The sequence below is a fragment of the Pseudarthrobacter albicanus genome (assembly GCF_018224015.1).
Taxonomy (GTDB): Bacteria; Actinomycetota; Actinomycetes; order Actinomycetales; family Micrococcaceae; genus Arthrobacter; species Arthrobacter albicanus.
Window position 1 is genome coordinate 1 of record NZ_JAGPOT010000041.1, and the last position, 57,671, is coordinate 57,671.

The 57,671-nt window shown below is 62.7% G+C and carries 47 protein-coding genes (1 of these 47 running past the window's edge); 32 read left to right on the plus strand and 15 right to left on the minus strand.

The genetic code is table 11. The features are described 5' to 3' along the window. Positions 1-217: 217 nt before the first annotated feature. The 4 genes from J9611_RS10635 to J9611_RS22740 all read right to left on the minus strand — a co-directional run bounded on the left by J9611_RS10635 (position 218) and on the right by J9611_RS22740 (position 4,979). A complete protein-coding gene (locus J9611_RS10635; RefSeq protein WP_211880011.1) occupies positions 218-778 on the minus strand; it encodes a recombinase family protein in 561 nt (186 codons plus the stop codon). A gap of 1,020 nt (positions 779-1,798) precedes the next feature. Beyond that, on the minus strand, positions 1,799-2,509 hold the full coding sequence (locus J9611_RS10640) for a pentapeptide repeat-containing protein (protein ID WP_211880013.1): 711 nt from the start codon (positions 2,507-2,509) through the stop codon (positions 1,799-1,801). A gap of 113 nt (positions 2,510-2,622) precedes the next feature. Beyond that, positions 2,623-4,245: an ROK family protein gene (locus J9611_RS10645; RefSeq protein ID WP_211880015.1), complete on the minus strand. Its 1,623-nt coding sequence runs from the start codon at positions 4,243-4,245 to the stop codon at positions 2,623-2,625. 557 nt (positions 4,246-4,802) lie between these two features. Then, the gene (locus tag J9611_RS22740) at positions 4,803-4,979 is read right to left on the minus strand and encodes a recombinase family protein (protein WP_372447780.1); all 177 of its coding nucleotides are present in this window, start codon (positions 4,977-4,979) and stop codon (positions 4,803-4,805) included. 488 nt (positions 4,980-5,467) lie between these two features. Here J9611_RS22740 and J9611_RS10650 point away from each other — a divergent pair, with 488 nt between their 5' ends. Continuing rightward, on the plus strand, positions 5,468-6,808 hold the full coding sequence (locus J9611_RS10650) for a hypothetical protein (RefSeq protein ID WP_211880017.1): 1,341 nt from the start codon (positions 5,468-5,470) through the stop codon (positions 6,806-6,808). Positions 6,809-6,922: 114 nt separating this feature from the next. Beyond that, positions 6,923-7,228, plus strand: a complete 306-nt coding sequence (locus J9611_RS10655) for a hypothetical protein (protein WP_211880019.1) — start codon at positions 6,923-6,925, stop codon at positions 7,226-7,228. A 94-nt stretch (positions 7,229-7,322) separates the two neighbouring features. Here the strand turns inward: J9611_RS10655 and J9611_RS10660 are convergent, their stop codons facing one another. After that, complete coding sequence (locus tag J9611_RS10660) at positions 7,323-8,240, minus strand: hypothetical protein (protein ID WP_211880021.1); 918 nt, start codon at positions 8,238-8,240, stop codon at positions 7,323-7,325. A gap of 872 nt (positions 8,241-9,112) precedes the next feature. After that, complete coding sequence (locus J9611_RS10665) at positions 9,113-13,975, minus strand: DEAD/DEAH box helicase (protein ID WP_246527650.1); 4,863 nt, start codon at positions 13,973-13,975, stop codon at positions 9,113-9,115. 429 nt (positions 13,976-14,404) lie between these two features. Here J9611_RS10665 and J9611_RS10670 point away from each other — a divergent pair, with 429 nt between their 5' ends. From J9611_RS10670 to J9611_RS10680, 3 genes are read left to right on the plus strand one after another with little or no spacing between them, the layout of a single operon-like run. Next, positions 14,405-16,165, plus strand: coding sequence for an SIR2 family protein (locus J9611_RS10670; protein WP_211880023.1), 1,761 nt, complete (start codon positions 14,405-14,407; stop codon positions 16,163-16,165). Continuing rightward, positions 16,165-16,737 carry a hypothetical protein gene (locus J9611_RS10675; protein ID WP_211880024.1) on the plus strand — a complete coding sequence of 191 codons (573 nt, stop codon included), beginning with the start codon at positions 16,165-16,167 and terminating at the stop codon, positions 16,735-16,737. The genes J9611_RS10670 and J9611_RS10675 overlap by 1 nt, the downstream gene beginning before the upstream one ends. After that, a complete protein-coding gene (locus J9611_RS10680; RefSeq protein WP_211880025.1) occupies positions 16,712-19,144 on the plus strand; it encodes an AAA family ATPase in 2,433 nt (810 codons plus the stop codon). Before J9611_RS10675 ends, J9611_RS10680 begins: the two co-directional genes overlap by 26 nt. Positions 19,145-19,611: 467 nt before the next feature. Here the strand turns inward: J9611_RS10680 and J9611_RS10685 are convergent, their stop codons facing one another. Further along, positions 19,612-20,955, minus strand: a complete 1,344-nt coding sequence (locus tag J9611_RS10685) for a ParB/RepB/Spo0J family partition protein (protein WP_211880026.1) — start codon at positions 20,953-20,955, stop codon at positions 19,612-19,614. A gap of 462 nt (positions 20,956-21,417) precedes the next feature. Between J9611_RS10685 and J9611_RS10690 the strand changes: the two genes are divergently transcribed. Next, positions 21,418-21,675, plus strand: coding sequence for a hypothetical protein (locus J9611_RS10690; protein WP_211880027.1), 258 nt, complete (start codon positions 21,418-21,420; stop codon positions 21,673-21,675). 117 nt (positions 21,676-21,792) lie between these two features. After that, positions 21,793-21,993 (plus strand): hypothetical protein, encoded by a 201-nt coding sequence (locus J9611_RS10695; protein WP_211880028.1) that lies wholly within the window; start codon positions 21,793-21,795, stop codon positions 21,991-21,993. Between the two features lie 340 nt (positions 21,994-22,333). Here the strand turns inward: J9611_RS10695 and J9611_RS10700 are convergent, their stop codons facing one another. The 4 genes from J9611_RS10700 to J9611_RS10715 all read right to left on the minus strand — a co-directional run bounded on the left by J9611_RS10700 (position 22,334) and on the right by J9611_RS10715 (position 25,167). Then, positions 22,334-22,483, minus strand: a complete 150-nt coding sequence (locus J9611_RS10700; protein ID WP_211880029.1) for a hypothetical protein — start codon at positions 22,481-22,483, stop codon at positions 22,334-22,336. Between the two features lie 225 nt (positions 22,484-22,708). After that, on the minus strand, positions 22,709-23,737 hold the full coding sequence (locus J9611_RS10705; protein ID WP_211880030.1) for a DUF4192 domain-containing protein: 1,029 nt from the start codon (positions 23,735-23,737) through the stop codon (positions 22,709-22,711). Positions 23,738-24,313: 576 nt separating this feature from the next. Beyond that, positions 24,314-24,661 (minus strand): DUF8317 domain-containing protein, encoded by a 348-nt coding sequence (locus J9611_RS10710; protein WP_211880032.1) that lies wholly within the window; start codon positions 24,659-24,661, stop codon positions 24,314-24,316. A gap of 77 nt (positions 24,662-24,738) precedes the next feature. Next, on the minus strand, positions 24,739-25,167 hold the full coding sequence (locus J9611_RS10715; protein WP_211880035.1) for a hypothetical protein: 429 nt from the start codon (positions 25,165-25,167) through the stop codon (positions 24,739-24,741). 432 nt (positions 25,168-25,599) lie between these two features. Here J9611_RS10715 and J9611_RS10720 point away from each other — a divergent pair, with 432 nt between their 5' ends. From J9611_RS10720 to J9611_RS10740, 5 genes are all read left to right on the plus strand, one after another. After that, on the plus strand, positions 25,600-26,271 hold the full coding sequence (locus J9611_RS10720; RefSeq protein ID WP_211880037.1) for a helicase associated domain-containing protein: 672 nt from the start codon (positions 25,600-25,602) through the stop codon (positions 26,269-26,271). 205 nt (positions 26,272-26,476) lie between these two features. After that, the gene (locus J9611_RS10725) at positions 26,477-26,809 is read left to right on the plus strand and encodes a hypothetical protein (RefSeq protein ID WP_211880039.1); all 333 of its coding nucleotides are present in this window, start codon (positions 26,477-26,479) and stop codon (positions 26,807-26,809) included. Next, entirely contained in the window at positions 26,790-27,116 is a 327-nt protein-coding gene (locus J9611_RS10730; protein ID WP_307857076.1) for a hypothetical protein, read from the plus strand. Before J9611_RS10725 ends, J9611_RS10730 begins: the two co-directional genes overlap by 20 nt. Continuing rightward, the gene (locus J9611_RS10735; RefSeq protein ID WP_211880041.1) at positions 27,113-27,493 is read left to right on the plus strand and encodes a hypothetical protein; all 381 of its coding nucleotides are present in this window, start codon (positions 27,113-27,115) and stop codon (positions 27,491-27,493) included. The genes J9611_RS10730 and J9611_RS10735 overlap by 4 nt, the downstream gene beginning before the upstream one ends. 124 nt (positions 27,494-27,617) lie before the next feature. Continuing rightward, positions 27,618-27,926: a hypothetical protein gene (locus J9611_RS10740; protein WP_211880043.1), complete on the plus strand. Its 309-nt coding sequence runs from the start codon at positions 27,618-27,620 to the stop codon at positions 27,924-27,926. A 63-nt stretch (positions 27,927-27,989) separates the two neighbouring features. On the opposite strand, the gene J9611_RS10745 is transcribed toward J9611_RS10740, so the two are convergent. Next, on the minus strand, positions 27,990-29,087 hold the full coding sequence (locus J9611_RS10745) for a coiled-coil domain-containing protein (RefSeq protein ID WP_211880045.1): 1,098 nt from the start codon (positions 29,085-29,087) through the stop codon (positions 27,990-27,992). A gap of 370 nt (positions 29,088-29,457) precedes the next feature. On the opposite strand from J9611_RS10745, the gene J9611_RS10750 reads away from it, so the two are divergent. The 3 genes from J9611_RS10750 to J9611_RS10760 all read left to right on the plus strand — a co-directional run bounded on the left by J9611_RS10750 (position 29,458) and on the right by J9611_RS10760 (position 33,140). Continuing rightward, the gene (locus J9611_RS10750) at positions 29,458-30,111 is read left to right on the plus strand and encodes a hypothetical protein (protein ID WP_211880047.1); all 654 of its coding nucleotides are present in this window, start codon (positions 29,458-29,460) and stop codon (positions 30,109-30,111) included. Positions 30,112-31,932: 1,821 nt separating this feature from the next. Further along, a complete protein-coding gene (locus tag J9611_RS10755; protein WP_211880049.1) occupies positions 31,933-32,592 on the plus strand; it encodes a ParA family protein in 660 nt (219 codons plus the stop codon). A 5-nt stretch (positions 32,593-32,597) separates the two neighbouring features. Beyond that, positions 32,598-33,140, plus strand: a complete 543-nt coding sequence (locus tag J9611_RS10760) for a hypothetical protein (RefSeq protein ID WP_211880052.1) — start codon at positions 32,598-32,600, stop codon at positions 33,138-33,140. A 490-nt stretch (positions 33,141-33,630) separates the two neighbouring features. Here J9611_RS10760 and J9611_RS10765 read toward each other — a convergent pair whose 3' ends face one another. Continuing rightward, the gene (locus J9611_RS10765) at positions 33,631-35,448 is read right to left on the minus strand and encodes a helix-turn-helix domain-containing protein (RefSeq protein WP_211880054.1); all 1,818 of its coding nucleotides are present in this window, start codon (positions 35,446-35,448) and stop codon (positions 33,631-33,633) included. A gap of 194 nt (positions 35,449-35,642) precedes the next feature. Then, on the minus strand, positions 35,643-35,876 hold the full coding sequence (locus J9611_RS10770; protein WP_211880056.1) for a hypothetical protein: 234 nt from the start codon (positions 35,874-35,876) through the stop codon (positions 35,643-35,645). A 540-nt stretch (positions 35,877-36,416) separates the two neighbouring features. Between J9611_RS10770 and J9611_RS10775 the strand changes: the two genes are divergently transcribed. The 4 genes from J9611_RS10775 to J9611_RS10790 all read left to right on the plus strand — a co-directional run bounded on the left by J9611_RS10775 (position 36,417) and on the right by J9611_RS10790 (position 39,117). Beyond that, positions 36,417-36,893 (plus strand): hypothetical protein, encoded by a 477-nt coding sequence (locus J9611_RS10775; RefSeq protein ID WP_211880058.1) that lies wholly within the window; start codon positions 36,417-36,419, stop codon positions 36,891-36,893. Beyond that, on the plus strand, positions 36,890-37,891 hold the full coding sequence (locus tag J9611_RS10780; protein ID WP_211880060.1) for a hypothetical protein: 1,002 nt from the start codon (positions 36,890-36,892) through the stop codon (positions 37,889-37,891). The genes J9611_RS10775 and J9611_RS10780 overlap by 4 nt, the downstream gene beginning before the upstream one ends. Continuing rightward, on the plus strand, positions 37,888-38,511 hold the full coding sequence (locus tag J9611_RS10785) for a phosphatase PAP2 family protein (protein ID WP_211880062.1): 624 nt from the start codon (positions 37,888-37,890) through the stop codon (positions 38,509-38,511). The genes J9611_RS10780 and J9611_RS10785 overlap by 4 nt, the downstream gene beginning before the upstream one ends. Positions 38,512-38,661: 150 nt before the next feature. Next, complete coding sequence (locus tag J9611_RS10790) at positions 38,662-39,117, plus strand: hypothetical protein (RefSeq protein WP_211880063.1); 456 nt, start codon at positions 38,662-38,664, stop codon at positions 39,115-39,117. Positions 39,118-39,379: 262 nt separating this feature from the next. Here the strand turns inward: J9611_RS10790 and J9611_RS10795 are convergent, their stop codons facing one another. Beyond that, positions 39,380-39,694, minus strand: a complete 315-nt coding sequence (locus J9611_RS10795; protein WP_211880064.1) for an ArsR/SmtB family transcription factor — start codon at positions 39,692-39,694, stop codon at positions 39,380-39,382. Positions 39,695-39,792: 98 nt separating this feature from the next. On the opposite strand from J9611_RS10795, the gene J9611_RS10800 reads away from it, so the two are divergent. The 13 genes from J9611_RS10800 to J9611_RS10860 form a co-directional block, all read left to right on the plus strand. Continuing rightward, on the plus strand, positions 39,793-40,851 hold the full coding sequence (locus J9611_RS10800; RefSeq protein ID WP_211880065.1) for a CHAP domain-containing protein: 1,059 nt from the start codon (positions 39,793-39,795) through the stop codon (positions 40,849-40,851). Then, positions 40,848-41,366, plus strand: coding sequence for a hypothetical protein (locus J9611_RS10805; protein ID WP_211880066.1), 519 nt, complete (start codon positions 40,848-40,850; stop codon positions 41,364-41,366). The genes J9611_RS10800 and J9611_RS10805 overlap by 4 nt, the downstream gene beginning before the upstream one ends. Before the next feature lie 36 nt (positions 41,367-41,402). After that, entirely contained in the window at positions 41,403-42,833 is a 1,431-nt protein-coding gene (locus J9611_RS10810; RefSeq protein WP_211880068.1) for a MinD/ParA family ATP-binding protein, read from the plus strand. A gap of 35 nt (positions 42,834-42,868) precedes the next feature. After that, on the plus strand, positions 42,869-43,462 hold the full coding sequence (locus J9611_RS10815; protein WP_211880069.1) for a DUF6668 family protein: 594 nt from the start codon (positions 42,869-42,871) through the stop codon (positions 43,460-43,462). Between the two features lie 43 nt (positions 43,463-43,505). Next, a complete protein-coding gene (locus J9611_RS10820; protein ID WP_211880071.1) occupies positions 43,506-43,778 on the plus strand; it encodes a TrbC/VirB2 family protein in 273 nt (90 codons plus the stop codon). A 23-nt stretch (positions 43,779-43,801) separates the two neighbouring features. After that, complete coding sequence (locus J9611_RS10825) at positions 43,802-44,557, plus strand: DUF8175 domain-containg protein (RefSeq protein WP_211880073.1); 756 nt, start codon at positions 43,802-43,804, stop codon at positions 44,555-44,557. A 1-nt stretch (position 44,558) separates the two neighbouring features. Beyond that, positions 44,559-45,866 (plus strand): TrbL/VirB6 family protein, encoded by a 1,308-nt coding sequence (locus J9611_RS22330; RefSeq protein ID WP_281414556.1) that lies wholly within the window; start codon positions 44,559-44,561, stop codon positions 45,864-45,866. Further along, positions 45,853-47,361: an SCO6880 family protein gene (locus tag J9611_RS10835; protein WP_211880075.1), complete on the plus strand. Its 1,509-nt coding sequence runs from the start codon at positions 45,853-45,855 to the stop codon at positions 47,359-47,361. Before J9611_RS22330 ends, J9611_RS10835 begins: the two co-directional genes overlap by 14 nt. Continuing rightward, positions 47,362-48,936 (plus strand): helicase HerA domain-containing protein, encoded by a 1,575-nt coding sequence (locus J9611_RS10840; protein WP_211880077.1) that lies wholly within the window; start codon positions 47,362-47,364, stop codon positions 48,934-48,936. Then, the gene (locus tag J9611_RS10845; protein ID WP_211880079.1) at positions 48,933-50,702 is read left to right on the plus strand and encodes a type IV secretory system conjugative DNA transfer family protein; all 1,770 of its coding nucleotides are present in this window, start codon (positions 48,933-48,935) and stop codon (positions 50,700-50,702) included. Before J9611_RS10840 ends, J9611_RS10845 begins: the two co-directional genes overlap by 4 nt. After that, positions 50,699-51,127, plus strand: coding sequence for a DUF4913 domain-containing protein (locus tag J9611_RS10850; RefSeq protein WP_211880080.1), 429 nt, complete (start codon positions 50,699-50,701; stop codon positions 51,125-51,127). The genes J9611_RS10845 and J9611_RS10850 overlap by 4 nt, the downstream gene beginning before the upstream one ends. 58 nt (positions 51,128-51,185) lie before the next feature. Beyond that, on the plus strand, positions 51,186-52,217 hold the full coding sequence (locus tag J9611_RS10855; protein WP_211880082.1) for a PDDEXK nuclease domain-containing protein: 1,032 nt from the start codon (positions 51,186-51,188) through the stop codon (positions 52,215-52,217). Positions 52,218-52,498: 281 nt separating this feature from the next. Further along, positions 52,499-57,671, plus strand: the 5' portion of a protein-coding gene (locus J9611_RS10860) for a MalT transcriptional regulator family protein (protein WP_211880084.1). 800 nt of this gene lie beyond the right edge of the window; only the first 5,173 of its 5,973 coding nucleotides appear in the window; it begins with the start codon at positions 52,499-52,501; its stop codon lies beyond the right edge, outside the window.

The following is a 57,671-nucleotide window of genomic DNA, read 5'->3' on the forward strand; positions in this document are numbered from 1 at the left end:
TGGGAGCATGGATACAAGACAAGTTAGGCGGAAACATTAAGCCGGGAAACAGGGACGCGACCCCCGAACCACAAGGGCAAACTCCCCACCCTCGGCTTAACGATTACCTCGGCTTAATCGGCGTGATGGATCAGCCCGTCGAGGCTTTGGTTTGCCTTAAGCCATCTGCGCCAGGCGTACTTTGGTCCGAAGCCGCGGGCACCAGTCGCGCTTGCCTTCAGCCCTCTGCCTTAAGGTACTGGTAAAGGGTCTCGCGGCTGATGCCGAATTCCCGGGCCAGGCCGGTCTTCTGCTCCCCCGCCCCGGCCCGCGTGCGCAGCTCGGCTGCCTTCTCCGGCGAGAGCGCCTTCCGGCGGCCGCGGTAGGCTCCGCGGGCCTTGGCCAGGGTGATCCCTTCGCGCTGGCGTTCACCGATCAGGGCCCGTTCGAACTCGGCGAAGGCGCCCATGACCGAAAGCATCAGGTGCGCCATCGGGGAATCCTCCCCGGTGAAGACCAGATGTTCCTTGAGGAACTCGATCCGCACCCCCTTCTTCGTCAGCCTCTGGACCAGGGACCGCAGGTCATCCAGGTTCCGGGCCAGCCGGTCCATGCTGTGCACCACCAGGGTGTCCCCGTCCCGGAGGAAGCGCAGCAGCTCCTCGAGCTGCGGGCGTTTAATGTCCTTGCCCGAGGCCTTATCCGTAAAAATCCGGTCCAGCTCGATCCCCTCGAGCTGGCGCTGGGTGTTCTGGTCCAGGCTGCTGACCCTGATGTACCCGATGCGCTGCCCGGCCATAATGCCTTCCTTACGAAGAGTGTCAGGTTGAACCCTAAGACCCGCGACCCCGCGTGTCAAGAAACCAGAAAAGCGACCCTAGCCTGACATGTGCTATCCCGTGCCATCCTGACGTCCGGATAGGGTATACCCCAACCTGACCTCGGCGTTCATCTCGGAGGGCGTCGAAGTGGGTGGGTTTGGTGCCCTACAGCCCTCGTAGGGCACAACCTGACACTAAACGCAGGGAATGTGACAAGAAGATGCGCCAGAGGTTTTGTGAACTGGTCGCAGGGCTTCCTTACTGGGAACGAAATCGCCTTCGCCCAGTAGTCTGAAGCGTTAAAGAACACATCACTAGGGGGAACCTCGTGACCGCAGCACCGACCTGCAAGCCTTGGTGCGATGACCATCAGTACGATGAACTCAACGAAGGGCCCTGGTCAATGACGATACGCTGACGCCTCTGAAACCGGTACACGTTTCGGACATGCCCCTCTTCACTCTTCGCAAACGATCGCATAGCATACGCATGATGTATCCTCTCCCTAGTCGGCCCTGCATCAGCCTCCGGGCTCTGCTCGCCTCTTAAGAAGGGGGAACCACATTGAATTCGTATTCTTGGTGGTGGGCGAAAAGCGCCAAAGCAGAACGAAATGAATTCCTTAGATCTGCATCTGCTCCCCCAGAAGAAGTTCACGGACAGATGAAGGGCAACCTCCGATACATGGAGGTTTATGGCCGACATCAGGAAGAGCTTTCTGCAAAACTTGGCTTACGCGCTCTTCCACTATTTAATTATCAGGGCACAATTATGTACATCATCTTTGTGACTGAGGGCCGAAAGTTCCTGATCCTTCACGTCGCCGTGTTGCACTCTTCAACTTCACCTGAAACAAACCCATCCGCCCCGATACCGACGCTCCCCCAAGCTGCGTGGAACTTAGCTCGAGCACGCCTCGATAATCAGACATATTGAACGCTGTCACCGCAACAGAGAGGAACAGACGTTCTGGTTGGGAGAGGCGTCTATTGAGCGGGTCAACTTAGGCCGTCAAATCCAGTTGCGCCCGTCCTATCAGATCCGGAAAAATCTGCTGAATCCTTCGTAGCTTTGTAGAACACAGCTTTCCTTAGCACTGAATCGGAAAAATCCACCGAAGTACAGTCGGCGTTGGAAAATATTGCATTTTCCAGGTTGCCGTGAGCGAAAACGCTGTACGTCAAGCGGGCGTCCGTAAAATCAGCGCCGATTAGAGTAGCATGATCAAACCAAGCATTTTGTAGATTTGCCCCAACTAAATTGGCTTTAGGTAAATAAACACCGCGCAAATCAAGTGGCCGCCGGCTCACCCGTAATTTATCCGGGCGTTCGCCGATTGTCGTGAGCGCTGCTTGTACCTCGGCGCCGATCCGTCCGTCATCAGCGGCCCTCTCACGGATTAGGCTACAAAGAGTCTGTTCAACGATCGGCCAGTATCCCGCGTCTTCTAGGGCAAGAAGCCTCAGACTGTGTACCCCGCCAGCCCGTACCGATTCGCTTTCCTGGTCGCCCATCTGACCGACAGCTTTCGTAAATCTTTCCGCCCGCTGGGTTGATCGTGCGAGTCCGAATGATCTGACTGTATAAATGAGACCTCCGACTAACCCGGCACCGCCGAGCAACTGGATGATGGAAGTGCGCGCATCGTTGACAGACTTCGCGTGGTCGGAGGTGTCTCCTTCTACAATTTTGACAGCTGCGAACTGCACTAGGACAACTATCAAAATAAATACTGCGGCACCAAGGATGATGGAACCAACCCACCGCCAGGGGCTTCTGGTCTTCGTGAGTAACGGTCTCCTTGGGCGATGAGGGAGCATGGCTAGACCAAGGTGTAACCGGCCGACACAGCATCCGCCGCAAGAAGATCGGGGACCCAGTCTGCCGCGTCTTTGATAAAGACCCACAGCCCAGCTGCCCCTGCTGCCCGTGCCCTTACGGTTTTAGTCAACGAGTGCCATTCACCACGTGGCTCACTGGCGACGGCCAACCTGCTCGAAGACGCCTCTCGCTCCGCGGCCCGAACCCCATTCATAAACTCGCGTCCACACGCATACTTATTCTCTTCGGCCAGATAGGGGGAAGCATAAGTAACCATGCGTTGGGGATCTAGCAAATTTACAGTAGAAGCGAGAAAACACCCGTAGGTCTTTCCAGCCTCAGCAAATATCTTGGCGGCCTCCAAGTCTCCGTTTTCTATCCTTCTATTCGCTACGGCAAGCCCATGCAAACGCTGCTCCGATGTTTCTGCAGGAATTCCTAGAGCAGTTAGCATGCCCTGAACACTGGTCATTGTCTCTAGGCACCCCTGATGGTCAAATCCTGCCCGACACTTTGGGCCTGCAGGATCTACGAGAACATGTCCGGATTCTCCCGCGGCGGAATTAGCTCCATGTATCAGCCTCCCTTCAAGGACGAGGCCAAGACCAAATCCAGTGCCGCTGAAGAGAGCCACAGCAACTGAATCATCATGGCGCTTCAAATATTCATACGCCGCTAATGCATTCGCATCATTTTCGATCGCTATTCTAAGGTCTGCAGTTTCACCTCGGCTACGGATTTCAGCTTGCAGTTCCTGTCTAAACTCAACCCCGCGCCAATTATCCTCAGCATCCTCAAGATCTGGAGCAAATTTGATGTTTCCGCTTTTCGAATCGACTACGCCAGCAACACAAACACCCACACCCAACACGGGTTTTCGTGTGGAGGCAAGCAGATCACTCACAATATCGGCAACTTTTGGTACAACTGTAGTCCGCTTTGAATCCTCCAACGTTTCGATGGTGCTGCGAATGTGATCGCCGTCAATTGTCATCAATTCAGCAACTATCCGATTCCGCTCGAGGGATACGCCGATGACACAGGCAAACTTGGGAACAAAGGAATACTTCCTCTCGTCACCTTCTCCGACACTCCGTGTCCATCCTTCATCGTGAAGAAGATTGAGGAGAGGGCCAATCATGTCTGTTCGCAGATGACTGGAGTCAGCTAGTGCCTGAAGAGTTTGTGCCTCATTCTTCGGTTGTCGTACCAAAGCAGTCAGTAGCGGAGTTAGTGCTGTCGCTTGCACGATGGTTGGCTTCTCAGCGGAAATCGGCAGGTTTTGGGCGACAAACCCGAAGTCGAAGCGATGCCCCAAAGCGCGGGCATACCTCTGTAGGGTACGAAGTTGTGGCTCGACTCGTCCTGATTCAAGATCAGACACGGCAGATTGAGTCGTTCCCATCCTGGCCGCCAATTTTTTCTGGCTCAGCTTTTTACTCTTGCGGATCACTGGTCCGGTGGCCAGAAATTTTGCCCGCTGGAAAGTCTCCTCATACACCAGAAGGGCCGCAGGGTCGTTGTCAACGTCTGCCAGTAACTGGTCGAACTCTGGGTCAGGTTCAAATACCAAGTCAGGCTGCCCCGTGGAGGGTTTACTTACCACTTCATTCTCCTCTGACATGAAACGGGCTTCCGTTCGACATGCGAGCCGCGCGTTCGCCGATACGGCACTAGGCGGTACGCTACTCCGAAAATATCGGTCTGAACAGATATTTTAGCATGTTCATGCCAGCGTTCCGCCTCGGCTACCGGTCCCCCGTCCCGGACGCCCTTGTTCTGAGATGAGGGGAAGCCAGCGACGGCAGCGACAAACAACTACGAACAGGGACCAACACCGCCGACTTTTACCTAGATCGCCGGGGCGATGGGTGTCGACGTGGCCCGAGTGCAGACTACTTCGGGCATTCTGCGCAGACGACGGCGAAAAATGGCAGGCCCGGCGCTTGGGGTAATCTGCGTGTCTCAGAACCCGTTTCGAAGGCGACGTCTCATTGATCCCGTTGGAAATGACCTAGGCAACGGTCCGAGCGATGGCCTCAGGTTCCGGGGCTACCTTGCCTGTTCGGGGTCCAAGAGCCTTGGTGAGGCTGGACATGCTCACGCTGAGGGTCTCTGCGATCTTTTGGAGTTTCTTGCCCTTAGGACGCAGGTCTCGGGCCGTCTCGAGTTTTGCCGGGGTCATCGCAGGCGGGCGGCCGCCGAGCCGGCCTCTAGCTTTCGCGGCCGCCACCCCGCCTTGGTGCGTTCGTACTCGGCCAGGAATGCGAACATGTCGAAGATCAGCTTCCCGTGCCCACTTGTCGTGTCCAGCCAAGGTTCGGCAAGAGACCGGAAGCCTATCCCCCCGCTGTTCAAGGCCGGTGACCATATCGGACAGATCCGCGGTGCTGCGCGGCGACCTGGGCATCAAGGGACTGACCCCGGGTGCTGACCCGTGCATAGCCAATGACGTTCCGACTCATGAGGCTGCCGTTCATGAGGCTGCCGTTCATGATGCTCAGGGCGTCCCATGTGTGAAAACACGTCAAAAATCCTCTTTCCCGCGTCCCGACCGTCTTTGATACCGGGAACGGGTTCTGACTAAAAACATCGGCTCAAACCGCCGATTTTCAGCACTCAAATTGGCAAGTCGAAAAGACTAGTCAGAAACGGTCGTTTTTGAACCGGATGTCTTTCGCTTGTACCGCAACCGGTATCACGAGCCCATCAAAGCGAAATCCGCACGGAATGTAAGGGCATGTTCCGACATCGCATCTCTATTTTGAGGCTGCGACGTCGACACGGCACTTCGCCCCGAGCCAGCCAAAACGCGAGATGGCAAGCTATACAAATAGTGTGGGGGTATGACCAGCACTATCGAACTGCAGACCATCAGTCGCCACCCTGAGTACGGGGACTTTGTTACTGGCCTTTTCATAATGGAAGGTTCCAGTTCTGACGAATTCGGGGCAGGCAACTCGGCTATAACAGCCCCCGTTAGAGATGTGCTAGCCGCCGTTCCCGTTCTTCGCTGGATCCCGACGCCCAGCGAAGAGGACAACATCGTCGAGGCGACAACTATGCTCCAAGCGGCAGCCCTCGGTGCGATCAAGCTGGGTGATGCAACGCTGCCGATGACGCTCAGTCCCTCGTCGAAGGCAACGTTCCTAATGGACGAAGGGGGCCTCCGGATTCAGAGCATCGGTGGACGATCTCTCGGACTTTTTGGCGGCTGGACTTTTCAGATTGAGGATCGGCTGCGCTGGTTCCTAGAGAATGGCGAGACTCTTGGTATCCAAATTATGTCGCCCTCTGGCGACCCATGGGTTACGTCACTCACAATCGGCGGCAAGCCATCCCGACTGGCGGTGAAGAACGGCAACATCGCCTCTAAGGCTCTTTCCGGCCTCATCAACCACTCGACAAGTTGGACTTTCGCTCACCTCGGCAACGTAAGTTTGTTCCCAGATGCCAGAGAAGTCGCGGATCACCACTACCGGACCTACGCTGCGACACCCCTGACGGCCGATATCCCAGACGTCACTTATCATGGCCCGTGCCTTGGTTGTGGCGCTCCAAAACTGACTCGCGAGCACTGCACGCCGGACTGGATCTCACGCGACCTAGGCGTCATGCCGGTGACCGCAGACATCTTCTGCGGTGGCTGCAATTCCTACTTTGGGCAGGAATTCGAGAATCCTATTGCCAGTTCGTACCGCGCAGGCACCCTGCTACATCCCGGGACAAGAGCACTTTTCTCTAAGTGGGCCATCAAGACGGCACTTACCCTTGCTGCCGCCTCAGATGTGTCCATCCGGCAGCCATGGATGCGCGAACTCCGCAACAACACGATTCCTAAGGGCTTCGAAATTTTTGCAGAAATGGGAACCATCACTGACCCTGGGTATACGTTTGCAGTCAGCCATTTTTCGGCGGAAGACCAGAAACGCGGCCAATTCCTCACATCATTCGTGCTCGGTGATGTCTCCGTCGTGGTCGCGCATGCTGCGTCGCAGCTAAACAAGATTCCCCAGTTGCCCAGGATCCACCCAAGCCCTCGTCCCGCCGACACACGCGCCAGCGGGCAGGACTCATCAGGTGGCTTACACCACAAGCTTCTAAGCCGGATGACCAATTCCCAGCTCGGGTTCACCCCCTCGAAGATGAAGGCTGTTACTCCACGTCAGCCCCGCGGTACAAGATAGGTCTGTTAGCGCTACGAGGCCGAGCTTGAAGATGCCCTGGCGCGCATCGAGACGGCCAAAGTAGGCGTTCCGGCCCGTCGTGCCAAGCATGTTGCCGAGGCTCGGGAGCTGGATGTGCTCAACGCGGTGTTCGCCCTGCACTACTTTAGTCGGAGGTTCTCCGGGAACATCGCGGAATATGGGCTGGGACCGATCGGCCTCAGCGAGGCCCTGGGCGACCTGTTCCCTCCGAAGCAGATTGATAAGGCTGTTGCCCAATCCGACGCCCTGACCGAAGAAGGTATCCGTCTGGGACAAGGTCCTTGGAACTGGGACTCCGACATGGACCACCTGCGCCAGGCCCACCCCGGTTTCAACGTCCGGCCCTCGGCGATGCTCTGGACTGGGGTCGCCTCCACGGGGACTGGTGAGTCCGCGTAGTCCCGTTCCCTTTTCGACCAATGCAAGTCAAAACTCATCCCCAGGAAGTTTCGTAACACGCGAAATTCGATAACGGTCGTTTCGGACTATTCCGTCAATCCTCGATCCTGTTTCCGTCGAGGTCTTCTTCATCAGATTCCGCTTCGCGTGCGTTAATCCGTTCAAACACCTCTCCCAGCTCCTCCTCGACAACGGCATCGTCGGAGATTCTGGCGATGTGATAGTTGAAGAAGTCCGCAGATGTGTGGATGAAGGTTGGAGAGACGACCTCGCCGAGGATCGGGAGATCCGGATCCGTGTAGTAGGTGGCCACATTAAGGATTGTCGACACCCACCGGACCTTCCGAAACAGGCTCAGCACCACGCCGACCGATGGCTCGTACATCGGAAGCTCCAGGTCTTCCATCACCGTCCGCGCGGTCGATTCAAGCCCGTCGTCGGCCAGTTCTGATCCGATCGCGTGCGCCATAGCATCCTTGAGTGAAATTAGCCGGCGCACTTCCTTGGAGACCGAAGCCCTCCCAGCAAGGGCAGACCACTCGTTGTAGGTATTGATCTCGGCGTCGTCTTTCCACAGCGCATCTAGGTGCTCGTACCGTCCAGCTCCGCTAGCGAACCGCTCGACCGTGCCCACGAGCTCGGGGTCGAGGTCATCCAACGGTCGGACGAGGTACTCCGTTTCACGCTCCGAAGGGTCAGGGGCCGTCGTGGGCGGGGATAACGCTTCAACGGCGTCAATCAGTGCTCCAATCCTGTGCGAGTAGTCGCGGAGCCTGGGGAACTCTCCAGTGGTCGCGTACACGTTGCAGGCGATAGCCAGCTTGCACAGGCGCTCCAGGCCCGACGAATAGGAGTACATCCCGACGTGAAGTGCGTAGTTTAGGTCTCGGCTGCCCCATTTGACCAGTTCTGGGTCGGTAGGGACGGCGCACAACCTCCGGAGCCCGGTCAGTGTCAGCTCTGTGGCGAACTGGGTCTCGACGACAAGGCTCTCCCAGATGACCTGGGGCATGTTCCCATTCATGCCGCACCGACCCGACTGTCCGGGTACACTTCGGTCGTATAGGAGCCTCTAGCCCAGGCCCGGAGTTCATCCATGTGTGTCATGAGATGTTTTGATCCTTACCTGCTGCGCTTTGAAGTGCTGATTTCGGTTCCATTGTCTGTGATTGCTGCGCCGAAGGGGTGGCGGTGGCACTGGGAGCTAGAAAAGTGCGTTAAGAGGCTGATGTCGGGATATCGCTGTAAGTGGGCTACTCGGCCCCTTTTCCGTCGGCAAGGAACCGCTTGGTTGGTCAACGGCTGATCGGCTTGCCCTCCTATTCCGGCCATAAACTGTCGCTTTTTAGGTCATTTACCCGGGCGTACTTGCCCACAAAGAAAATCAGCTCAGCCGGCGCGGAACCCGCCAGCTGCCCCCGACGAACGAACTGACCCGCTCGATCAGGTCAATCAGGGTGGCTATCAGCCCAATAAGGTTTTCCGGGCTGGCATCATCCCACCCGACAAATACAGAGAGGGATGGCCGCTGGCCTTTCGACAAGGGTTTCCATCCTCCTCATCCGGTCAAACCAGCGGTCGACCAGACTCTGTGTGCCAGGTCATTTCGCCGGAACAGCGCGGCGCGAACCTCCCCCATCAATACGATCCCTTGAGCTGCGAACTGTCGTTCAGCGTCGGTCGAGTCGTACAGCCTAAGTCGGTCAGTGGCGAGCGTCAGGTTCGCCCCAACGGCCGCACCGGCATGGACTTCCTGCGCCCGGTTGTCAACGGAAGAAACCACAGCCTCGACTCTAGTTTCGAGGAGTGCCGCGAGCATGACGATTCGGCCCAGGAGCGCAGGGAGCTCTGGAGGGGTCGGGATCAATCATTCAGACCCGTCGTTCATTCGGCGATGTCCAGAACAGGAAGCTGGTCCACAATCTTCATCGACTCCACCGACACTGTGACGATGCGTTTGATGAGGTCCAGGATGTAGCGGGGGTTGCCGACCTCGCGGCAGTAGTCATTGGGATCGTTGGTAATCTGTGAATCCTTGTGGGTGGTCACCTGGTAGCGTTCGAGGATCCATTCGAGTGCAGACTTGCCATTGACCTGGTAGTCGTAGGCGTCCTCAGGAATCCCGCTCAGTATGATCCGCTGGTTGTAGATGATGCTTGAGCGGTCCCTGCGGGCGCCGAAGGACATCTTGTTCACGTGGTAGAAGTCGTAGGCTTCATCGGTGACCGAGCCCGTCGAAATCACGTCCCCGACCACGATCTCCTCCAACGCGTACGGCTGAACAGTCTCGTAGTTCAGATGCAGATCGGCCAGCTCGCGGCCTGCTTTGCTGAATCCCTTGAAGTCTTTGACCTTGGGGATGCGTGGCAACATCTTCATCAAGTCGGCTTTGTACTGCTCCTTATACGCGGGGCTGTGGAGCACACCGTACACGCAGTAGAAGATGTCCTCCTTGCCGATCTCAGGGTCTTCGTAAAAACCGCGGTAGGCGCTTAGCGTGGCATCTGTAATGTTGTCCCGGCGGACGTACCCATCGAGGGCGACGTTGGTCCCTATGTCCAGGGCGAGCTCACCCTCGGGCGCGGGCTCGTAGGTGTACAGGCTGAAGCACTGAGTGTCGCCGATTGCGTGTAGATCTGGCAGATGATCAGTCAGGAGCACATCCGACGCCCTACGCTTGTCCGCGTTGACCAGAATGACAAGGTTCTGATGAGCCTCCGTGGGGAACAGCTTCGGCAGCTGATATTGGCGTTCGTTAAGTTTCGAATCGAAATAGACAACTTGGCGAGTGAATGGGCGGTACATGGACGTAACCATTGCAGATTCCGAAAACTCGATATGCGAATTGCGCCTGTGATGGTCTTGCAGCCCGCCGCCCCACGCGATCTTGGTCGGATTCATGTCAAGGTTTTCTTCGCCAACCTGCGAATTGTAGAAGTCGATCATGCGGCGCATATTGGAGCCCACGGCATCACGGGAGAAGTTATAACACCAGGAGTCGCGGTTCGTCTTCAGGCCTGAAGAATAGTTCTCGAAGATGGCGGGCGTGCCCGGCTTGCCTTTGGTTGCCTTGTCTCCGAGGGGCTGATAATTGTCATACTCTTCGTCGCGATGGTTGATCCAGTCCCCATGATGGTTTGGGGTGAGGGATTCCCATTCCGTCCCTTCGAGGGACTGTTCGATTGCGAGGATGTCGAGCTTCTGGTCTCGGGTGAGGTAGTCGCCAATGTCCCGATACTGTATGTCGGCGGGACCGGACCTCGCTGAGTTCTTGATCAGGATGCAGACGGCTATCTGTGTACGGGCGCCTTCGCCGAAGACATTCCCCGACTCTTTGCGACGCTGCTCGCCTGACGTGCGTGCGTTTCCCCGGAGGTTATAGACAAAGATCCGGCTGAACTCGTTCGCGAAGGTCTTGCGGATGCCGTCCGCAGTGTTGCCGTCGATGAAGTAACCGTTCGATACGAAGGCGATGACTCCGTCGTGCTTGATGCGGTTGGCCGCCCAGCGGATGCCGCGTATGTAGGAATCGTAGAGGCTGTTCTTGTTCGTCGCCGTGGACAGCTTCGCGTAGCTGTCCGCGATCGATGCGTCCAACAGAGGATATTTCTGGTTCTGGTTATTGTCGTTCGCGCTGGTCTGTCCGGTTGAGTAGGGCGGGTTCATGACGATGACGCGGATGTCCTGGTTCTTCTGCCGCTGCACCCGCTCGGAGTTTTCCGGGAAAACGACGGAGTCGAAGGCGCCGTCGGATTCGTTAAGCTGGAAGGTGTCGGTCAGGGCTATGCCGTCGAATGGGACATAGCCGTAGTCGAGGCCGTGCTTGGTGGATTCCTCGGCGAAGACTGTTTCGATGTTGATGGCGGCGATGTAGTAGCTGAGCAGGACTATCTCGTTGGCGTAGAGCTCCTGTGTGTACTTGCGGTGCAGGTCCTCAGGCTTGATCAGCCCGGACTGCAGCAAACGGGTCACGAAGGTGCCGGTGCCGACGAAGGGTTCGAGGATGGATACTCCCTCATCCGATAGGGACTTGCCGAACTCCAGGCGCAGGGCTGCATCCGCGGACCGCAGGATGTAGTCCACCACCGGAACCGGGGTGAAGACGATGCCGAGCCGGTCCGCGACACGGGGAAAGGCATTGCGGAAAAAGTTGTCGTACAGCTCCAGGATGATTTTCTGTTTGGCGCCGGCGTTATCGATGGACTTCACGCGGGCCCGGACCGAGTCGTAGAACTTCTCCAGCCCGGCACGTTCCTTTTCGAATGCGGAGTTCTCATCCAGCTGGTTCAGGATGTTCTGCATGGCCAGCGAAACGGGGTTGTGTTCTGTGAAGTTTGAGTCGGCGAACATCGCGTCGAAGACGGGCTTGGTCACCAAGTGCTGGGCGAGCATCTCGACGGCCTGGGCCTGGTCGATTTCCGGGTTCAGGTTCTCCTGCAGGCCCTGGATGAAGTCGTCAAAGGCTTTGCGGTGTTCCGGGTTCGCCCCGGCGAGGAGGTTGTTGATCAGGGCAATGTGCTTGTTCGCGATGTCCGCGATGTCCTTGGACCAGTCCTCCCAGTACATGCGGTTCCCGCACTTGTCCACGATTTTCGCGTACACGGAGTCCTTCCACTCCGCGGCCGGGAACTGGAGCTGCGGCTGGACATAACCCGGATCGGCCTGATCGCCGTCATCGCCATTGCCGCCACCTGTGTGGTCTCCCCCGCCGGCGTTTCCGCCCACGTTCGTTGGGGCTTTCTTCTTCGGTGACAGGTCCACGGTGTCGACCAGGATGGATTCGGGTGCTTTGGCGTTGAGTTCGATCTGGTTGATGGCGGCGTCCATGCGCTCATCATGGGCGCGCAGTGCCTGCAGGACCTGCCAGACGACCTTGTAGCGGGTGTTGTCCCGGAGCGCTTCGGAGGTGGACATGCCTTCCGGGATAGCGATGGGCAGGATGATGTATCCGAATTGTTTTCCCTTGGCGATGCGCATGACCCGGCCGACGGCCTGGATGACGTCGACCATCGAGTTCCGTGGATTCAAAAAGAGGACGGCGTCCAGGGACGGGACGTCCACGCCCTCTGTGAGGCAGCGGGCGTTGGTGAGGATCCGGCAGACGGGCCGGTCCTCGGGGCCGTCGACGTCTTCCTTGAGCCAGTCGAGGCGTTCGGCACGGGTGATGGCGTTGAAGCCGCCGTCCACGTGCTTGACCTCGACCTTCAGGTCATCGGTGGGGTCATCGTTGTCCAGGTTGGTCAGGTGAACCCGGACCAGATCCGGGAACTCTGACTCGACGAGCTTGGAGGATTTGATGTCGCGGTTGAACGCCACCGCCCGTCGCATCGGGGCGAGGTCGTTCCCGAAGGACACCTCGTGGGTGCCGGAGCGGCGCTTGGCGAGGCCGTTCCAGCAGCCGATGAGCTTGGCGACGTCGTCGATCTGCAGTTCCATGTCCGAATCGGCCAGTTGGTCCTGGAAGCTGGAGACGACCTGGGTTTCGTCCACACCCAGGACAAGGACCTTGTAGTCGGTCAGCAGTTTTTTCGTGACGGCTTCGCCGAAGCCGATCCGGTAGAACACCGGCCCGTACATGGTCTCGTCGTCCATCGAACACAGGATCGCGTCGCGTTCGAGTGCCTTGTTCTTGGTGTCGTCGTTGAACAGGCGGGGGGTGGCGGTCATATACAGGCGCTTGGCGCCGGCGATGACATCGTTACGGTGGACCTTTACGAAGTGGGATTCCTCAGTGCCGGCCAGGGTGGCGCCGGTCGTGCGGTGCGCCTCGTCGCAAATGATCAGGTCGAAGTCCGGCAGCCCGGCTTTCTGTGCCTGGGAGACCGCATCAATGGACTGGTACGTTGAAAACACCACCGTCATTCCTTCATCCAGCTCACGGGTCCCCATGGCCTCCAACAGGGTGGCCCCGTCCGTCGTGGCCGGGATCTGCAGGTCATGGATGGCCACATCAGTGAAGTCGGAATTCTTTTGCCGGCCCACCTTGTTGTCGGAGCAGACGGCGTAGGCGTGCATCGTCTGCATCGTCTCGTCCGACCATTCCTTCAGCGACTGGGACATCAGCGCCAGCGAGGGCACAAGGAAGAGCACCCTGATGTGGGTCTCCTGCTCTGCAAAACGCTCGGCAACCTTTAGTGCGGTGAAGGTTTTGCCTGTGCCGCACGCCATGATGAGCTTGCCGCGGTTGTTGGTTTCAAAGCCCGTCATGGCGGCGTTGACCGCTTCGTGCTGATGGGTCCGCAGCTGCTTCTTCTCATGCAGCCTGGGGGCCCTGGCAGGATCGGTCAGTTCGTACGTTGCCCAGTCGATGTTGGAGTTCCGGAAGTCAGAGAGCCCGATGCGCTGAATCGGCAGGTGCTGACCGTCCAGCATCTCCTCCGCGTTCGGAGACCAGTCCCGGCCCGTGGTGTCCACGATCAGCCGGTGAGAGAAAGCCAGCTTCCCCGACGCGGAAATGAACGAATCAATATCCGATTTCTGGATCCGGTGACCCTCGGCATAGAACTTGCACTGGATCGCTGTGAGACCGCCATCCTGGCGCTCGGCCACGAGGTCAATGCCGTTGTCCTTCTTGCCGTCACGGGCCGGCCAGTCCCTCCACAACCACACGTTCCGGTACTGCGGAGCCTGAACGCCGTCCTTCTCCAAGTACCGGCCGACGAGCTGCTCGAAGTAGTTCCCCTTCATCCGCTCCGAGTCCGCGAGGGCACGGTAGGAATCGAGCAGTACATCGAACGTTGTTGCCAAAGAGAAAACCCCCGGAGAAGAGAAGCATGCGGATCCGGCTTGAACCGGTGTCTCTGATCATATGATCTTCCACGCCGCTCCCGACGCCGTATGTGATGCGCAGCCATCGTTGTCGTCCGACGGTGGTGCTTTCGATCCTCACAATGGGTCGTTTTGACCTGTGAATAGGGCACCTTTACCGGGAAGTGTTGCGGGCGGGTTTACGGGAATCGGCGGGCCCGGAAGCTGGGCGTCTGTAAGAGTGCTGCATGTTGCCCTGCTGCCATCGGTGGAGGACCGGCTGACGGCACCACTTGGCAGCATCGGTTCATGACAGAAGGTATTTCGCGATGACTGCCTTTCGCTACAACGTGGGAGGATGACCCGAGAACCGCTGACGTGCTGACTGCCCGCCGGTCCGCGGGAACTGACGGCTCTAGAGGGGGACCCATGATGACAGCTGAACCACTGAGGACTGTGCCTGCCGTCCTCGCGCGGTTCGACACGACGTTGTCGCAGTTCGCCGCAGCGTTTGAAGATGGCCAGTACGTCTTGTGGCTTGGTTCAGGCATTTCCCGCGACAGGGTGCCAAACGTTTACTCGCTCCTGGAGCGTGTCATTGAATCCTTGCGTGTCAGCATCAACCCAGACGACGAGTCGTGCGCGTATCGCCCTGCGTTCGATACCGTGCTTGAGTTGGCAAGCCTGACAGCGAAAGAGCGAGCGACCATAGACAGCACCATTCCGTTCGCAGAGTGGGCGCTCCGCGAGCGAATTACTGGAGTTCTCGCCAATCGCTATGCCGAGGTTCTGGACGTCGAGGTTGAAGGGGAGGCGAAGGATTACCTCGTGTGGGAGGTCCTTGACGTCCCGCAGACCTATGGGTCGCCCGATATTGAACCCGATGTTGAGCACTACTGCATCGCGCTTCTGATGCTTGAAGGGCTCGTCGACTCAGCAGTGACCGCGAACTGGGACGGGCTCGTAGAGAAGGCATTGAGTGAACTCATGCCCGCATTCGACGCAGTTACTCGTGTCATCATCAAACCTGAGGACTTTCAACTCCCCAAACGGCATGTTGAGTTCGTCAAATTCCACGGCTGCGCTGTCCGAGCTCACGGTGACGCCAGTTACCGACCCTTACTCATTGCGCGTCATTCACAGATATCCATATGGGCAACCGAAAAGCAGCATCGACCGATGCGGAAGCGATTGGAGTCGCTCTACTCGGAGCGTCCGACACTCATGTTGGGTCTGTCAGCTCAAGATGCCAACCTGCACCACATGTTTGGCACGGCTGTCGAAGACTTGACTCGCCCATGGTCCCCGACGACCGCACCGGCGATCGTGCTAAGCGAAGAGAGCCTGCTCCCACATCACGCGCACCTTCTGAAAATTACCTACGGCGAGGACTACGACAAGAGTGCCTCCGCGATCGCTGAATCAGCCATCCTCGGCTCATTCGGAAAGCCCACGCTGCTCGCGTTGGTCCTGTCGTCGCCAACCCAAAAGCTGGCGTTTCTTCTGGAAAAGGTACTGCAGCCAGCGTGGGCTGAGGGAGAGATCCAGCGCCTGACCGCGAACCTCGTTGATCTGCGCGACTACGCCGCCAGCAATGCCAACCCCTGCAAGTCAGAGGAACTCCAGCCCTCGGAGATTTCTCAATTCCAACGGGAGTTCCTCGCCCGTCTCATCGACATGACACACCTGGTGTTGACGGTGTTTCGCACCGGCCGCGTGCCGTCAGCGGACGGACCTCGCTACGAGCCCTTGTCGGACAGACCCGTCAATCAGGCAATTCTCAACCCGGACTTCCCAGCGAAGGAGTTCGGCTTGCTGGGTGTAGCGCTTGCTTTGGTCGGTCGCGGTCACGCGTCGGGGCATTGGGCGGCCGCCCCGGGTGACAGCACATCACCCTCGAACGGGGTACTTCGTCTCGTGACAGACCAGCGCGACGCGCCTGTGTTCTTCGTAAAAGACGCTGCAACGTTGACGGAACTTGAGTTGGACGAGGCATTCGACGACAGCAACGGAAGTGCCTTCGTCGTCATCGCCAATGAGGAACCCACGGCATCGACTCGGTCGCCGCGGCCGCGTTTCGGTCGCGACGGCAAGACGCGGGCTGGGCGGTTTAGTGTGGCGTCGAACGTTGCCGATACGGCTTCTGCTGATGATCTGTTTGAGGCGTTCAAACTGGCGGGAGGATTCTGATGAAGAGTGTCCAGGATGTTCTGTCTGTCCTTGAGGCCTCTGGTTTCGAACGGCTCCCGAAGCCGTTGACCGTCGCCGGCACAGAATTTGACTTTGACGCCACAGCTCGCGGAAGGCACCCTTCGCATGACTTGGTTCTCGTCGCGACCGACCAATTTCCCCGTCTGCGTCTCCAGCGCCTCATTGCCGGCCTGGCCCGTTCTCTTGACCTCGCGGCGTCGCGCCGACCCATGAGTTTGGTACTCATGGGCGAAATCGCCGCCTCTGACCGGATTGAATTGGAACGCTATGCCCGTGTTCTACCTATCGGCTCCGTCACACCCGATGTTGCCGAAATCGAGGAGGCAGTCGCTGTCCTGCTTCCCCTCAAACTGCCGGCAGCTGAATTGGTGCATGGCAGCGACCCCGTTAACGAAGTGATGGCTGCGCTCGGCCCCGTCAACGCGACGACTGCCCACATCGCGCTCGTAAAGGCCGCATTTGATGGGCCTGACGCGGTCCGGGAAGCATTGCGTCGGTACGTTAACGAAGGTGCGGGTTGGGCTGATGACGTGGAGGACGACGATGAATGACGTGCCAATTCGAACGCTGACGGTGTCCGACTTCCGCCGCATAAAGGGCACCCGGGTGCTGCCGTTCGACGCACCCGTCGTCCTCATCCACGGCCCGAACGGTACAGGGAAAACGAGCGTTCTGTCCGCCTTGGAGCTTGCCCTGACCGGCGGCGTGCGAAGCATGGAACGGCAGGATGACCGCTATATATCGCACCTACCGTTCCTCGGGCAGGCGTACGCGACAGTTCGAGCCGACGTCGCCGAGTACCTGCAGGCGGAAACGCCCGGTGTCCCATTGACCGTCGGCGGAGCCCGCATCGAAGGCGCCCCAGCGCTCACCGACAAAGCCGCACAGTTCTACGCCGAACGCTGCTATCTGGACCAAGCATCCCTGGGACGACTCCTTGAGTTCTACCAGGCCCGGGTGGGTAACGAAGAGTCAGCCCTAGCGAAGTTCGTCAGTGAACTGCTCGGCCTTGAGAAGTTGGATGCCCTTCGTTCTGGGCTCAGCGAAGCAAACGACCTTCGGCTTCTCAAAAAACTCGCGGTAGGTGTCGAGGATGCCACAACCAAAGCGAAAACGGCGGCGGCTCATCTCAAGGATCAGAGCGACCTCCTCGCGAAAACACGGTCAGAGCTCGCTCAGGCGCGGGCTGCGACGCGTGAAGCTGTCGAGGCGCTATACCCTGACGTGGCCGACGACATGACGGACTCCGACATTTTGGGGTTCGTCCGGTCGACACTCAGTGACGACCACAGTCGTGTTGTGTCAACCAACGCGGCGGCACTCCACCAGGAACTCGTCGCGCTGGGCGGTCGCATCTCGGCGCTGTCAGAGCGTCCGTCGACCCAACGAATCCAGGAGATACGTACGGCCTTGGCGGCCATAATCGCCGAGCAGCAGATTTGGGACGCCACCGAAGGTGTCACCGTCCGCGTCTGGGAGGCAGCTGCGCAGACCGCTGGCGTCAGGCTGCCGAGCGAACCGCGATTTGCTCTCGAGCGGGCCGCAAACCTCGTCCTTGACGACTTGGATAACGCCTCGAAGGTTCGCGCCAAGGTCGACTCAGTCCGCGCGCAATTGGACACCCACCGAAGTCACTTGGACGGCCTTGAAGCCCGTCTCGCGGACGCTCACGAACATTCAAGTGCTCTCGTGGAGGGCCTCACTGCACTCCGCACGATCATCGACGACAGCAACGCATGCCCGGTCTGCGACCGTAACTATACCGAAACCGGCGCCCACAGCCTCCCTGCCCACATCGATGCGAAGCTCGCTGAGCTGACGACACATGGGCAGCAACTCGTAGATCTGCGAACCGAGCGTGACCATGTAGCGGCACGTGTCGCCCGTACCGAAATTGAATACACCCAACTACTCGACCGCGTTCTGACTGCCGACGAACAGGAGGCCCTCGAACACCACCACGCGAGACTCGTCGAACTTGCCGCGCAGGCTGATGACGTCGAACTAGCCATATCTCGTGGCGCAGACCTCACCCGACGGGTGCGCGAGTTTCAACAAGACCTCGATAACCTCGAAACCGCTTCGTCGGAGGACCGTCACATCAGGGGTGAACTCACCCGATACGCAGCACTTCTCCACGTCGATCTGCCTCCTACGGCCGAATCGCTCCAAACCCCATGGCGTCACCTCCTTGCCCAGGCCGAATCCGAAGTCGACCGTATTAGGGAAGAGGCCGACCACTACCGGGCAGCGGCCGACGAATCGGACCGACTCGCCACCGCGCTGGAACGCGAGGCAGTCGTGGTTCAGAGTGTCGCCGAACTCGTCTACCAGAAGAACCAATGGGAAGGCCGGGTATCTGAAGCGAAGCGCCGACAAGCAGTCGCGAAGGAAGTACACGACGCCGCTACGCGTGCTCGCACCACTATCGTCCAACGCGTCTTCACCGAATCCCTTAACGAAGTGTGGAAGAGCGTGTTTACCAGGCTCGCCCCGAGCGAGGGGTTTATTCCGAGATTCGGCGTCCCGACAGCCACGAAAACTGCGCTCGACATCAAGTTGGAGACGACTCACCGCACCGGCGCAGCCGGCGGCCCACCCCAAATGATGCTGTCGGCTGGCAACCTCAACACCGCAGCGTTGTCGCTATTCCTCGCACTCCATCTCGCCGTGCAACCCGTTGTGCCCTGCTTAGTGTTCGACGACCCCGTTCAAGCCATGGACGAAGTGCATGTTGCACAGTTCGCTGGACTCATCCGCATCCTGGCGAAGCAACACCACCGACAAGTCATTATCGCCGTCCACGAACGGGAACTATTCGACTACCTAACCCTTGAACTCAGCCCCGCCTTTGATGGCGACGAGCTCATAACCATCGAGCTCGGCGAACGCGCGACCGACGAGGACGAAGGCATAACCCGTCACACATGGAAGCCCGACGCCGCAATTGCCAGCTAGTCAGCACCACGTCCATATCTGGCACCGCCGAGTACGTCCGTGACGGTCCGTGATTAAAAGGCACCAGATCGGCAAACGCACCAGAGACGTTAGTCCGCCGCTGGATGCGCGAGACGTTGTTGTTCAGCGCGGAGTAGCACGTTTCCTTGACCCTTGAGTTAAAGAGGAGGGGTCGGCACTGATGTGCCTGCCCCTCCTGTGCTTTCCCTCTGCAAAGGAAATCTGTGGTTCAGCTTAGCTGAACTGGTTGTGCTGCTGCCGCGCGCTGGTACCTCGTTGTTCCTGGTCCCGCGGGCGGTGGTCCGCCAGCCGCTTTGTCGCGGTTGATGGCGGTCCGTCGCTGGTGAGTCGCTGCTGTGGTTCGCCCTGGGCGGCGGACCGCCCGACATCTGGGAGGTTCCTGGCCCTTGCGGGGTGGGTGGCCGGGCGGCTGCCTCTGGGGTACAGCCGCCTGGCTCAGGGTCCGGTTACTCGGTGTCTGCGGTGTGCTTGTCGAGGATGATCTGCTCCACGGCGCTTGCCGTGTAGCCCCAGGTGGTGAGCTGGTGCAGGTAGTGGAAGTGCCGCTTCTCGGCGGACCGCCATGAGTCTTTCTGGATGGTCTTTTCATACCCTGCGCAGATCAGGGCGATGAGGGAGAACTCGGGCCGGGCGGTGGTTTTGGCGGTGTGGTCCCGCAGCGGGTTCCAGCCCCACCGGTCGGTGTCCTCCGCGGTCTTGGCCCCGATCATCTCGGTGGCGACTTTGCCGTCGTAGCCGCTGGCGGTTTCGGGGTCGTGGGTGATGGCGTGGACGGTGAAGTACTGCCAGCCCTTCGGCGCGGTCTTCCGCGACAGCAGGGTCTTCACGAATTCCCGCCTCACCTTCGTAGCGGATTCCATCTCGCGGTTATTGGCTATCAGGGTCTTCCGCTCGGCTTTCTGTTCCTCGGTCATCGGGCCTTTCTGGGCCGGGGTGCCGCCGTCGTAGCGTTCGTACTTCGGGGTGAATCCCAGGTCCTTCCAGCCGGTGATGACGGGGTTGGCGTTGTGCTGGCCCCGGTAGTCGGTGCTGATCAGGCAGGCGTTGGCGTCTTCGTCGGTGGCCGGTGCCCCGTCTGCCCGCTTGGCGGCCGAGACGTACAGGTTCTCTTCGTCGGAGTAGTGTCCGGCGTCCTCCACGACGGTCTTGCCTTGGGCTTCCAGTTCCGCGATGAGCGTGGCGAGGGCGGCGGCGCTGTCGCGGCGGTCCCGCAGAAGCTGCGCGACGTGTAGGAGCTGATCGGGTTCGTCCGCGATGACGGACTCCAGTTCCTCGGTCGCGTCCTGGTTCCCTTCAAACTCGGCCATGATGAGGGCTTCGTCGATGGTGTATCCCTTGCCCAGGGCGGCGGCTCCGGCGTCGGAGGATTTGGCTTTCAGTGCCCCTTCCACGGTGGTCTTGGTGCGTCCGGTCTTCCTGGCGATCGCGGCGGCCGAGACGCCGATCAGGGACAGCTGGTGGTAGGCGTCGGCTTCGTCCGCTTCGGTCAGTTCGGCGCGCTGGATGTTCTCCACGACCTGGGTCACGATGCGTTCGGCTTCCTCGGGGGACTCGATGATCATCACCGGGATGCTGGTGCGTCCGGCTTCGACGGCGGCGCGGGTGCGGCGTTGGCCCATCAGCACGTGCACGGTGCCGTCGTCCTTGCGGTGGGCGATCACGGGTTCCATCACGCCGTGTTCGGCAATGCTGGCGATGAAGTCGGCGGTCAGGGCGGCGTCTTTGCGGACGTTGATGTCCACGGTCAGGGTGGCCGGGTCGAGCATTTCAAGGGTCGGTGTGGTGTTCATGGTGTTGCTCCTTTTGCAGAGGATTTGGTGGGTGGGGCGGCTCAGGTGACCGGCCAGCTTCCCCTCTCCCCCCGTTGTTTTTGGTTGCTGGCAAGCTTGCTTGCTCGGCGGCCGACGGAGCCCTGTCCACCCGCAGGGCAAGGTGGAGGAAATTCCCGGAGGAAATCAGCGACGCAGGAGCGCCGGAGGGACATTTCCTGCACCGCAGGCCCCGACGAAGGAGGGGCTGGACGGGGTGGAGCGGACGCCTAGAATCCGGAGGACAGCAACCAAAAAACGTCGCAGACGTCAACAGGGCCAGGGGGTCCGGAGCTCTGCGACGGCGCGCCCTGGACCCCATAGCCGGCCGCGCAGCGGACGCCCTTATGGGTGCGAGCCCTGCGAGCATGCCGTTTGCGCAACAGAGGGGTGCGCAAGGTCTGACCCCAATCGGCGGGTGGGTTGGGTCGTTAGAGTTGGGGCATGAGGGAGGCGGATCCTGCCGCGCGGGACGGAAACGGAGCGGCCGGAGGCTTGCCGCCGAAGGCTTTGTTGGTCCTGGCCGGTGTCTTCTCGGCCGCCGCGTTGGGCTGCCTTGTTCTGATCGGTGTGGACCTGTCCATAGGCAGGCCGGCGTCCGGGGACCTGTTCATCGGGGGGCTGAACGGGGTCCTGGCTGCCGTCTTCTGGGCGTGGTTCGTTCGATCCCGGCCCCGCGGAGCGGGAGCCGATCTCCGGTAGCCCGTCTGTCCTGTGTCCCGCCTCTTGCCGAAGACACGCTCCCCGTCCCCCACGCCCTGCCGGGACGGAGGGACGTTCGAAGCGCAAGCACCCGGGAACGCGAAGGAGAGCAATCCCATGGATCCCGTGCAGCAGGACATCAAGAACATGGACCGTCGTATCCGCGCCGGGTACACAGGTTCGTCCCGGCCGGTCATCATCCCGGCGCTTCGGCGGGAAATGAAGGCCGTAGGGTTCCCAGACCCTTCTGATCAGCTTGTCCGCAGCTATGCCGCTGCCGTGGAGCACGACGAGGCGTTCACCTTCACGCTGCGATGAGCAGGCAGGGAAGTTTTCCAGGCAAGGACGGAAGGACGGCCGTGCGCCGGGCCACCCGGCGGACACGGGAAAGCCCCTCGGAGGAGGGGCTTTCAACGGATAGATCAGTAGTTGGGTCATGTTGGTCAGCGGTGATGTGCTCCCCCTTCCCGGGCGCCGGAGGCGCCCCTGCCGGACTGTGTACTGCAAGACAGTAATAGGCGGACCGGCGCCCTGTCCAGCAACAGGGCACAGCGTTTTGTGCCGGACGGCGAAAGAACCGGCACGTGATGTGCCGGTTCTTTCTGTTTTCCCTCTGCATAGGAAATCTGTGGGCGCAGCCGGTGTTGCTGGGGGCCGCTCACTCATCGAGCGGGTGCTCGTCCTGCGATACGTCCGCCGGCCCGGTCCCGGGCGCGGCTGTGAGCAGGCGCAGCTCGAGGGTGTCCTCGGCGGCGCTGGGGTTTTCGGGCCTTTGGTCGTCCTCGGTCATGATGAATGCTGATCCCATGGCAGGGTGCTCCAGTGCTGGTGTGTGGGGCGGCGTTGTCCTTTCACCCTAGCGGCGGATCCTGGCCGTTGGCTGTCAGGTGGCTGCGCCCGCGTCAGCGTTGCCGGCGGCCGGAGGAGCGAAGCGGGGGAGGCCGCCGGCGCACCGCCTGAAAAACCTGGCGGCACCGGGCCGGACCCCTGATGCCGGGCCCCGTGGTGCGGGGCCCGGCCGGGCCGGTGCGGGTTACTGTCCCCGGGTGGGGCGGTAGGCGGTGTCCTTGTTCGCCGCTACCGGGGCGATGAGTCCGCGGTTGACCAGCTCGGCAAGCAGGACAGCGAGCCGGAACCCGGTCACGTCCTCGGTGGCGAGCTTGAAGTACCGGGCGGCGAAGCTGGCCTTGCCTTTGAGCCAGTCCAGCCAGCCGATCAGGGACAGCAGCGGGGCGCGCTGGCCTTCCGGGGTGGCCTTCATCAGCTCGAAGCCCAGTTCCTGGGCGCGGTCCACGCGTGCCCAGTCGGGGCGTGCGGGGAGGTGTCCGAGCAGGATGTCATCGAATCTGGGGGTGCCGGTGAAATCCCGGGCGGGGGTGATGACGTCGGCCATGAGGTAGTCCCGGATCATCTTGTGCTGGAAGGCGGCCGCGAGCTGCCGGGCCGTGGGACCGGTCAGGGCTGCCGGGTTGTCCAGGATCTGCGCCCACAGGGCGCGGGCGCGGGCCAGGTCGTCGGGGTGGCCCTGCGGGATTTGGGCGTCGATGGCGGTCCGGGTGTCCCGGTCCCCGGTGAACGGGGCCGGGGCGGTGAATCCGGTGACGAGGCTTCCGGTGTAGATCAGGGCGGCGTTTGCGTTGCTGGTGGTGATGGCGTCCAGCGGCCGGGCGGGGCAGCAGGTGCTGTCCTCGCACAGGTAGTTGCGCCAGTTCTCGGCGGTGATGATCCATGCGTCTTTCAGGGGCATGCCCGCCAGGTCAAGTGCGGCGGTGAGGGCTTGGACGTGCGCGGCGTAGGGGCGGGCGCCGTCGGGGCCGGTTTCGTTGGTGTAGATGGCCAGCACGGTGGCGGTCGCGGCGTCGTCGGCGGCGAGGTAGGTCACCAGTGCCTGCGCGTAGTCCTTGGGGGCGGCGTTGGACGGGGCGTCCACGCGGAGGGTCGCGCCGAGCTTTTTTCCCTGCAGGGTGAGCAGGACGAAGGATTCTTCCGGCTGGTAGCCGAGGCTGTGCGGGATGAACGCGAGGATGTCGGCGGGGCCGGTGAACTTCAGTGATTCAGTCATGATGTGGTGTCCTTTGCAGAGGAATCGGTGAGGGAGCGGTGTGACCTAAGCCAGCTGCGGATCTTCTCTCCCCCGTTGTTTTTTGGTTGCTGGCGGAGCTTGCGGAGCTGTGGCCGACGCAGGCCTGTCCACCCGCAGGGCAAGGGACGGGAAATTCCCGGAGGAAATCAGCGACGAAGGAGCGCCGAAGGGAAATTCCCGGGCCGCAGGCCCCGACGAAGGAGGGGCTGGACGGGCCGGAGCGGACACGTATGATCCGGAGGACAGCAACCAAAAAACGTCGTAGACAAGGCAGGGCCAGGGGGTCCGGAGCTCTGCGACGGCGCGCCCTGGCCCCACAGCCGGCCGCGCAGCGGACGCCCTTAGGGGTGCGAGCCCTGCGAGCATGCTCTTTTTTCCTGGTTCCCACGGGCCGCCCCTGCCGGCCCCGTGTCCTGGGCGGGGCCGGCGCACCGGCTAAGCTACCGGCGGCACTTGCCGGAAACGGCGGTCCGCCGCCGGGGACCACAGCGCCACCTGGCCAGGGGCGGCGGACCGCCAGCGGTGACCGGCCCGATGGACCGGCCACCCGTTTCCTTATTCGCGGCGGTCGTGCAGCGGTACGGCTCCGTAGAAGTCGATGCCGGCGCGGAACCGTGAGTCGGAACTGAAGATGAACGCGCCGCCGAACATGTACCACGGGGATTCTTCGTCCTCCGTGTGGAGGGGTTCGGCGTGGTAGGTCGCGCCGTTCGCGTTGTCCCGCTTGATGATGTGGACGGCGGGACGTTCGGCGGTGGCTTCAAAGATGGGGTCGATGCCGGGGCCGATGACGGTGACTTCGGTGGCCGTGGCTGAGATGCCCCGGTTGGAAAAATCGATACCCAGGGCGTCGCGGTAGATCAGGGCGGGCAGGCCCTTCAAGGGTGTGCGGTTCTCGTTCATGGTCGTATCTCCTTGTCGGGGGTGTGGGTGCCGGTGCGGCTCACGGGGTCCATGAGCCGCACCGGCTAAGTGCTGGCTTAGGCGGTCCAGCCGGGGTAGGGGGCGCGGTCGCGGCCGGGCAGTTCGGCGGCGGCCGCCGGGAGGTTGTCCGGGCCGTGGGCCTGTCCGTTGGCCCAGGAGAAGAAGGCGTGTTCGGTGATGGCCTCCCACTGGGCCCGCTGGGTGCGGTAGTAGGTGCAGGTCACGTCGCCCTCGCAGTAGGTGGCGACGCCGAACAGGTTCCCGGTCCTGTCGGCGGTGCGGGTCGCGGCGACGATGACGTAGGGCCATTGGCCCAGGTCCCAGCCCTCACTCCCCCAGTTCGGGATGGCGGCCCAGCCGTCTTCGCCGATGGCGTCGATCCATTCGTAGCCGTCGCCGTGGTGGAAGTCCCCGAAGACCAGTGCGCCGGGGATCACCTCGCCGGTGTCGGCGGTGATGACGGCGGGGGTGGTGGTGTCGTTCATGGTGGTGTGTCCTTTGCAGAGGAATCCGGTGGGCGGGGAGCGGTGGGTGACCGGCCAGCTTCCCCTCTTTCCCCGTTGTTTTTTGGTTGCTGGCGGAGCTTGCGGAGCTGTGGCCGGCGGAGGCCTGTCCACCCGCAGGGCAAGGGTTGTGCAATCTGCGCAGGGAATAAGCGACGAAGGAGCGCCGGAGCCGATTGTGCGCACCCGCAGGCCCCGACGAAGGAGGGGCTGGACGGGCCGGAGCGGACACGTATGATCCGGAGGACAGCAACCAAAAAACGTCGTGGACAAACAGGGCCGGGGCCGGCGGAGCCCTGCGACAGAGGCACCGGGCCCCACAGCCGGCCGCGCAGCGGACGCCCGAAGGCTTTGTCTCTGGACCGGCCGTGTCCCCCCACATTGCGGGGCACCGGTGGCAGGATGGGGTCCATCATGGACAGGCGGTTGCGGCGCGCTCCGGACGCGGAATGGGTGCTGATGTACCGGCTCGGACTGGGCCGGGCCCGCATCGCTGCCCTCGTACGGGTCCCGCCCGCGGCCGTCGGCTACCACCTGGGCATCGCCCGCCGCCGGGACCCCGGGCTCGAGGCCGAACACCAGGCCGCCGCCGGCACCGCAAAAAGCCCCGGCCCCTCCCCCAGAAACCTTGCCCGCATGGGCCTTGCCCGCATGGAAGAGGTCATCGCCTGGGCCTCGGCCCGGGGCCGGCTGCCCGAGGGCCGTTCCGGCGACCGGGGCGAACGGTCCATGGCGCGGTGGCTGTCCGCACGCCGGCGCGAAGCAGCCGCCGGCACCCTGGATCCGGCCTACAGTGACGGGCTGGTCCGGGTGCCCGGGTGGCTGGAGAACCGCAGGGAAGCCGCGGACGAAGCCCGCTGGCACCACCGGCTCGCCCGGCTCGTCGCCTTCCGGCAGGAAGGCAACGACTGGCCCCGCCACCATCACTGTGACTCGGACCTGGAACACGAGCTGGGGGTCTGGATCCACGTCCAGCGGGACAAACGCCGCCGCGGAAAACTCGACCCCGTCAAGGCCAAGCTGCTGGATGACGCGGTTCCCGGATGGCGGGCCGGCAGGACCCGGGGCCGCCCTCCCCGGCAGTGACGCAGCGGTTGGTTGTGCCCGCTGTGGGCAGGCGGAGCCCCGCGCAGCTCAAGGCTGTCCACACCGGGTGCAACCGGCTGTAATGTCGGTCCCTGCCTGCAGAGTGGTCCACGGCGGCCTTCGGGCCGCTTTTTACGGCCCACTTATCCGAATACATCTTCTAGGCTGGAAATATTAACCCGAATACCTGTTCTAGACTGATGCTATGAACCCGGAGCAGGCAGCCCGGTTGCAGGCCTGCTATGCCCGGCGTGCCGGCCCGATCGGGCTCACCGTGGAGGAGCTGGACTTCGGGCACTACCCGGCGAACAACGGGTTCCCCGGGATCCCGGTGAAGGCGTGGATCCGGTTCCCGGACTGCGCCGAACTGGTCGACGGGGAGGTCTACGCCTGGACGGCCAGGGCGGTCGAAGTGACGTGGAAGGACGGGCCCATGACCTACCGGACCTGGGTGTGGAGTTCGGCGGTCACCCGCCGCGACGACATGATGACAAGGAACTTAGGAGAACGCTCTACCCGTGACAGCAACAGCACGTGAAGTAACCCTGGACGTCCCCGTCGAGCTGCGGTTCACGGCCGCCGGCTCTCCCCTGGCCGTCCGCCACGACGGACGGATCTGGGCCGTGGCCGCCGATCCGGTGCACTGGTTCGACCGGGACGCCTGGTGGGAGACCCGGGGCACGGCGGCCGTGGGCAGCGGGGACCTGGTGAGCGTCGAATACTGGCGCATCCAGGTCCGCCCCGGTTCCTCGAACTCCGCGCTGCGGACCTTCACGCTGCGCCGGGACCCGCTGGCCACCCGGTGGCTCCTGGAGTCCATCAGCGACGGCGGCCCGGCACGGTGACACTGAGCCCCCGGCCGGTCAGCGATTCAATCTGGGAAGGGATCAGGGCGGAATTCACGCTGCCGGCCCTGGAGCAGGTGCGCCGCCGCCTCGCCGAACTGATGGAAGACCCCGAACCGGTCATGCAGCAGCTCGTCCGTGTCTTCATCGGCGCCGGGACCTTCTGCCCCGGATTCCAGTTCCTCCCCGGCGGCCGGCTCCACCCGACGGTGATGATGCTTTTCCAGCGGGCGCTGGAGCTGCAGATCCCGCACAACTGCTTCACCGCCTGGATGGTCACCCCATCACACCTTCTCACCGGTTCCCGTCCCGTTGACCTGCTCAAGAGCAGCCCCGCTCCCTTGCTGCGCGCCCTGGAATCCTTCGGCCGCGGATAGACCTGCCCTTGACCGGACCGGTTACCTGCGGGGCGTTGGCCCATGGGACTCATGGACGACAATCCGGACCTGGCAGCCCTGAGCCTGACGCGGCCCGCCAAAGAGTCCGAAGGACCCGGCGGCCTTGACGGGCGCCTGCACGACTACCTGGGCGGACTGGAACACCGCAACGGCACAACCTGCCATCACCCCCGCCCGGGTCGCGGCCATCACCCCCGCCCGGGTCCATGTCAAAGCCCTGGACGATCCTGCCAAGACCGCCGGCGCAGACGCTGCGGCCCTGCTCGACGCCGCCGGGGCAGAGGCACTGGAAGGCCTGTGGACGCCGGCGGGCAAGGGGTGTTCGGGTGTTCTTCAGGGCGGCGCCGTGCGGCTCATGGCCCGCCGGGTACCGGGCGGGCAGGGTGCGGTGATGGAACGTATCTCCGGATAAGACCGCTGAAGGTTCCCCCGGGCGGGCGCGCGTACGTCGCCGGGGTTATAGGCAGGGCGGGCGTTATGGGCCGGCGGGGTGCGGGTCTTCTCCGTCTGCCTTGGTTTGCGGGCGCGGGGTCCGGCGTTCCCTGGCCGCCGGCTGGCGGGCTTGGGCCAGTTCGTCGCGGAGTTGCTCGACCTGGCGGCCGTAGGTGTCGTGGAGGTCCTTGACGCGCTGCTCGGCGTGGACGTGTTCACGCTCGACGTCGGCCCGGGCCGCCTCACGTTCGGCGGTCAGCGTTGCCACGGTGCCGCGCAGCTCGGCCGCCGCCTCACGGGTGCGCTCCAGGTCGGTCCGGGCACCCTCGAGCTGGCCCCGCAGCTCCCCGGCCGCGGCCTCGGCCCGGCCGGCGCGCGCCTCTTCCGCGTCGGCGCGGCTTTCGGCCGCGGCCGCACGCTGCTCTGCCCCGGCACGGGCCCGCCCCTCCGCCTCGGCCTGTCCGGCGACGGCGTCACGTTCCTGCTCGGCCGCTCTGAGCTGCGCGCGTGCGGTGTCGAGGGCGGCCCGCAGCGCTGTGGCTTGGGCCTGGGCCTGCTCCCGGTCGGCGGCGGCCGCGGCGCGGTTCTGGGCGAGGTCTGCAGCAAGCTGCTCAGCCCGGTCGTGCGCGGCGGCCAGCTCGGCCTGGACGCCCGCGAGGTCCCCCGTCAGTTCCTCGTTCTTCCGGGTGGCTTCCTCGGCCGCGGCGTCTGCCTCGGCCTTGTCGGCCTCGGCCCGGCGCTGGGCCTGCTCGGCACGGGTGGCGCGCGCGTTCGCGCCGGCGACCTGCTCGGCGGCCTCGCTGGCCGCCGCCTCGATCTGCGCCTCGGTTGCCTCGGGGTCCCCCACCGTGCGCAGCTCCTCGAGAAGCGCCGTCAGCTGCTGCCCGAGGTGCTCCATCATCCCGGCCACCTGCCCGGTGATCTCGCTTGCCCGCTGGCGCGCGGAATCCACGGGGCGGGTGTCGGCGGCACGGGCGGTGTCCTCGGTGAGTTTCTGCCGCGCCCGCCAGGCGGAGGCCCGGTTGTGCGTCGGGTCCTCACAGTACTCCGGCGGCCGGCCGGCGCCGGCCTCCGAGGCCATCGCGGGGCGCCGGCACCCCGGGTACCGGCAGGTGCGTTCTTCAACCAGGTTCTCGCTCATCCTGAAACTATATCGTTTTTCGTTATGCAACGGAATACTAAACATAACGAAATACAAAACGTTACCGAATACGGAAAACGCAAATATTTTGGTTCCGGAGACCCGCCGTGTCCCGCCGGGGGTGGGAAGGCAGGAGGGGCTGCACCGGGGACGGACGGACACGGCGGGCCCCTGACCGAAGAATGTGGGCTGATGTACCGGCGCGGGCTGAGCCGGGGCCGGATCGCGGACCTAGTCCGGGCACCGGCCCGGACCGTGGCCTATCAACTCACCGCCGCTCGTGCCCGGGACCCGGGGGCTAAAAGACAAGCACGCCGCGGCCGCCGGAAATCCCGGTTCCGCCACGGTCACGCCCGGTGGCCGTGAGCGCATGGACCAGCTCATCGCGATGGTCCGGTCCCAGGGCCGGTACCCTTCCTCGAGATCCCCGGACCCCGCGGAACGGACGCTGGCGGCCCGGCTGGGCCGCCGGCACCGCGAGGCCGCCCACGGAACCCTGGCCCCGGCGTTCCGGGACGGCCTGGCCTCCCTTCCCGACTGGCAGGAGCCCGCCCCGGCCACCGCCGTCCAGGCCCGCTGGCAGCGCCGGCTGGCGGAACTGGCCGCGTACCGGGCCGCGGGGAACGACTGGCCACGGCACAAGAACACCGGCACCGGCACCGGCACCGGGCTGGAGCATACCCTCGGGGTGCCGTTGCCTTACCAGCGGATTAATCTACGGTGCGACGCCATGGATGCAGCAAAAGTGCAGGCATTGGACGCCGCGCTGCCTGGCTGGCGGACCGGCCGGACCCCAGGCAAAAAACGCGCCAGTTGGACAGCCGGGGACCTGGACATTCCGAAGCGTGGCCGTGCTGGTCCCCACGTCGGCCATCCAACCGGACCGGTCAACCATCCCCCACCCGCGAAGGCGGGGAACCCTGTCGCCGACACGCTGAGTGCCGCTCCAAAGCTTCGCTGGGCCTGGCTGTTTCGGTGGTGCCTGAGTCGTGCCCCTTATGGGCAGGTGGAGCCCGGAGGTTGAGCTCACGGCTGTCCCCAGGGGGTGCAAGCTCAGCACCCTCGCTCCCCCGTGCCCAGGTCTCGGCCACCGCATCCGCCGCAGCGCCGGGACTCGAAGGCAGGCCGGACCGGGGGGACAGGTGCGGTGGCTGGGCTGAGCTGCGCCGGACCTCCTACAGCGCGATGACGTCAAAGCGGGAAACCACAGCCGCAATGCAGGCCACGGCAGGTCAGTCCCACTTGGACAAACCGTCCGGGCCGGCAACCGCGCCGCTTCGGAACCACGGAAGTCTGCCACTCTGTCACACCGTGAGTCCGTTACTACGGAGCATCCGGACTCCGTCAGTCTGGGAGTCTGTGAGCCCACCGCAATGTTGCCGACCAGACAACCCATACAACCCGGTCCGGCAGCCTCGCCGCTTCGGAAACTACGGAACTACGGAACTACGGAACTCTGTCACTCTGTCGTACCCCGAGTCCGTGAGTCCGTTACTACCGAACATCCAGACTCCGTCAGTCTGGGAGTCAGGGAGTCTGTGAGCCCACCGCAATGTTGCCGACCAGACATCCCATACAACCCGGTCCGGCAGCCTCGCCGCTTCGGAAACTACGGAACTACGGAACTACGCAACTCTGTCACTCTGTCGTACCCCGAGTCCGTGAGTCCGTTACTACCGAACATCCAGACTCCGTCAGTCTGGGAGTCAGGGAGTCTGTGAGCCCACCGCAATGTGCCGACCAGACATCCCATACAACCCGGTCCGGCAGCCTCGCCGCTTCGGAAACTACGGAACTACGGAACTACGCAACTCTGTCACTCTGTCGTACCCCGAGTCCGTGAGTCCGTTACTACCGAACATCCAGACTCCGTCAGTCTGGGAGTCAGGGAGTCTGTGAGCCCACCGCAATGTGCCGACCAGACATCCCATACAACCCGGTCCGGCAGCCTCGCCGCTTCGGAAACTACGGAACTACGGAACTACGCAACTCTGTGACTCTGTCACACCGTGAGTCCGTTACTACCGAACATCCAGACTCCGTCAGTCTGGGAGTCAGGGAGTCTGTGAGCCCACCGCAATGTGCCGACCAGGCATCCCATACAACCGGTCCCGCAGCCTCGCCGCTACGGAACTACGGAACTACGGAACTCTGTGACTCTGTCACACCGTGAGTCCGTTACTACCGAACATCCAGACTCCGTCAGTCTGTGAGTCAGGGAGTCTGTGAGCCCACCGCAATGTTGCCCGACCAGACATCCCATACAACCAGTCCGGCAGCCTTGCCGCTGCGGAAAGTACGGAAGTCTGCCACTCTGTCACGCCGCCAGTCCGTAACCCTGTTACCTCTGCACGCAGAAGCCTGTCAGCCACCGACGCCGACTCCACTGCAAGGTTGCCCGACCAAGCACTCCGGAGGTCCGTGCTGCGCAACCAGAGAGATGCAGATTGGGTGTTTCAGCGCGCATTTCTTCACCAGCACCTCGCTGGGAGTCTGTGACTAACAGAGTTCGGTAGTCCGGGAGTCATGGCAAGGAGTCGATTGGGCATCCATCCGGAGGACGCATGTGCGGAGCCCGGAAAAGAGGGGAAACTGGGCCATTTACCTCATGCCGTAGTAACAGACTTACAGAGACACGAAGTCACGGACTCTGTGCATCTACGGCGATTCTTCCCGCCATTAGGGGGGCGCAGCTGGTATTTTTGGCGTAGCGCTTGCCGGCGACTGGATACAGATATTCTCTAACCTTCATCAAGCCGACCCCTTTTCATGGTCGTCCAGCTTTGCTGAAGTCCTTACCTGCCGCCGGTCCGAGTGCTATCGAAACCAACAGAAAGAAGCACTCATGAGGGTCGTAGCTGTCGTCAACCAAAAAGGCGGCGCAGGGAAAACCACCACGGTGATGAACCTTGCCGCCGTTGCTGCGCAGAGTTCGAAAGTGCTCGTGGTCGACGCAGACCCGCAAGGATCAGTCACCATGTGGGCCACGAATGCAGAGGAACTCCCGGAAAAGGAACAACTTCAGTTCGATGTAGCGACCGAAACAGACCCCGAAGCGCTCAAGCAAATGCGCGACCTCGACTACGACACGGTCTTCGTCGATACCCCGGGTAACTTGGAAAATACCAAGGTGCTCCAGGCAATCGTTGGCCAGTGCGACTTCATCGTGATGCCCACAGAGGCAACCCCGTTGGCCCTCCTGCCCTTGGTTTATACGTTCGAGAAGATCGTCCAGCCCTTCGGCCTGGACTACAGAGTTGTAATCACAAAGGCCGATTCACGTTCCCCGCAAGATGCGCTAGACGCCCAGGAGATGCTGCGGGAGCAAGGGATCCTTGTATGCAACTCACTTGTCCGCGCCTACAAAGCTCATGAGCGGGCGCCAATGTACGGGACAGTAGTCACGTCCTACGAAAAAACACGGAATTCCGAGAAAGCAACCATGGATTACAAGGACGTCGCCCTGGAGCTGTTTAGTCTCTGGGCCAACACAGGGAAGGGCTGACCTCGATGGCGCTCAAAGGTGGATTCAAGAACTTTGCTAACCAAACGCGGGAGATCAAGGAAGCCCCTCCGATCGATTTGGGCGCCGACGCCCCTGCCCTGCACATAGTCCACGAAGCGGTAGCTCTGCATGGGGACACGAAGTCGCAGCCAACAACGCCGATGGCCGCGACTGTGCCAGCTGCCGAGCTTGCACGGGGAGAGACAGATGGGGGAGCGGAACCTGCGGCTGCTTCCAAGCTTGAGAAAGCGCGCGAGAACCCCGCAGCCCCCAGGACCGGATCTGAGGCCAGCGAGCCCGCAGTTTCAAACCACACCCATTACACGCAACTGGTTCGCAAGGAACTTCGGCTGCACGCCGACCAGGCAGACGAGCTGACCGTGCTGGCTTCCAAGGTCCAGCGCTCCCGTAAGGAGAAGGGCGAGCGGATTACTGATAACACCTTGATCCGTGTGGCTGTTGATCTGCTGCTCCAGCGCCAGAAAGAGCTCGTCGGTTCCACAGAAGATGAACTCCGGGTTGCCCTGGGCCTAGCGCCGCGCGCCTGAATTGTTGGTATGAAGCCCCGGTCCCGGTTCATGCAACTGCCAGCCTTTGCCGTACCTCGTCGCGGACAAGTGGGGGAGTAGTGAGCTCACGGATTCGGAAACTGACAGAGTTACGAATAACAATTGCCTGTTAGTAACAGAGTGCCGGACTAACAGAGTTAACTACGGTCTATTCCTCCTGCTCACGCGAAGGAAAGGTCTTAGAGGGCCTACTCATCCGGCGGGGCCTCGGAGTCCTCACCTGGGATGCCCCTCACCGGGAGGGGGAATTCAGCGACGGTATTATCGTTCCTCGACAGCCGTTCTTTCTATAAATCCGCTCAATGCGGCAGCGGTACCGGCCAGGCTTTACCGTACCTTGCCACAGAGGACTGGGGGAGTAGTGGACTTGTGAACTCACAGAGTCCGAAACTGCCAGAGTTAGGGAAATTAATATCCGTCAGTAACAGAGTGCCGGACTAACAGAGTTAATGCTGAATGCTCATTCTTCTCACGTAAAGGCAATGTCCGCGAGGGCCCACTCATCCGGTGGGCCCTCGAAAGCCTCCCAGGGATAGTCCTCGCCGGGGGAGAGGAGTTCGGCGACGGTGTTGACGTTCCTGGACAGCCATTCCTTCCACAGGATCCGCTCGATCCGGTATTTGTGCAGCTGTGCCGCGACGGCTTCCATGACGCCGAAGTGCTCGGCGAGTTCCTTCAGTGAGGTCGTGGCCACCACTGACCAGGCCCGTGTCCTGTCCCGGGTCACCATGTTCCAGGCAGCCAGCACCTCCAGGCTTTCACTGACTGCGGTGCGGGAGAGCCTCGTCAGGTGCACAAGTTCGGTGGTAGTCAGCCCGGGGGAGTGCTCCAGTGCTTCGTAGACGAAGGCCGCCGGCAGGCCAAGTTCCCTGAACACCGGCCGCAGGGCGTGGATTTTCCCCTTGCGCCACGTCAGATCTTCTGCAGCGGTTTTCACCCCTTCGGGCACGGTCAGCATATAGAGATCCCCTTTCGTTCCCCGGCCGGCCTCGACCAGGGTCACCAGCGGATCATTCTCGGCACGCAGAGCGCGCAGGTGTGCACCGACCGTTGTGTGGTCCAGGCCTGTCGCCACCGCAATGGACCGGTCGCCGAATTCAATGAACCGGGACCCCGTTTTGTGGGCTGCCTCCCCGAGCGCCCGCAAAACCATCCTCCGGGCCAGCCCTGTCCTGGACTCTGCGTACTCGTATTCCTTCAGCCTGAGCGCGTTTCTCCAGGTCCGGATGAACCGGTGTTCGGCGTGAGGATTTGACGAGATCGGATTCCCTTGGATACCGGGGGGCTGTGTATTTGGCTGGCTTGTGGGGGATATACGGGCATTGTTCTTTCCTGCCCTGAATCCGGGGTTTTGGCGCAGGTAGTCGACCGCCTTGGCCCAGTCCCGCCTGAGGGCCGGAATGCGGTGGCGGGAGGCGTAGCGGGAGTAGAAGGACGCCAGTCCGGGCCAGGTTCCCTGCAGCATCCGGCGTTCCACATCGGTCAGCTCCAGGCCGGCGGCGGCAGCCCCGGTGAGGATTGCCTGGCGTGCCTCCGACTCGGAGGCATACCGGTTGGCGTCGTAGAGTCCGGTCAGGGCCATCTGCGCCATGGCCCGGGACATCCGCCCGGTGGGCCGGAGTCCTTCCGGTGCTTCGGCGGTCGAGGGCGTGGGCGTGGGCGTGTAGGACTGTTCCAGGCGCAGGGCCCGGACGGCGGCGATCTCCCCGGCCAGGTCAGCGTTCATGGCGGCCCACACTCCGGCGCTGTTGGGCCGGCGGGCAATGTCGTAGGCCATGTTCAGGCTCATCGCCAGTTCCTGGTGACCGCCGTGCTTGTGCGGGGAACCGGGTGTGCGCATGCACCCGTGCAGAAGGTTCTGGTGCGGGGTCTTGTCCAGGCTCCGGTGGCGGTTGCCCAGAGCCTCGACGAGATCACGCGCTTCAGAGAAGGTGACCCGCTTCTCCAGCGGGACGTAGACGTGACGGCCGCCGTTGGGGGAGTAGTCCTCGATCCACCGGGCCCCGCAGTGGTGCAGCCAGGTCTGGACGGCCCTCACATCGGCTTCCACCCGGTCAACACCGGCAACAGAGGAGTCAAAGTCCAGGAAGATCGCCGCGCAGGTGCCGTCCTTTCCGAAGATCCGGACCGCCGCCGGAAAGGAGGGAAGTGCGCCAGTCAGGGTTCGCTCGTGTTTTTGCGGGTACGTCTTTCCGGCGTCCCGGGATAGGCGGACCCGGGGCTGACCGGCAAGAAGCGGCGCCAAGGCAGCCCACGCCTCGGCTGCACAGCCTGATGCACGCGGCACGCCCGGACTCTGTGAGTCTGTGCATGCGCGCACCTTGTGGGGTACGATGATGCTATTCCTTTCGAGGGATAGGAAAAGGCCCGGACCGTAAGGCCCGAGTTGATTCTCAAGGGACTCTCTACCCGGTCGCCGGCAAGCAAAAAGGGTAGTGAGTCAAGTGCTTAGAAGGCCCGCCTCGTGCGGGCCTTCGTCATTTAAGAGGCAATGCGGCCAATCGGCAGCTCCTCCTGGTATTTGTGGACATGACGGTTCAGATCGACCTGGAGTTGCTTGGCGACAACGGAGGCCACGTAGTCCGTGATCGTGACGCCTTCTGCTTCTGCTACCTGCGCGACCTGATCGGCCATCTCGGCAGGCACACGAAAGCCGATGTACTTGCGGAGACCCTTGCTCGGGCGTCCGCCTCCCCGATGTGCAACAGCAGTCATGTGTCATGTCCTTTGAATCTCGTACAGACTGATTTCATCTGTAGTGGCTTCAGTGCTGTAGATCGCTCTTGGTCCTCAACAGGTTTTAGTTACTGTTTTCGGCTGCTCTGAACGTAGCACCCAACGGTTCCCAAGCAGTGGATTTGTTTACTGTAACTACCCGGCGTGTCGCCTTCGTTACATTGGCACGTCTTCGAGCCGTAAGACGACACATGATTCGCCCTTCAAAACCTTGGGCCAAGACTGCCGCCGCGGCGGGCCACGGCCGATGGGCAACCAGCTGTGGCCCGTTGATGTTTTGGATCATGCGCCCCCAGTTTGCGCCCCGTGCGGTGCTGCCCTCGGGGCCGCTGATGAGCGCTCCTTGCATGAGGCCCATGACACTCGGGGTTCGATCCATCGGTGATCCCTCCTCCTTCTATCCATGACAGGCTCATCTACCGAAGCTTGGTAAGGTTGCCCCTGCTGAGGCGCGTCTAGCGCTGGTTTCTATAGTACACATTACTGAAATTTTTTCAGTTGAATACCGGAGTCTAGAGAATGGAACAGTCCAAACTGACCGTGGATGTCATCGAGTCGCTGAACCTGCCGCCGTACCCAGACTTGAGCGATCTGGTGGCCGGAGTGGAAAAAAGGTATGGCAAGAGCCTGGTCTTCGAAGAGGGCACGGTGGACAGCCTTGGGGAAGGCGTCACAGGTCACTGGATCGACACTCCCACCCATGGCATCGTCCGTTATCTGCATGGTGCCAAGGCCTGGAGCGTTCACGTTGTGCTGCACGAACTTAGTCACATCCTTTTGGGCCACAAGGGAAAGCCTCTCGACGGGCTGATCGCAGGCTCCTTCTTTTCCAGTATTGGTAAGCGGCACGGCGTCAGCTGGATGTGCCGTGCAGTGGACGTTCCTCTCGATGAGGCTGAGGCCGCAGCGGAGAATTTGGCCTTCGGATTGGCGCAGGTTCTGCATGCCACCCCTGCGAAGGAGGCCACGAAGGCCGAAAGGGTATTTGGCCTATGATCGCTGCAGCCTTCTGGATCCTGACATTGGTATTCGCCGTTCGCCTCTATTGCGTCGCCCGTTGGGGATCCTCAACAGCGTTTGTGGGGGCGATAGGAATTGGTGTCCTCGGCCTCTTTACTACGGGCGTCGTCGTGCCCGAAACAACCATTGATGCTGCTCTTGGTGGAGTCAACTTCCTGCACCTGATTCGGAATCTGTGTGTCACAAGCGCCATATGGCTGGTGCGTGAGGGAATCTTCGCTGCCTACTCTCCGGATGAGAGCTACCGCTGCCGCTTCAGCCACCGCCCCGTTGCTGCCGGCCTCGGCGCGGTCGCCATCACCGTCCCTTTCTTGTTTCAGCATTTTGTTCCGACTTCCTCCAAGTTCGTGCCGGAAAATGTCCAGCAGCTGCCGATCTTCATCTATGCCGGCGTCTACATGGGCCTTTTGGCGTTATTGGCCGTATCTGTCCTGCGGATTTGCCTCCGTCCTCAGGAAAGCCTGCCCGTCCGCGTAAGCTCGCGGGTGGTCGCAGCCGGCATGGCGCTGGTTGCCCTCGCCTCTGTCGAAGAGATCGCATACATGACCGCCTTGCACAACGACGTGGGCAGTTCTTCTCTCCATCAGGTTTTATACATCCTGTTCACTCCGCTGTTTTACGGTGGAGTTTTGCTCACGTCCCTAGGTCTGGGCATCCCGCCAGCAGTTAAAGCGTGGCGTCGGCTGCAGCTCTGGGACCGAGCCGCCTTGGCATTTCTCACTGCCACATTGGGAAGGGCTTACTGGAGCATGTCGTTTGTAGCCTGGTTAGTGAGCATAGCGAGCAGCTTCTTTGCCGAGCGCCCCTCTTCGCGTCTGTACGAATACGTTATCCGCTCCAGCGACCATAAGGTCGCGCTGTCCGGGCGATCCACACCCATGCTCGCTGGTCGCGTCCTTGAAGCGGTCCAAGCACGATTTGATGGCGGCATTGGTTCGCTGGAATCGGTCCTCCCAGTGAAGGAAGTACGTTGACAGCAGCAACCACAACTCTGACTGCAGAGAGGTCATCCACAGCAGTCGGCCGTCTCGCGAGGACCGCGACCGAGATCGCGCAGCCGCCCCTCGTGCTGTCCCTTCTGTTGATTCTGGCTTCGCTTCTCGGTGACCAGTGGTTGGTCTCCATCTGGTCCGGCGTTATTGCGGCCCTCTTCATCTGTCTGGTGCCGTTCGCCGCCGTATTGGTCCTGGCCAAGAGGGGCCGGCTCACTGATCATCATGTTGGAGACAAAAAACAGCGGCGCCCTGTCATGCTCTGGACCTTGGGCTCGTCCCTGCTTGGCTGCGGAATCCTCGCGGTCGTCGGTGCCCCACCGTCCGTGTGGGGGCTCATTGGCGGGATCCTGTGCGGCATCGTCGCCCTCATCCTCATCAGTCCGATCTGGAAGTTATCGGGTCATGCCTTGACGTTGGGGGGCGCAACCGTATCAGCTGTGCTGATGTTCGGCTGGTTGGGGCTTCCGTTCGTTGTGGCAGCTCCGCTTGTCTGCTGGTCCCGGGTCTATCTCCGGGATCACTCAGCTCCCCAGGTCATTGTCGGGTTCATAACCGGCATAGTCGTATTTGGTGCCTCCTATACTTTCATTATTGGCTGACTACTCACTTGGTACTCCGCAAAGCCGCCCAGGCCCGGCAAATGGTCTCAACAATGACGGAAACAAAAGGAGGGCTGTGAATTCGTTACCATCGGCAGAACCCTGCCTACGGAACGTTGCCGCCCTCGTCGGCCGAGAGCAGGATCAAGCGTGAATTCAAACGACGACCCCATAGATCCGCGAAGCGATAAAGAGGTTCTTGCCTCGAAACTCCAGCTTCTTTTGGATATCGTCCACGCCAAAGACGCTGCCAGCTTTACCTACGAAGATGTTCGCCAGGGCCTGGCGGAGCAGGGAATCAACCTCACGAGAACCCGGTGGCATCGGCTGCTCGCCGGCTCTCCGGATAACCGCTGGGATCCGGAACTGTTGAGGGCGTTGGCATACTTTTTCGACGTGGACGAGAACTATCTGCTTCAGCGCAGCGGTCCGATTCCGGAACGAGTCGAGGCTGAACTCCGACTAATAGAGGCATACCGCATTGCCGAGGTCGAGCACTTCGCAGCCCGGGTCCTGGGAGAAGTTAACGTGGACGCTCTGCGGGCAGTAACTCAAGCCCTGCGAAACCTTCCGCCCCGAGCAGACAAGCAACGTCCGCCCAGCTGAAAAATGTTCATTTCTGAATACTTTTCAGCAGACTCTGGAGCGTGACGTACGTCCGGTGCCTACTACGGCCTGACCGCGCACATGGTGTGGCGTTACGGGCTTGTAGCCCCTACAGCAGTTTGTTGGGGGGGTTGTGGGGGCTACAGATCCCTGCCAAGGCTGACTCGCGACATGCGGAGAACTGAAAAATTTTCACTAGTGAAATATTTTCAGTACACTCTGGAGCATGACATGGTGCAGGTGGAACTCTAAACAGCGGGAATCAGCTGCCCTGGACGTAGCTGAGGTACCCGTGTGCCAGTTCCCGGATCCGGGCCGGCTGGACGGTGTAGGTGGTTTCTTTGCCGTGGCGCATGCCGGCCGGAGGGTCGGTCTGCACCAGGCCTGCCGTGGCGAGGGCGTCCAGGTGCCGGTTCAGACTCGGGCGGCTGATCGCCATCACGGACTGCAGCCGGCCGATGACGGACGGGCCGAGAAGCGACAGGTGGCGCAGGATGTCGGCCTGGGCCCTGTTGCCCATAAAGCTGATGGCAGCCTCGACCTCCGGCGGGAGTTCTGGTCGGATGAGGCTTGGCATGGGTCTATCCTGCCTGATGCCGGGGGAAAACAAAGCCTCTCCTCTTTTCCGCCTCTATTCCTACCCAATAGAGTTTCCGGGATGAATACAGGGCCGGTGTGAAGCCGAACGGACTTCTGGCCGGCGCGGCCGTTCTGGTCCCGGCGGTATTGTGCGGGCTGGTCTTTCCCATCGTCCTGCTCCTCGGTCCACCTCCGAAAGCGGCGGCCGGCTGCGGCCCCGGCGGAGGCTCTGTCGAGGTCACGGACCTCCCGGAGGTTCCGGGTTATTCCACGGAACAGCTCACCAATGCCGCCGCCATCATCAATGCCGGGAAGACCCTGAACCTGTCGGCCAAGGGCCAGATGATCAGCGTGATGGTGGCCCTGGGGGAGTCGGGTCTGCGGGTCCTGGATATCGGTGACGGTTCCGGGCCGGATTCCCGGGGCCTGTTTCAGCAGCGGGATAACGGTGTCTGGGGTTCCTATGCGGACCGCATGAACGCGTCCATCAGCGCGGCCAACTTCATCCAGGCCCTGCAGAAGGTGGATGGGTGGGAGCTGTTGGAGCCGACGATCGCCGCCAACCGCGTTCAACGCAATGCTGACCCGTATCACTATCAGCGGTACTGGGACCCGGCAGCGAAGATCGTCCAGGCGCTCTCGGGCGTGAAGTTTTCCCTCAGCCGCACCGGGTGTGGGGTTCCCGGCGCTTCCGGCGCGGGCGATGACCTGCCGTGGGCCAGCGCCGCCGTCTATCAGCCGAGCGCTTTGGGGATGTTCAACCGGGAGTGTGTGGACTTCGCCCTGTGGCGGGTCAACCAGCAGCTGGGCAGCACGACGGCCCCGTACAAGGTCCTGAACAGCACCTTCCGCCCCGACGGGGTCAACCTGGGCTCGGCGCTGTCCTGGCGGGATGGCTGGAACGCCCGCGGCTGGCCCACCGGGTCGGTTCCCCGCGTCGGGGCTGTTGTCTGGTACGCCCCCGGCGCCGGGGGAGCGGACCCCACCTACGGCCACGTGGCCGTGGTGAAGGCCGTCAACGCCGACGGCAGCTATCTGGAGGAGGGCTACAACGGCAACCCCGCCCCGGAAGACCACCGGTACTACACCCGGACCGTGACCAACGATGTGCCCAGCGCGTTCCTGTACGTGCCGGGCGGAGACGAGAAGAAGTGAAACGCACCCTGGCAGCCCTGGCCGCCGTGCTCCTGTGCACCGCATGCGCCCCGGCAGCCAGCACCGGCCCGGCGGCCACCGCGGTGCCGACGGCGGCCGGCGCGTCGGCGCCGGCCTCGCTGAGCGCCGGCGGCAGGTCCCAGGCACCGGGCGGGACCGTCCCGCCCACCATGGGCATTGCCTGGGATGACGAGAGCAGAAAAGAGGCGGCAGAGGTTGCGGCCCGGGCCATGGCTGACTACGCCCGCCCCGGGGCAGAGGCCGCCCGGTGGGCGAACGACTTCGCCCGCTGGCTCACCCCGCAGGCCACGGCCGACTACTCCACCGTGGATCCGGCCAACATCCCCGTCTCCCGGGTCACCGGGCCGGCGGTGCTGGCCGTGGATGAAGCCAACGGCTACGGCGTCACCGTGACGGTGCCGACCGATATCGGCCCCTACGCCCTCCAGCTGCTGCGCGCCTCCGCTGACTCCATCTGGAAGGTCAACCGGCTGACCCCGCCGGCTGACCGCTAAGACATCTGACATCTACCCGAGAAAAGGAAGAAGCCCATGGGACTCAACCCGACAGAGGTACTGGCTTTCCCCAGGATCCAGGCCATCGTCCGTGATAACGGCACCGCAGACGTCGTTGTTGCGGGGAACTCCCGCACCGTGGCACCGGCAAGGTCCCTGCAGCAGCTCCGCGAGAATGCCCTGGCCCTCGTGGTCGGGGAAGCCCGGACGCTGAACCGGCCCGTCCGGGTGGCCATTGATGACCCCGAGGGTCACGGCGAACTCATCGTCAGTCCCGACGGGTCCACGGAGTCCGTGAGCTACACGCCCAAACCGGCCCGCCGCCGGGCCGAGGCCCCCACGGCCACCGCCGCACCCGTGGCGGCGGCCGTCATCGAGACCGTCCCTGTCGAACCGGCCCAGTCGCAGGCGGCCCCGGCCGACACCACGGCCGATCGTGAAGCCACAGCAACGACAGGAACGACGATGACGCCCGCCCCCGCAGCGGCACCGGCAGGGGAGGAAGCCCCGGCCGGGCGGAGCCTGAAGGAAACCTCGTTCCTGGTCAGCGCCCCGGTGCTGGAACCTGCCACGCAGGGGTGGCGCGGAGCCCTGACGCGGCTGGGTTTCCGGATGGATCCTTCGCCCGGGGAGATGGCCGAGCGTGAGGACATCCGCACGGTCAGCCAGCACTGGCCGGGCCCGCGCACCGTCGCGGTGGTGAACCGCAAGGGAGGGGCGAACAAGACCCCCACCGTGGTGATGCTCTCGGCCATCCTCGCCCGCTACAGCGGCGCCGCCACCGTCGCGTGGGACAACAACGAATCCCAAGGCACCCTGGGCTGGCGGACCGAGAAGGGCGCCCACGACAACAGCGTCCTGGACCTGATCGATGCCTCCCGGACCCTGCTCTCCCCGGGCACGAACGCGGCGGAAATCGCCCGGTTCGTCCACCACCAGAGCTCCGACAAGTTCGATGTCCTGCGTTCGGATGAAAACGAGGAAGGCGACCACGAAGTCACCGCCGAGGAAGTCGACATCGCCCACCAGGTCCTCACCCGCTATTACCGCCTCGTGGTCATGGATTCGGGCAACACGGCCCGGGCCGCGAACTGGCGCCGGATGATCGACCACACCGACCAGCTCGTCGTCCCCGTCACCGCCATTGAGGACCGTGCCGAGGCCGCACGCTTGACCCTGCAGACGCTGGAATCCCGGGGCGGGCACGACGCGGACCTGGCCCGGGGCGCCGTCGTCATCGTCTCCGAATCCACCGACGCCAGACGCAGCATGAGCGGGGACGCCCTCAAACGCGCCCGCGATGAAGCGCAGCGGATCGCCGACGGCTTCACTCCCTACGTCCGGGCGGTCGTGCGGATCCCGTACGATCCGGCCCTGGTCAACGGCCCCATCCGTTACGAGGCCCTGCAGCCGGCCACCCGGCGGGCCTGGCTCGCGGCCGCGGCCGCCGTCGCCACCGGCTTCTAACCACGCCAGACACCAACGTCCGAAAGGAGGAAAACGTGAACCAGTCCCCGAACCCGTGGATCACTGCACCGGCCACCGGCACCGGACCCGACGACGTCCCCGTGGATCTCCAGCTGCCGCCCGAACCGAGGATCACCGCACCGTTGCTGGGAATGGTCGAACCGGACGCGGCAGACCGTCTCGGCAGCCGCACCATGACCGGCACCGCCACGCTGTGGGTCACCGGCGCTCACGGGGGAGCGGGCGAGAGCCGCCTGGCCGGAATCCTGGACGGGGCACGCGCCACCGACCACGCCTGGCCCGTCCCCGACGACGCCTCCGGCAAACCCGCCGTACTGCTGGTGTGCCGATCGGACCTGCGGGGCCTGACAGCCGCCCGGGGAGCCCTGATTCAGTGGGCCTCCGGCGTAGCCCCGGCCGTTGACCTGCTCGGCCTCGCGGTCCTGGCCGACGCCCCCGGCAAACTCCCCAAGTCTTTGCGGGACTTCGCCGCCTTGGTCGGCGGGGGAGCACCCCGGCTGTGGATGCTCCCGTGGGTCGAATCCTGGCGGCTCGGCGACACCACCGCCGGGCCGCCGGGACGGGACTACCAGCGCTTCGTCATCGACATCGCGGCCCTCACCACCTGACCACCAGCCCCACAACAAGCTTTATCTACCGAAAGGTCTCATCATGCAGAACATCCTCGCCCGGCTTCCGCTGAGCGTCATCCCGAACCCGACCCCCGTCGTCCCGGAACAGGCCAAGGGCCTGCTGACCGTCCTGAACTGGGCCTCCGGCATCGGCCTGGTCCTGGGCGTGTTGGGCGTGATCATCGTCGGCATCGGCATGGTCATCCAGCTGCGCCGCGGCGAAGGCGGCGAGTCCATCGGCAAGCTCGGCTGGGTCCTGGCCGGCTGCATCATCATCACCGGCGCCTCCGGCATCGTCCGCGCCTTCGTCTAACCCGACTACCGGAGAGGTTCATCATGAGCGAATCCACCCACAGCGATACCGAACGCAGCCCGTTCACCAAGCCCGGATTCATCATCTCGGCCGCCCTCGTCATCGCACTCCTTGCCGCCGTCGTCGTAATCTTCTTCCTTCCGAAGACAGACGGCACCGCCCAGCCGGGCCCCGTCCCCTCCCACGGCAGCGCCTCCGCGGCCCCCACCACGTCAGCCGACGCCGCAGGGAAAAGCGTCTGCGGCCTCCCCTCCACGCCGGACACAGCGCTCGGGTCAGCTCCGAAGTCGACGTGGACGCTGATCGGCAAAATGGCCGCACCCACCGATCCCAAGACCTTCGGGCCGGGGGTCACCGACGGGGACGGGTTCCGGTCCTGCTTCGCACACTCGCCAACAGGTGCCCTCTACGCGGCTGCCAACATCGTTGCCCTTGGCTCCGCCAAGTCACAACCGCTCAACGCAAAATTGACGGACCGGCTGCTCGTACATGGACCGGGCCGGGACATTGCGATGAAGGACGCGGCGACCATGGCTCCCTCCACGGGAGCCGATACCACTGTCCAAATCCGCGGCTTCGTGGTCAAGTCCTACATCTCGGCCGAAGCCGACGTGGATTTGGCGTTCGAAACCAAGAACGGGGCACTGGTGCACACTGTGCTTCCGCTCCGGTGGATTGACGGGGACTGGAAGGCAAAGGTTTCCGATGACGGGCAGCTGATTAATGACATCACCCAGCTCAGTGACTTGAGCGCCTTCATCGCGTGGTCAGGGGTCTGACATGCCCGAGTGCAACATCGTCGACGTGGGGTGCCACACCGGAAACGCTCTTTCCGGGGTGGTCAATGACGCCATCACGAACCTGTCGAAATCCATCATGGAGGGCATGAGCCAGATGGTGACCACGTTGTCCACGTTCTGGGTGAGCATGCCGACAGCGAACCTTGCTACCCGAGACGGGATGACGCCCAGTCCTGTCGTGGGCTTCGTTAATTCCGAGCTCGGTTACTGGACGCTGGCGCTGGCGGTGCTGTCCGTCATTCTCGGCGGGACGCGGATGATCTGGGAGCAGCGCGGGGCGCCGTTGAAGGACCTGCTCCGGTCCCTGCTGACTTTGACGCTGGTGTCGGGTCTGGGGCTGGCGGTGATTTCCATTCTGGTGATCGCGGCCGATGCGTTCTCCGCCTCGATCATTGACCGCGCCACGGACGGGAAGGGCTTCGCGGCAGCGATGGGCATCCTGGTGATGACGAACCAGACCGGAGTGGGGGTGTTCATCCTGATCATCCTGGGTCTGGTGGGCTTGCTTGCCTCGCTGGTGCAGATCGTCCTCATGATCGTCCGCGGCGGGATGCTGGTGATCCTGGCCGGCATCCTGCCGACCACGGCGGCGTTCACCAACACGGAGATGGGACGGCAGTGGTTCCAGAAAGCCGTCGGTTGGACCATCGCGTTCATCCTCTACAAGCCCGCCGCGGCCGTCGTCTACGCCGTGGCATTCAAACTCATGGACTCCACCGGCGGCGGCAACGTGCTGTTGGGATCCATCACGGGTTTCGCGCTGATGCTCGTGGCGCTGCTCGCGCTTCCGGCGCTGATGCGCTTCGTCACCCCGATGGTCGGGGCTGTCGCTTCCGGCTCCGGCGGGGGAGCAGGGGCGATGGTGGGGGCGATGGCCACCGGTGCGGTCTCGCTGGGCCGTTCGGGGAGCGGGCGCGGCAACGCATCCCCCACCCCGGCCAGCCAGCCCGGCCAGGCCGGCGCGGCCGCCCAGGGCAGCAAGGGCGCCGGCGAGAACAGCGGCGGCAACGCCAAACCCTCCCCGGCCTCGACAGGACCATCCGGGCCGGGGGGAGCGCCGGGCAAGGGCACCACCGGAAGCGCCGGCACGGCAGCATCAGCCGGGGCCGGTGCGGGCACCGCCGGGGCGGGGGCAGCGTCGGGTGCGGCGAAAGCCGCTGGCCCGGCCGGGCTCGTCGTCGCCGCAGGAGCACAGGCAGCATCACGGGTCTCCCGGGCCGCACAACAGACCGCGCAGGATTCAACCGGGCACGATTCACCCCAGGAGGGCCCCAGTGGCAGCAATTAATACCGAGTATAAGGAACCGTCCTACGGCAACTGGCGCGTCCCGCGTTCTGCCGGTCTGGGCAGCCTGGGCGCGATCGGCACCGGCATCACCATGACCGGCCTGCTGGCCGGCATCATCACCTTCGCCATCGCAGGGCTGCTGCCCGGCCTCACGGTCCTGGCCGTCGCCGGACTGCTCGTACTGCTGCTGACGGTGAAGGACAAGCACGGCCAGTCCGTGGTCGACCGCTTCGCCACCCGCACAAACTTCCGGCTCGCCCGCTCCGCAGGCACCAACCTCTATCGCTCCGGCCCGCTCGGAGTGACGCAGCGGGGGATGTACCAGCTGCCCGGCCTGGCGGCGAAGTCCCGGCTGTATGAGTTCAATGACTCCTACAACCGCCCCTTTGCCATGCTCCACGTCCCCACCACGAACCACTTCACCGTGGTCTTCTCCACCGAACCTGACGGCGCCTCCCTGGTAGACCCGGAACAGGTCGATGCGTGGGTGGCGAACTGGGGCGGTTGGATCGCCGGCCTGGGAGATGAAGCAGGGCTGGAGGCCGCGGCGGTGACGGTGGAGACCGCGCCGGACTCCGGTTACCGGCTGCGCAACGAAGTGGAAATGAACATCCACCCCGACGCACCCGAGGCCGCGAAGGCGATCCTGCGTGAGGTCGTCCGGACCTATCCGGAAGGCTCGGCCACGGTCCGGGCCTGGGTGTCTTTGACCTTCACTGCCTCCCTGCGGTCCGGGTCCCGGAAGCGCGAGCCGGAGGACGTCGCCCGCGACGTCGCCTCCCGGCTCCCGGGCCTGGGGGCCCGGCTGCAGTCCACCGGCGCCGGTATTGCCCGTCCCATGTCGGCGCAGGAACTCTGTGAAGCCGTCCGGATCGCCTACGACCCGCCGGCCGCCCTGATCATTGATGAGGCCCGCGCCGCCGGCACACCCGTGGCCCTGACCTGGGGCGAGGCCGGCCCCACCGCGGCCCAGGCCGGCTGGGAGACCTACCGCCACGACAGCGCGTTCTCCGTCTCCTGGACCATGACCGGTGCCCCGCGCGGGTCGGTGAACTCCTCGGTCCTGTCGAGGCTGCTGGCCCCGCACGGGGACATTGACCGCAAGCGCGTGTCGCTGCTGTACCGTCCGATGGATTCGGCCCGGGCCGCCGCCGTGGTCGAACGGGACCAGAACAACGCCAACGTCCGCATCAGCTCCGGGAACCGGCCCTCCGCCCGGGCCCTGGTCGATGCCCGCTCCGCCGCCCAGACAGCCGCCGAAGAAGCCCAGGGCGCCGGGCTGGTGAACTTCGGCCTCGTCGTCACCGCCACCGTCACCGACGCCGCCCGGCTCCCTGACGCGGTCGCCGCCGTCGAACAAACCTCCGGCACCGCCCGGGTCCTGCTGCGCCGCGCCTACGGCTCCCAGGACACCGCCTTCGCAGCGTCCCTGCCCCTGGGCCTGGTGCTGCCCAGGCACATCCTGCTGCCCACCGAGATCAGGGAGGCCCTCTAAATGGCACCCATGTTGTTCTTCCCCACCAGGAAATCGAAGGTGACAGCTCCGGCGAAGGCCCAGGCCGCTCCGGCTGCGCGTGAGCGCGGGCCGGGTCCGCGCGGCTGGGGCGGGCGCGGGGGAGGGGCCGCGGCCCTGGTCCCGTCCGTGCGCGAATACCGGGGCACCACGGTGCAGGTCTGCGGCCTGTGGCCGTTCAGCTCGGGCACGTCCTCGCCCATGATCGGTGTCCCGCTGGGACGGCACGAGGAAACCCAGGCCACGGTCTGCTGTGACCCGATCAGCTGGTTCCAGCGGGCCCGCCTGATCTCCAACCCGTCCGCGTTCATCCTCGGCAAACCGGGACTGGGAAAGTCCACGCTCGTGCGCCGCATGATGCTGGGCCTCTCCGGGCAGGGCGTGCACCCGCTGGTCCTGGGGGATTTGAAGGGCGAGCATGTGGACGCCGTAGCCGCGCTCGGCGGGCAGGTCATCGAGCTGGGCCGGGGACGGGGATACCTGAACATCCTGGACCCCGGCCAGGCCGTGGAGGCCGCCGGGCTCCTGGAGGAACAGGGCCACCACGACGCAGCCGTGCGGGTCCGGGCGGACGCCCACGGCCGCCGCCTGACCATGGTCGTCTCCCTGATCACGATCAGCCGTAATTCGCCTCCTACGGATCAGGAGCAGACCATCCTGGACCGGGCCCTGCGGGTGCTGGATGAGACCTTCGACGGTGTTCCGGTCCTGAAGGACCTGCTGGACGTCATCACAGCCGCCCCGGCTGAGCTGCGCCAGGTCGCCCTGGACCGCGGAGACAAGTCTGTCTACCTGAAGGAGACCCGGGCGCTGGAGGCCACCCTGCTGGGACTCACCGGGGGCGGGAAGCTGGGCGAAATCTTCTCCCGGCAGACCACGAACCCGATGAGGCGGGACCGGGCGGTCGTCTTCGATGTCTCCAGCATCGACGAGACCGAAACCGATCTGCAGGCAGCGGTGCTGCTGGCCTGCTGGTCCTACGGCTTCGGCACCGTCAACGTCGCGAACGCCCTCGCGGACGCCGGGCTGGAGTCGCGCCGGAACTACTTCGTGGTCCTGGATGAGCTGTGGCGGGCACTGCGGGCCGGCAAGGGCATGGTGGACCGGGTCGACGCCCTGACCCGCCTCAACCGCTCCGTCGGCGTCGGGCAGGTCATGATCTCGCACACCATGTCGGACCTGTTGGCCCTCCCTGCCGAGGAGGACAGGATGAAGGCCCGGGGCTTCGTGGAACGCTCCGGCATGGTCATCTGCGGCGGCCTCCCGGCTTCGGAGATGCCGCTGCTGACCGCAGCGATCCCGCTGTCCCGTCAGGAGCAGCAAAAACTCATCTCCTGGCAGGACCCGCCCGCGTGGGACTCCCGCGGCGGCGACGTCGAACCCCCCGGACGCGGGAAGTTCCTGATCAAGGTCGGCGGCCGCCCCGGCATCCCCGTAAAGATCGGCCTGACCTCCATCGAAGCCTCTTTGAACGATACAAATATGCGTTGGAATGCACTGGCTGAAACGCTCCTGGAGCCGGGAACGTCCGGACTGGCCGGGGACGGTGCACTGTGAGCGCCCCGAACCGCAAGGGAACGGGCCTGGGTGACGGGCTGGGGATCTGGCTCGCCATCGGTGCCGTCGTGATCTTTGGCGGCGGGAGCTGGGTCGCCGCGCACGTCGGGTCGTGGCTGGCCGGCATCGCCGCGCCGCCGGCTCACCCGATTGACCTGGTCGCCGGGCTGGCGAAGGGCCGGGTGCCCTGGCCGGTCCAGTCCACCGTTGTGGCATGTGTGCTGTCCGGTGTGTTGGTCGCGCTGACGGTGACCGTGGTGGTGGTCTGCTCCCGCAGTGCGCACAGGCGCACGCGCGTGGATAAGGCCGCCGTGCACATGGGCCGCGGCAAGGACCTGGACCACCTGGGCACCAAAGGGGCCACCGCCACCGCTGTGCGCCTCGGAGTGGAAAACTCCACGGGCGTGCGGCTTGGCCGCAGTGTCGCCGGGAAACGTCCCCTGTGGGCGTCCTGGGAGGACATGCTGATCCTCATCGCCGGGCCCCGGACCATGAAAACCACCTCCTACGCGGTCCCGGCGATCCTGGACGCACCCGGCGCGGTGATCGCCACCTCGAACAAGCGCGACATCGTGGACGTGACCCGCCCGATCCGTTCCGAGGCCGGCGAGGTGTGGGTCTTTGACCCGCAGGCCGTCGCGGAAGAGGCGCCCACCTGGTGGTGGAACCCACTGTCCTACGTGAAGAACGAAGCGACCGCCGGGAACCTGGCCCAGCACTTCGCCAACGGCTCCCGCGAACCCGGGACAAAGCCCGATGCCTACTTCGATCCGGCAGGGCAGAACCTGCTCAAAGCCTTCCTGCTCGCCGCCTCCCTTGACTCGGCCCCGGTCACGCAGGTCTACACCTGGCTGACGCGCCCGCACGACGAAGCCCCTGCCGAACTTCTGCGGGCTGCCGGCTATGACCTGCTCTCGGACATGGTGATGGGCCACATCCGGGAACCGGAGAAGCAACGTGCCGGCGTCTACGGCACCGCCCGGCAGATGGTCTCCTGCCTGACCGACCGGGACGTCAGCCAATGGGTCACCCCCATCCGCGGCACCACGGTGGCCACCGATCCCCGGCCGCAGTTTGTTCCGGAAGAGTTCGTGCGCGGCAAGGGCACGCTCTACAGCCTCTCCCGCGAAGGCGTGGGAACCGCCGGGCCCCTGGTGACTGCCCTGACGGTCGCCGTCGTGGAAGCGGCGGAAAAGTACGCCACATCCCAGCCCGGCGGCCGGCTCGCCATCCCGCTGCTGGGCATCCTGGATGAGGCGGCGAACGTGTGCCGGTGGAAGGCGCTGCCGGACCAGTACAGTCACTACGGCTCCCGCGGGATCATCCTCATGACCATCCTGCAGTCCTGGTCCCAGGGCGTGGAAGTCTGGTCCCTGGAAGGCATGCGGAAGCTCTGGTCCGCGTCGAACGTGAAAATCTACGGCGGCGGCGTCTCCGAAGTCGGCTACCTCGATGAACTCTCCCGGCTGATCGGGCAGTACAGCTACATCAACGTCTCCCGCAGCCACAGCAAACACGGATCCTCCTCCTCCCGGCAGGAGAGCAAGGACGAGATCCTGTCCGTCGCCGACCTGACCGCGCTGCCCCGGTTCCGGGCCATCCTGCTCGCCTCCGGGGCACCGGCCACCATGATCGAAACCATCCCGTGGATGAACGGACCCCACGCCCAAAAGGTCAAAGACTCCCTCACCACCATGGTGAAAGTAGATCGCGAGCCCGTGGCTGTTGCGGCGCCCAACCCCTGGACAGACGGTGACAAGGCATGAGTGAAGAGTTCGGGGCCGCGTTCGATGACGAAGGAGTTCCGTCCTCAAGCGGCGGGCACAGCCATGCCGGGCCTGAGCCGGAGCTGGTGTACTCCAGTGCCGTCGAGTTCTTCGTCGAGCTCCTGGCCCAGTCCTACGTCCGGGAAGTCAACGAAGGCGCGGCCTTCGCCTGGTGCCCGGAATGGTACAAACACCCCGAAGCCCTCATCCGCATGGAAAGCATCTGGCGGGCTTGGGAACACCTCCGTCTGGAACCCGCCCTCGGCATCAGCACCTGGTGGCTGAACCACGCAGACCCCCACATGCGCATCCTCATGGACAAAGAAGGCCCCTTCAAGAAATGCGCCTACGACGGGCATAAGCCCCCAAGCCCGGAGAAGGCAGTCCTGCCTCACGTCGTACCCGAGGCAGGGATCTTCGACTAGAGGCCACCGGCAGCCACCCCGTACAGGGCTCGTCCGTTCGCTCTTTAGGATGGAACCTATGACCCCACCGCGTGACGTCGCCCTCCCCAACGGCTACACCGATCTCCTCGGCGACCTGAAGGACCGGGTCCGGGCAGCGCGCACCACGGCGTTGCGGACAGTGAACACCCAGCTGATCGAGCTGTACTGGTCCATCGGCCACACCATCCTTCAACGCCAGGAGGTCGAGAACTGGGGGAGTGGTGTCATGGGCCGGCTGGCTGATGACCTCCGGGCAGAGTTCCCGGAGATGAAAGGCCTGTCCCGGTCCAACCTGTTCTACATGCGCGGATTCGCCGCGGCCTGGCCGGACCCAATTGTCCAACAGCCTGTTGGACAATTGCCGTGGGGCCACATCACCGTGCTGCTGGACAAACTCGACACCCCTGACCAGCGCCTGTGGTACGCCGCAGCCGCCGTGGAGTACGGCTGGTCCCGGAACGTGCTCATGAACATGATCATGAACAAGTCCCTGGAACGGACCGGGGCTGCGCCCTCGAACTTCGCGCAACGGCTTGTTGAACCGGATTCAGAGTTGGCCCAGCAGGTCGCCAAAGACCCGTACACCTTCGAGTTCCTCGGCCTGTCCGGGGAGGTCGCCGAACGCGACCTCGAACAGGCCCTCATGGACCGCATCACCGACACCCTCCGCGAAATGGGACCGGGCTTCGCGTTCGTCGGCCGTCAGGTGCACTTCGACGTCGGCGGCGACGACTTCTACATCGATTTACTCTTCTTCCACGTAGAGCAGCTCCGCTATTTCGTCATCGAACTTAAGACCGGAAAGTTCCAGCCCGAATACGCCGGCAAGCTCAACTTCTACATCGCCCTGGTCGACGACAGGCTCCGCCGCGAAGCCCACGCCGACACGGTCGGGATCCTGATCTGCGGCAGCAAGAACGACCACACCGTCAAGTACAGCTTGGGACGCTCCAGCTCACCCATGGCCGTAGCCGCCTACACCTACGACGCATTGCCGGCCGACGTCCGCAAGGAACTCCCAGATGCCGAGCGGCTCACTGCCGCACTGGATTGGCCGGAGCAGGCATGACAACCGCGGATTTAGTACGAACTAGCAGGGACGGCGACCAGTTTCACTACTACTGGGCTGCGCAGCGATGTCTGGAGCTCCTCCGCCCCGGTACCAATACCGTGTCAATCGCGATAGAAGGCCCTTCCAGATACGAGCTCGAGGGCCAAGGCGCGGTGACCGCCGGAGCGCACGTCGTGGACGTCGCGGAGTACCTAATTTCGGAAGACCTCGCTGCCGGGGGACGGGTCATTTATCGGCAACTGAAGCACTCGACCGCTCGGGCACACGAGCCTTGGACTATGTCCGGTCTCAGCAAGACCCTCGAAGGCTTCGCTGCCCGTTTTAAGAAACTCCGCGCGCTTCAACCCTCACAGCACACATCGGCCACATTTGAATTTATTTCCAACCGGAGCGCACACACCCGAGTATTGCAGGCGCTCAACGACGTCGCATCAAGAAATCAAAATCCTGATGACCCCGACGAAGTCGCCCTCCTTCGTAGATACCTCGCCCTGGGCGACGCCGACTTGGAGGCTGAATTCTGTAGCGCATTCGTCGTCGACACCACCGCTCCTTCCCTCCTGCCGCTGATGGCAGATTTCGAACACGATGTTGCATCCTATCTGCCCGGAAGCGATCCCGAGGCCGTCCTCAAACTAAAAGAAGCCATCACCAAACGCGCCACAACCTTGGATAAGTCCACCATCACCAGAGCCGACGTACTCGTCGCTCTAGGAACAACCGAAGATGCATTTCTTCCAGCACTTTCACGGTTGCTAACCCCTGCGACGGTCTTCAGCAGGGCGCAGTACGCAGAGCTGGCCGAAAAGATCAGCGAGGCGCCCCAACCCGTCATAGTCCACGCTTCCGGCGGGGTCGGGAAATCTGTCTTTGCGCAGCAGCTTGGCAACTATCTTCCTCACGGCTCAGTCAAACTCACCTACGACTGCTATGGCCTGGGCGCCTACCGCAAATCCAGCGAGCTACGCCACGAACATCGCCAGGGGTTAGTCCAGATGGCTAATGAACTGGCAACTCTCGGGCTCTGCCAACCTCTGTTCCAGAGTGCCAGAGCGACCGCCAGCGATTACTCTCGCGCGTTTCTGGCTCGTGTCGGTACAGCCGCAAACCTTTTGGCCAAGACAACTTCCTCGGGCCTTCTCGTACTCGTCGTCGACGCGGCCGACAACGCAGTGATGGCCGCGGACGATTTCAACTCCGGACGCCCGTTTCCAGTCGATCTCCTGCGGGAAGACCTGCCGCCAAACGTTCGGCTGGTCATGCTGTGCCGGACGGAACGGATTCATCTGCTGAACCCTCCGTCCACCACAATCAAGCTGCCGATATCCGGCCTGAATGAAGAGGAGTCCAAGTCCCACCTCGAATTGAAGTTTGGCCCTGCCCCGGCGGTCGACGCCCAGGAATTCCACAAGCGGACCTCGGGAAATCCCCGAGTCCAGGCCCAAGTCCTGAGCGACGCCCAGACCATCGCGGACTCACTTTCGATCCTTGGCGAGCGTTACCTATCACCTGAATCCGCCTTTGAAGACCTTCTCGATAAATGGTTTGCCCACATTCGTGACGACGCCGGGCAGGACGCGGGAACCTTGGACCTAATGTCTCAAGTCCTCGCGACCCTACGTCCGCGCATACCGACATCGGTAATTGCTGCGCTCAGCGGAGCTTCCGTACCGCTCGTCGCGAGTTTTGTGAGCGACATAGGCAGGCCCTTATTGCTGCTGGGCGATGCTGTGCAATTCAGAGATGAACCAACTGAAACATGGTTCCGCAACAACTTCCGGGCGACTGGCGAAGCGCTCACCTCACTAGTCGCAGGGCTCCGCTTGCTGGCGGAAAAGAACGCCTATGCCGCAACCTCCCTTCCCCAATTGCTATGGGAGGCGGGAAGCTTCGAGGAACTCGTCAATCTCGCTCTCTCGGAGGAGGCTCTTCCAAATTCGAATGACATAGAACGCCAAGAGATCCAGCAGCAACGCGTGCAGTTTGCCCTGAAGGCCGCCCTTCGAACTGAACGGGCGCTAGAGGCAGCCAGACTCGCACTAAAAGCCGGCACCCTGGCAGCAGGCCATTCCCGCCGTCTCAAGCTGATCAGGGAGAACACCGATCTCGCAGGAGCGTTCCTAGATCCACAAACCATCGAGGACCTGGTGGCCAGCCGATCGCTAGGCTCAGGCTGGCCGGGGTCCAATCTGGCCTATGAGGGCGCTCTCATGTCGGTATCTGAGTCCAGCCGTCTCGATGCCCGCAACAGGCTAAGAAGTGCCTTCGAATGGATGTCTGGATGGAGCCGCCTCCCGTCTGACAGACAGCGAGACCACAGGATTGGCCATGAAGACATAGCCGAACTGGCTATGGGGCGGCTGAACGTCGATGGCCCTGAGGCCTGCGCCGAATTCCTGAGCCGATGGCGTCCACCCACGATTGCTTTTGACGTGGGGACATTGGTCGCAGACCGACTCATCGCCCGTGGCGAGCTCGTACGACTCAACGATCTGCTTAAAGCTTCGGGTTCCAGCAAGTATCTACAATTGGCGATCACAGCCCAGGCCGCTCGCCAGAATGCCCTGCTCGATAGGGACGCATCCCTAGTGGTTATGAAGACTCTCCGCCATCACCGAAACAAAATTGAGCTCAGCCAGAAATCGCGATGGGACCAGGAAGAAGACGGGCTCGCTGCCATCTGTGGCGCCATTGCTACCTGTCTCAGGCACGGCCTGATTTCAAAGGACAGAGCATCTGCAATCCTTTCCAAATACCTGCCGGCCGATCCACCCAGGGCGCTCGGTTCACGGTTTCATCAGTCTTCAGATCTCACACTCAAGGCTTGGGCAATGAGGACTTACCTGACGGGTGAAGCCCTGACAGATGCCCACCTTGCGGATCCCGAACTCCTTAAAGAACTGGAAGGAAAGAACCACGTCTCCACTCAGGAAGGACGCGGATATCGACAGAATATAGCTCCCCTGATCCCCTGGATGATGGCGTGGGCGCGAGTCTCCTGTGACCCCGGAGCCGACGCCAATGCTGAACTTCAGCAGCTCCTACGAACGCTGCCCAAACCGCAAAGGAGGGACGACGAGGAACCCAAGGTGTTCCTGAACGTGGCAGCTAAGTTATCTGCCTGGCTTCTCGGCCTGTCCACCAACTCAGCCGGCAGCCATAAGACGCTCCAAACCTGGTATGAGAGTGTCGCCACGGAGCTTTGGTGGCCAACAACTAATGCCGTGATCCGTCTAATGGCATCAATCCCCGAGATGGATCAGGTTGCGTTCTCACTAGGGCATTCAGCCCATGAGCAAATCGCGGCGACTCGGGAGGATGCCCAAGACCGAACTGACGCCTTGATCCAACTAACCCGGGCACTTCATTCCATAAGCCCGGAAGAGTCGCAGCACTACTTTGACGCAGCGTTGGCGCTTGCCGACAAGGCAGGTGACGAAATTAGAGACCGCTGGGATGCGATGTTGGCGGTCGTTCATCATGCGGGTCCAGGCGGAGACGATGACGAACGCGCGTACAAGGTGGCGCAGCTCGCTGAAGCAGTCGAGCCCTACATGGGTGATGGTTTCGGCTATCAAGAAACAATCAAAGCCGTTGCTGCCCTCAGTGCCCGTTCGTCTATCGCCATCGCATCCCGATGGCGAGACCGACGTTTTGGCGTGTTCTCAGAAGTTATTAGGGGACTCCTCGATCCAGAAGCGGGAGGGATGAAGCAAGCGCCCCTGCCATCTCTCGCGTTCGGCCCATTCCACGATCGAATTACAGTTTCACCTCTGGTCGAGCGCGCAGTCCTCTCCGAGAAGGAGTCGACCGACACAATTCTTGGCGTGGCGTTTGACCTCTGCAGAATGCGAGGAAATCGCCCTGAGCAGAACGAACAACTTGTTGCTGCAGCAAAGAGAAACGGCTTCCCTTGCGGCGAATACGAAGCTCCAAACGCCCAGTCGCCATCCGTGAACGCCTCACGGGACTGGTTTGGCGGAACTCTCAAAGACAAGGCAACTTTCGAGTCCGTTGAAGATTCCCTTGCTTCCCTGGACTTCACCTTGGCCGCAGACATGGACGCCGGGCGACAGATACTGCGATCCGTACCCTACGACCAACGTCATGCCCTTCTTCGCATGGCCTTCAAACAACCTCGTCGAAACTGGTCCAAGATCGCCAAGGCCTTCAGCGAAACTACCGGATTCAGCATCTCGGACTACGAGTCCTTCTTTGAATTCGCGGCACAGCTGGAATCCCTGCCAGCCGGCTTTCGCAACGCCTGCGGCGATCTTGCAAGGCATGCGACCGTCCGGTTCAGTGAAGAAATAGCCACACGACGATGGCAGGAGCTCCCGTGGGAGTCGATTGAAAGTGTTGCCGGGCTGGCGTCGCCTGTCCTGCTGAACCTGGCGTTCAAGGAGCTGGGCTCAAGAGGGGACTTTCTCGATTCGTCCGCCTGCTTCGCTCTGTTGGCCAAGCTAGTTCGCCAGTTATCGAAGGAAGACTCAAGATTAGTCCTGGACGACGCGATCGATCACATCCAATACCTCGTGGAGCCCCAAACAGCTGACGGGCCATGGACTGAAGGCCTTACCCCTCCAACTCCATTCAGTGAATGTATAGCCGGGTACGTCTGGGCGGCGCTAGGCGATCCCGACGAAGATATGCGCTGGCGGGCCGCGCATGTCGTCCGAATGCTCTGTGAACTGCAAGCGCATAGCGAACTCACCGCCCTTGCGAAATTTGCGGTATCAGGGCAAGCCGGTGCGTTCGTAGACAAAGGTCTCGTCTTCTACGCCGATGACGCACTCCTCTGGCTTGTGATGGCTCTCGACCGCGCAGCCACTACGGATGCAAGACAAGTCATGGATTTCGTCCCGTTGCTGTCTTACATCGTTGAAAGCGAGAGACCCCACATCCTGATACGAGACCGAGTCGATGCCATCGTCAAAAAGGTGCACGCAGAACAGTTGCCGGCTTTGGGCGTGCAGGACAGACAGCGCCTAGACCCGACAGGGACCCTCCGACCGGAACCATTAGTGCTCGAGTACCACGAGCGGACCCGCTCCAAGAGATCACGGTACGAGAAGAATGATGTCGGCTACGATTTTGACTTTGATTTCCGAGACTACTGGATAGCACCACTCGCAGACTGCTTTGGCCTTGACGCTCTGGACATCGAACAAAAGACGGCTGCAGTAATCCGGGAGCAGTGGGAGGGACAGTTCCAAGGAACGTTCGAGGAAGACGAACGTTGGATGCGAAAAATCTTCAGCCCCGGTGAGACTCACACCTATAAAGGGGAGCGTCCCAAAATACGGGACCTCAATTCTTATCTCTCCTTTCACTCCCTATTTGAGGTAGCGGGCGAGCTCGCTACGAGCCGGCCCGCGTACCAGGATCCGTCAAGTGACCGCGACGAATTTTTGTTGTGGCTTGAACCAAGCACCATGACCAGAACTGACG

What these genes read in the sequence shown, in the direction of transcription:
- J9611_RS10840 (WP_211880077.1), top strand. Translation starts at nt 47,362, where the DNA reads ATGGCACCCATGTTGTTCTTCCCCACCAGGAAATCGAAGGTGACAGCT.
- J9611_RS10685 (WP_211880026.1), bottom strand. Translation starts at nt 20,955, where the DNA reads ATGAACACCACACCGACCCTTGAAATGCTCGACCCGGCCACCCTGACC.
- J9611_RS10725 (WP_211880039.1), top strand. Translation starts at nt 26,477, where the DNA reads ATGAACCCGGAGCAGGCAGCCCGGTTGCAGGCCTGCTATGCCCGGCGT.
- J9611_RS10650 (WP_211880017.1), top strand. Translation starts at nt 5,468, where the DNA reads ATGACCAGCACTATCGAACTGCAGACCATCAGTCGCCACCCTGAGTAC.
- J9611_RS10670 (WP_211880023.1), top strand. Translation starts at nt 14,405, where the DNA reads ATGATGACAGCTGAACCACTGAGGACTGTGCCTGCCGTCCTCGCGCGG.
- J9611_RS10710 (WP_211880032.1), bottom strand. Translation starts at nt 24,661, where the DNA reads ATGAACGAGAACCGCACACCCTTGAAGGGCCTGCCCGCCCTGATCTAC.
- J9611_RS10745 (WP_211880045.1), bottom strand. Translation starts at nt 29,087, where the DNA reads ATGAGCGAGAACCTGGTTGAAGAACGCACCTGCCGGTACCCGGGGTGC.
- J9611_RS10770 (WP_211880056.1), bottom strand. Translation starts at nt 35,876, where the DNA reads ATGACTGCTGTTGCACATCGGGGAGGCGGACGCCCGAGCAAGGGTCTC.
- J9611_RS10695 (WP_211880028.1), top strand. Translation starts at nt 21,793, where the DNA reads ATGGATCCCGTGCAGCAGGACATCAAGAACATGGACCGTCGTATCCGC.
- J9611_RS10660 (WP_211880021.1), bottom strand. Translation starts at nt 8,240, where the DNA reads ATGCCCCAGGTCATCTGGGAGAGCCTTGTCGTCGAGACCCAGTTCGCC.
- J9611_RS10855 (WP_211880082.1), top strand. Translation starts at nt 51,186, where the DNA reads ATGACCCCACCGCGTGACGTCGCCCTCCCCAACGGCTACACCGATCTC.
- J9611_RS10705 (WP_211880030.1), bottom strand. Translation starts at nt 23,737, where the DNA reads ATGACTGAATCACTGAAGTTCACCGGCCCCGCCGACATCCTCGCGTTC.
- J9611_RS10760 (WP_211880052.1), top strand. Translation starts at nt 32,598, where the DNA reads ATGGCGCTCAAAGGTGGATTCAAGAACTTTGCTAACCAAACGCGGGAG.
- J9611_RS10750 (WP_211880047.1), top strand. Translation starts at nt 29,458, where the DNA reads ATGGACCAGCTCATCGCGATGGTCCGGTCCCAGGGCCGGTACCCTTCC.
- J9611_RS10795 (WP_211880064.1), bottom strand. Translation starts at nt 39,694, where the DNA reads ATGCCAAGCCTCATCCGACCAGAACTCCCGCCGGAGGTCGAGGCTGCC.
- J9611_RS10715 (WP_211880035.1), bottom strand. Translation starts at nt 25,167, where the DNA reads ATGAACGACACCACCACCCCCGCCGTCATCACCGCCGACACCGGCGAG.
- J9611_RS10775 (WP_211880058.1), top strand. Translation starts at nt 36,417, where the DNA reads ATGGAACAGTCCAAACTGACCGTGGATGTCATCGAGTCGCTGAACCTG.
- J9611_RS10825 (WP_211880073.1), top strand. Translation starts at nt 43,802, where the DNA reads ATGAGCGAATCCACCCACAGCGATACCGAACGCAGCCCGTTCACCAAG.
- J9611_RS10675 (WP_211880024.1), top strand. Translation starts at nt 16,165, where the DNA reads ATGAAGAGTGTCCAGGATGTTCTGTCTGTCCTTGAGGCCTCTGGTTTC.
- J9611_RS10755 (WP_211880049.1), top strand. Translation starts at nt 31,933, where the DNA reads ATGAGGGTCGTAGCTGTCGTCAACCAAAAAGGCGGCGCAGGGAAAACC.
- J9611_RS10720 (WP_211880037.1), top strand. Translation starts at nt 25,600, where the DNA reads ATGGACAGGCGGTTGCGGCGCGCTCCGGACGCGGAATGGGTGCTGATG.
- J9611_RS22330 (WP_281414556.1), top strand. Translation starts at nt 44,559, where the DNA reads ATGCCCGAGTGCAACATCGTCGACGTGGGGTGCCACACCGGAAACGCT.
- J9611_RS10635 (WP_211880011.1), bottom strand. Translation starts at nt 778, where the DNA reads ATGGCCGGGCAGCGCATCGGGTACATCAGGGTCAGCAGCCTGGACCAG.
- J9611_RS10645 (WP_211880015.1), bottom strand. Translation starts at nt 4,245, where the DNA reads ATGTCAGAGGAGAATGAAGTGGTAAGTAAACCCTCCACGGGGCAGCCT.
- J9611_RS10850 (WP_211880080.1), top strand. Translation starts at nt 50,699, where the DNA reads ATGAGTGAAGAGTTCGGGGCCGCGTTCGATGACGAAGGAGTTCCGTCC.
- J9611_RS10780 (WP_211880060.1), top strand. Translation starts at nt 36,890, where the DNA reads ATGATCGCTGCAGCCTTCTGGATCCTGACATTGGTATTCGCCGTTCGC.
- J9611_RS10680 (WP_211880025.1), top strand. Translation starts at nt 16,712, where the DNA reads ATGACGTGGAGGACGACGATGAATGACGTGCCAATTCGAACGCTGACG.
- J9611_RS10690 (WP_211880027.1), top strand. Translation starts at nt 21,418, where the DNA reads ATGAGGGAGGCGGATCCTGCCGCGCGGGACGGAAACGGAGCGGCCGGA.
- J9611_RS10700 (WP_211880029.1), bottom strand. Translation starts at nt 22,483, where the DNA reads ATGGGATCAGCATTCATCATGACCGAGGACGACCAAAGGCCCGAAAAC.
- J9611_RS10820 (WP_211880071.1), top strand. Translation starts at nt 43,506, where the DNA reads ATGCAGAACATCCTCGCCCGGCTTCCGCTGAGCGTCATCCCGAACCCG.
- J9611_RS10810 (WP_211880068.1), top strand. Translation starts at nt 41,403, where the DNA reads ATGGGACTCAACCCGACAGAGGTACTGGCTTTCCCCAGGATCCAGGCC.